The 57,671-nt window shown below is 56.9% G+C and carries 45 protein-coding genes (1 of these 45 running past the window's edge); 17 read left to right on the top strand and 28 right to left on the bottom strand.

Going from position 1 to position 57,671, the window contains the following annotated elements; translation table 11 throughout:
- On the top strand, window positions 1-321 hold the end of the coding sequence (gene dapF / locus CGLUCO_RS07405; protein ID WP_084036291.1) for a diaminopimelate epimerase. The gene continues 516 nt to the left of window position 1, outside the view; only the last 321 of its 837 coding nucleotides appear in the window; its start codon lies off the left edge, out of view; it ends in the stop codon at window positions 319-321.
- Here dapF and CGLUCO_RS07400 read toward each other — a convergent pair.
- Together CGLUCO_RS07400 and CGLUCO_RS07395 are read right to left on the bottom strand one after the other, a co-directional pair.
- The gene (locus tag CGLUCO_RS07400; RefSeq protein ID WP_005389763.1) at window positions 318-983 is read right to left on the bottom strand and encodes a hypothetical protein; all 666 of its coding nucleotides are present in this window, start codon (window positions 981-983) and stop codon (window positions 318-320) included. The genes dapF and CGLUCO_RS07400 overlap by 4 nt on opposite strands.
- Before the next feature lie 44 nt (window positions 984-1,027).
- Window positions 1,028-1,792 (bottom strand): hypothetical protein, encoded by a 765-nt coding sequence (locus CGLUCO_RS07395; RefSeq protein ID WP_005389765.1) that lies wholly within the window; start codon window positions 1,790-1,792, stop codon window positions 1,028-1,030.
- An 80-nt stretch (window positions 1,793-1,872) separates the two neighbouring features.
- On the opposite strand from CGLUCO_RS07395, the gene hflX reads away from it, so the two are divergent.
- Together hflX and CGLUCO_RS07385 are read left to right on the top strand one after the other, a co-directional pair.
- Complete coding sequence (gene hflX, locus CGLUCO_RS07390; RefSeq protein ID WP_084036292.1) at window positions 1,873-3,390, top strand: GTPase HflX; 1,518 nt, start codon at window positions 1,873-1,875, stop codon at window positions 3,388-3,390.
- 47 nt (window positions 3,391-3,437) lie between these two features.
- Entirely contained in the window at window positions 3,438-4,724 is a 1,287-nt protein-coding gene (locus CGLUCO_RS07385; protein WP_005394171.1) for a uracil-xanthine permease family protein, read from the top strand.
- Between the two features lie 58 nt (window positions 4,725-4,782).
- On the opposite strand, the gene CGLUCO_RS07380 is transcribed toward CGLUCO_RS07385, so the two are convergent.
- From CGLUCO_RS07380 to lexA, 6 genes are all read right to left on the bottom strand, one after another.
- Window positions 4,783-5,052, bottom strand: a complete 270-nt coding sequence (locus CGLUCO_RS07380; protein WP_005389770.1) for an HPr family phosphocarrier protein — start codon at window positions 5,050-5,052, stop codon at window positions 4,783-4,785.
- 219 nt (window positions 5,053-5,271) lie between these two features.
- Complete coding sequence (locus tag CGLUCO_RS07375; RefSeq protein ID WP_084036293.1) at window positions 5,272-7,377, bottom strand: PTS fructose transporter subunit IIABC; 2,106 nt, start codon at window positions 7,375-7,377, stop codon at window positions 5,272-5,274.
- Window positions 7,378-7,454: 77 nt separating this feature from the next.
- On the bottom strand, window positions 7,455-8,417 hold the full coding sequence (locus CGLUCO_RS07370) for a 1-phosphofructokinase family hexose kinase (protein ID WP_005389773.1): 963 nt from the start codon (window positions 8,415-8,417) through the stop codon (window positions 7,455-7,457).
- Window positions 8,414-9,244 carry a DeoR/GlpR family DNA-binding transcription regulator gene (locus CGLUCO_RS07365; RefSeq protein ID WP_005394169.1) on the bottom strand — a complete coding sequence of 277 codons (831 nt, stop codon included), beginning with the start codon at window positions 9,242-9,244 and terminating at the stop codon, window positions 8,414-8,416. Before CGLUCO_RS07365 ends, CGLUCO_RS07370 begins: the two co-directional genes overlap by 4 nt.
- Before the next feature lie 350 nt (window positions 9,245-9,594).
- Window positions 9,595-10,377 (bottom strand): transcriptional regulator SugR, encoded by a 783-nt coding sequence (gene sugR / locus CGLUCO_RS07360; protein WP_198481406.1) that lies wholly within the window; start codon window positions 10,375-10,377, stop codon window positions 9,595-9,597.
- A gap of 430 nt (window positions 10,378-10,807) precedes the next feature.
- Window positions 10,808-11,518: a transcriptional repressor LexA gene (gene lexA / locus CGLUCO_RS07355; RefSeq protein ID WP_005389778.1), complete on the bottom strand. Its 711-nt coding sequence runs from the start codon at window positions 11,516-11,518 to the stop codon at window positions 10,808-10,810.
- Between the two features lie 273 nt (window positions 11,519-11,791).
- On the opposite strand from lexA, the gene CGLUCO_RS07350 reads away from it, so the two are divergent.
- A complete protein-coding gene (locus CGLUCO_RS07350; protein ID WP_143336867.1) occupies window positions 11,792-12,172 on the top strand; it encodes a hypothetical protein in 381 nt (126 codons plus the stop codon).
- A 96-nt stretch (window positions 12,173-12,268) separates the two neighbouring features.
- On the top strand, window positions 12,269-12,733 hold the full coding sequence (gene nrdR, locus CGLUCO_RS07345; protein ID WP_034989021.1) for a transcriptional regulator NrdR: 465 nt from the start codon (window positions 12,269-12,271) through the stop codon (window positions 12,731-12,733).
- Window positions 12,734-12,740: 7 nt separating this feature from the next.
- Here the strand turns inward: nrdR and hrpA are convergent, their stop codons facing one another.
- From hrpA to CGLUCO_RS07315, 6 genes are all read right to left on the bottom strand, one after another.
- Window positions 12,741-16,763, bottom strand: coding sequence for an ATP-dependent RNA helicase HrpA (gene hrpA / locus CGLUCO_RS07340; RefSeq protein WP_198481408.1), 4,023 nt, complete (start codon window positions 16,761-16,763; stop codon window positions 12,741-12,743).
- 149 nt (window positions 16,764-16,912) lie between these two features.
- Entirely contained in the window at window positions 16,913-17,851 is a 939-nt protein-coding gene (locus tag CGLUCO_RS07335; protein ID WP_231286044.1) for a hydrogen peroxide-inducible genes activator, read from the bottom strand.
- A 543-nt stretch (window positions 17,852-18,394) separates the two neighbouring features.
- Complete coding sequence (locus CGLUCO_RS07330) at window positions 18,395-19,048, bottom strand: LysE family translocator (protein WP_034989066.1); 654 nt, start codon at window positions 19,046-19,048, stop codon at window positions 18,395-18,397.
- 179 nt (window positions 19,049-19,227) lie between these two features.
- Window positions 19,228-19,650: an ankyrin repeat domain-containing protein gene (locus tag CGLUCO_RS07325; RefSeq protein ID WP_005389788.1), complete on the bottom strand. Its 423-nt coding sequence runs from the start codon at window positions 19,648-19,650 to the stop codon at window positions 19,228-19,230.
- 11 nt (window positions 19,651-19,661) lie between these two features.
- Entirely contained in the window at window positions 19,662-22,163 is a 2,502-nt protein-coding gene (locus CGLUCO_RS07320) for a DEAD/DEAH box helicase (protein ID WP_084036348.1), read from the bottom strand.
- A 149-nt stretch (window positions 22,164-22,312) separates the two neighbouring features.
- The gene (locus CGLUCO_RS07315; protein WP_005389792.1) at window positions 22,313-23,485 is read right to left on the bottom strand and encodes a PAC2 family protein; all 1,173 of its coding nucleotides are present in this window, start codon (window positions 23,483-23,485) and stop codon (window positions 22,313-22,315) included.
- 595 nt (window positions 23,486-24,080) lie between these two features.
- On the opposite strand from CGLUCO_RS07315, the gene CGLUCO_RS07310 reads away from it, so the two are divergent.
- Both CGLUCO_RS07310 and CGLUCO_RS07305 read left to right on the top strand, forming a co-directional pair.
- Complete coding sequence (locus CGLUCO_RS07310; RefSeq protein WP_232621836.1) at window positions 24,081-25,370, top strand: DUF4192 domain-containing protein; 1,290 nt, start codon at window positions 24,081-24,083, stop codon at window positions 25,368-25,370.
- Between the two features lie 691 nt (window positions 25,371-26,061).
- Window positions 26,062-26,217: a hypothetical protein gene (locus CGLUCO_RS07305; protein ID WP_159447581.1), complete on the top strand. Its 156-nt coding sequence runs from the start codon at window positions 26,062-26,064 to the stop codon at window positions 26,215-26,217.
- 65 nt (window positions 26,218-26,282) lie between these two features.
- Here the strand turns inward: CGLUCO_RS07305 and galE are convergent, their stop codons facing one another.
- The 7 genes from galE to CGLUCO_RS07270 form a co-directional block, all read right to left on the bottom strand.
- On the bottom strand, window positions 26,283-27,260 hold the full coding sequence (gene galE / locus CGLUCO_RS07300; protein WP_005389802.1) for a UDP-glucose 4-epimerase GalE: 978 nt from the start codon (window positions 27,258-27,260) through the stop codon (window positions 26,283-26,285).
- Between the two features lie 443 nt (window positions 27,261-27,703).
- Window positions 27,704-28,396 carry a metal-dependent transcriptional regulator gene (locus tag CGLUCO_RS07295; protein WP_005389803.1) on the bottom strand — a complete coding sequence of 231 codons (693 nt, stop codon included), beginning with the start codon at window positions 28,394-28,396 and terminating at the stop codon, window positions 27,704-27,706.
- A gap of 474 nt (window positions 28,397-28,870) precedes the next feature.
- Entirely contained in the window at window positions 28,871-30,208 is a 1,338-nt protein-coding gene (locus CGLUCO_RS07290) for an MFS transporter (protein ID WP_005389804.1), read from the bottom strand.
- A gap of 268 nt (window positions 30,209-30,476) precedes the next feature.
- Window positions 30,477-31,460, bottom strand: a complete 984-nt coding sequence (locus CGLUCO_RS07285; protein ID WP_005389805.1) for a sigma-70 family RNA polymerase sigma factor — start codon at window positions 31,458-31,460, stop codon at window positions 30,477-30,479.
- Window positions 31,461-31,888: 428 nt separating this feature from the next.
- Window positions 31,889-32,323: a D-aminoacyl-tRNA deacylase gene (dtd, locus tag CGLUCO_RS07280; protein ID WP_034989063.1), complete on the bottom strand. Its 435-nt coding sequence runs from the start codon at window positions 32,321-32,323 to the stop codon at window positions 31,889-31,891.
- Window positions 32,324-32,593: 270 nt separating this feature from the next.
- A complete protein-coding gene (locus CGLUCO_RS07275; RefSeq protein WP_231286046.1) occupies window positions 32,594-34,162 on the bottom strand; it encodes a DUF7782 domain-containing protein in 1,569 nt (522 codons plus the stop codon).
- Between the two features lie 183 nt (window positions 34,163-34,345).
- Window positions 34,346-34,990, bottom strand: coding sequence for a DUF3099 domain-containing protein (locus CGLUCO_RS07270; RefSeq protein ID WP_231286047.1), 645 nt, complete (start codon window positions 34,988-34,990; stop codon window positions 34,346-34,348).
- A 46-nt stretch (window positions 34,991-35,036) separates the two neighbouring features.
- Between CGLUCO_RS07270 and CGLUCO_RS07265 the strand changes: the two genes are divergently transcribed.
- The 3 genes from CGLUCO_RS07265 to CGLUCO_RS07255 all read left to right on the top strand — a co-directional run bounded on the left by CGLUCO_RS07265 (window position 35,037) and on the right by CGLUCO_RS07255 (window position 38,292).
- Window positions 35,037-35,288: a DUF3039 domain-containing protein gene (locus CGLUCO_RS07265; RefSeq protein WP_005389816.1), complete on the top strand. Its 252-nt coding sequence runs from the start codon at window positions 35,037-35,039 to the stop codon at window positions 35,286-35,288.
- Window positions 35,289-35,290: 2 nt separating this feature from the next.
- Complete coding sequence (locus CGLUCO_RS07260; protein ID WP_005389818.1) at window positions 35,291-37,006, top strand: DEAD/DEAH box helicase; 1,716 nt, start codon at window positions 35,291-35,293, stop codon at window positions 37,004-37,006.
- Between the two features lie 419 nt (window positions 37,007-37,425).
- The gene (locus tag CGLUCO_RS07255) at window positions 37,426-38,292 is read left to right on the top strand and encodes a DUF4282 domain-containing protein (RefSeq protein ID WP_159447582.1); all 867 of its coding nucleotides are present in this window, start codon (window positions 37,426-37,428) and stop codon (window positions 38,290-38,292) included.
- Window positions 38,293-38,586: 294 nt separating this feature from the next.
- Here CGLUCO_RS07255 and CGLUCO_RS07250 read toward each other — a convergent pair whose 3' ends face one another.
- Both CGLUCO_RS07250 and ppgK read right to left on the bottom strand, forming a co-directional pair.
- Window positions 38,587-40,398 (bottom strand): RNA polymerase sigma factor, encoded by a 1,812-nt coding sequence (locus tag CGLUCO_RS07250; protein ID WP_070739506.1) that lies wholly within the window; start codon window positions 40,396-40,398, stop codon window positions 38,587-38,589.
- Window positions 40,399-40,716: 318 nt separating this feature from the next.
- Entirely contained in the window at window positions 40,717-41,469 is a 753-nt protein-coding gene (ppgK, locus tag CGLUCO_RS07245) for a polyphosphate--glucose phosphotransferase (protein WP_005389825.1), read from the bottom strand.
- 296 nt (window positions 41,470-41,765) lie between these two features.
- Here ppgK and CGLUCO_RS07240 point away from each other — a divergent pair, with 296 nt between their 5' ends.
- Entirely contained in the window at window positions 41,766-42,836 is a 1,071-nt protein-coding gene (locus CGLUCO_RS07240) for an inositol monophosphatase family protein (protein ID WP_005389827.1), read from the top strand.
- 567 nt (window positions 42,837-43,403) lie between these two features.
- A complete protein-coding gene (locus CGLUCO_RS07235; RefSeq protein ID WP_005389829.1) occupies window positions 43,404-43,697 on the top strand; it encodes a DUF4193 family protein in 294 nt (97 codons plus the stop codon).
- A gap of 441 nt (window positions 43,698-44,138) precedes the next feature.
- Here CGLUCO_RS07235 and CGLUCO_RS07230 read toward each other — a convergent pair whose 3' ends face one another.
- The gene (locus CGLUCO_RS07230) at window positions 44,139-44,669 is read right to left on the bottom strand and encodes a DUF3093 domain-containing protein (protein WP_005389831.1); all 531 of its coding nucleotides are present in this window, start codon (window positions 44,667-44,669) and stop codon (window positions 44,139-44,141) included.
- Between the two features lie 555 nt (window positions 44,670-45,224).
- Between CGLUCO_RS07230 and dut the strand changes: the two genes are divergently transcribed.
- From dut to dxs, 5 genes are all read left to right on the top strand, one after another.
- Window positions 45,225-45,674, top strand: a complete 450-nt coding sequence (gene dut, locus CGLUCO_RS07225) for a dUTP diphosphatase (protein ID WP_005389833.1) — start codon at window positions 45,225-45,227, stop codon at window positions 45,672-45,674.
- 471 nt (window positions 45,675-46,145) lie between these two features.
- Window positions 46,146-47,144 (top strand): DUF3710 domain-containing protein, encoded by a 999-nt coding sequence (locus tag CGLUCO_RS07220; protein WP_005389835.1) that lies wholly within the window; start codon window positions 46,146-46,148, stop codon window positions 47,142-47,144.
- A 530-nt stretch (window positions 47,145-47,674) separates the two neighbouring features.
- On the top strand, window positions 47,675-48,355 hold the full coding sequence (locus CGLUCO_RS07215; RefSeq protein WP_005389837.1) for a DUF3159 domain-containing protein: 681 nt from the start codon (window positions 47,675-47,677) through the stop codon (window positions 48,353-48,355).
- Entirely contained in the window at window positions 48,348-49,592 is a 1,245-nt protein-coding gene (locus CGLUCO_RS07210; RefSeq protein ID WP_084036298.1) for a class I SAM-dependent RNA methyltransferase, read from the top strand. Before CGLUCO_RS07215 ends, CGLUCO_RS07210 begins: the two co-directional genes overlap by 8 nt.
- Before the next feature lie 262 nt (window positions 49,593-49,854).
- On the top strand, window positions 49,855-51,864 hold the full coding sequence (gene dxs, locus CGLUCO_RS07205) for a 1-deoxy-D-xylulose-5-phosphate synthase (protein ID WP_084036299.1): 2,010 nt from the start codon (window positions 49,855-49,857) through the stop codon (window positions 51,862-51,864).
- A 198-nt stretch (window positions 51,865-52,062) separates the two neighbouring features.
- On the opposite strand, the gene CGLUCO_RS07200 is transcribed toward dxs, so the two are convergent.
- The 4 genes from CGLUCO_RS07200 to argC form a co-directional block, all read right to left on the bottom strand.
- On the bottom strand, window positions 52,063-53,247 hold the full coding sequence (locus CGLUCO_RS07200; protein ID WP_198481410.1) for an acetylornithine transaminase: 1,185 nt from the start codon (window positions 53,245-53,247) through the stop codon (window positions 52,063-52,065).
- A 243-nt stretch (window positions 53,248-53,490) separates the two neighbouring features.
- A complete protein-coding gene (gene argB / locus CGLUCO_RS07195) occupies window positions 53,491-54,390 on the bottom strand; it encodes an acetylglutamate kinase (protein ID WP_005389842.1) in 900 nt (299 codons plus the stop codon).
- Window positions 54,391-54,712: 322 nt separating this feature from the next.
- Window positions 54,713-55,903 (bottom strand): bifunctional glutamate N-acetyltransferase/amino-acid acetyltransferase ArgJ, encoded by a 1,191-nt coding sequence (gene argJ, locus CGLUCO_RS07190; protein ID WP_070739523.1) that lies wholly within the window; start codon window positions 55,901-55,903, stop codon window positions 54,713-54,715.
- Window positions 55,904-56,037: 134 nt separating this feature from the next.
- On the bottom strand, window positions 56,038-57,084 hold the full coding sequence (gene argC, locus CGLUCO_RS07185) for an N-acetyl-gamma-glutamyl-phosphate reductase (protein ID WP_005389846.1): 1,047 nt from the start codon (window positions 57,082-57,084) through the stop codon (window positions 56,038-56,040).
- Window positions 57,085-57,671: the final 587 nt, after the last annotated feature.

Genomic DNA, 57,671 nt, shown 5'->3' with positions numbered 1-57,671 from the left:
AAGGACCAGCTGGAGGCTCTCCCGATCCAGGATGGGTTCGCGGTGGATACGGAGTTCTTCCCCGCAGGGGTCAACGTTGAGATCGCGACGGAGCTTGTCGACGGTGCTGTGTACATGCGGGTCAATGAACGTGGGGTAGGCGAGACTCGCTCCTGTGGTACCGGTACGGTTGCTACTGCTGTGGCTGCTCTTGCCGACGCGGAGTTAGCTGATGGTACGGTCGCCGTCCATGTCCTGGGGGGCACAGTTCAGGTGACGGTGAAAGACGGAAAAGCGGCCCTACGGGGCCCCTCGGAGATCGTCTTTCGCGTGCAGGTTTAGTCAGCCCGCTTGGGCTTGCGCCGGAACCATTTTTGATTCCAGCTTCCCCCGCCTGAGGTATTGATCCCCGCCTTGTTCCACGCGGTGAGCGGGTCACTGCTGGGGGATGACTCCGTGAATGACGATGTCGTTCCGAGCCGTAAGGCCGCGCGACGGGCAGCCCGCCACTGTTCCTCTAGCTGGGCGGCGCGCTCGTCGGTTGCGGTGAGGATTCGGCGCAGCTCATCGAGGGACGTTTCCGCACCCACCTTGGCATCCAGGCGGTTGAGGAAGCGCTCGCAGTTCCGTGCGGTGTAGTGGAAAGCTTCAATGTCGGGGTCTTCGGAGTCCTGATTCGCCAATTCCGGGCGGTGGAGGGTGCGATCCGCGAGCGCATCCGTGTCCGTTCCGTTGAGGAACGTAGAGTACTGCTCCAAGGTGTTTTCAATATCCTCGCTGGACAGGCGAATGGACATGATGAGAGCATCGCGTTCCGTCGACTTTTGATCCTGGTTGACGAGGAAGAACGTGCCCAAAAGGATGAAGGTGGACAGGATGAGGCCGGGAACCTTGAGCCACAGCGATAAAACAATGCAGCAAATGATAACCACAACAGTGGGGAAAACCACGCTTGGTCGCTGGGAAAAGGGGGTGCCGTACGACGCCGGCTCATCCGTTGCCATAGGTGTCCTCCTTTCCCCTCGTCATCCGTTGCTCGTCTGCGATTCTACGCGTGTCCGCCGCAGCTGCCGCCACCGCAACCGCAACCGCCGCCCCCGCAGCCTCCACCGCAGCCACCAGAGGCAGGCAGGGCTACAGATCCGGTCAGCATGACAGTGCCACTAATGACATCGCCTTTTTCCGGCAGCGTGGGGCCGTCGGGGAGGCAAATGTCCATGGGGAGGGGTTCGTGGACGACGGCGTGGATGAACCTCTGACCGGTGAGCTCCGTCGTGCGGTAATCCGCGCGAACGACGGGAGTCGTAAGACTGGCGGAGGCGTCGGGGACGGCAGCGCCGGATCCAGCGTCGATAAGCTCAGCTCCGGCAGAGTGGAGGCGTGGCTGGACGTCCGTGGCAGGAGAAACTGTCGCATCGATGGCCATCGCGGTGAGCTCGACACCCTCGAACTGCAAAGGTTCGGAATCGACGAGGATCGGGCCTTGCGCAAGATTGACCGTCAAAGAGGTGATGTGGAAGCCCGCATCGTTGACAACGTCGAGGAGAGCAAGCACGTCATTCACCATCGTGACGTGCGCGGTGACCACGGTCGATCCCGTAAATCCACTGAACACGGCGTACGGCTCTGACGTGAGGATCGAGATGCGTGCACCAGACGGGTCGTTGAACTGCACCAACTGGCCCCCATTGGTCTCGCCGACAACGGCAAGCGTGCCGCTGTTGATCGCGGCTTCTACCGTCTTGGGCCAATCACCCAGGTCGAGGCCGATGCAAGAGAGATCTGTGGTCGTGTCAGAGGTCATGGGCACCATCTTACAAACGTGAGCAGCGCTGCCGATAGCCGGTACGCGAAATTACTGAATTGCAAGGTCATGTGCAACAATGGGGCGCAATGACTGACTCTACTTTTGGAACGAAAAACCCAGATCACGATGCCGTGCTGCGCGCCGTGTTCCGCGACCACGAGGACACGACCGTGGATCGCTACAGCGCCGAGCCACTGACACGCCCCCATACGCCGTCCGTCGGCGAGCTTGACCTGGAGGATCGCTCCCGCCTGCGTGGCGTGATGAGCCATACCGATATGACCCGCACCGAGCGGGAGGACGGCTACGACGTGGAGTACCGAAAGCTCCGCCTCGAACGCGTCGTCCTCGTCGGGGTGTGGACCGAGGGCACAGCTGCGGAAATCGACGCGGCGATGGAGGAGCTCAAAGCGCTGGCGGAGACCGCAGGCTCAGAGGTCGTGGATACGCTATACCAAAAGCGCGACAAGCCCGATCCAGGCACCTACATCGGGCAGGGCAAGGTCAGCGAGCTAAAAGTGGCGATCAACGCCCACGAGGCTGATACCGTCGTCTGCGATGGTGAGCTGTCCCCGGGGCAGATGATCGCTCTGGAGAAGGCCCTGGATGTCAAGGTCATCGACCGCACCATGCTCATCCTGGATATTTTCGCCCAGCACGCCAAGTCCCGCGAAGGTAAAACCCAGGTGGCTCTGGCGCAGATGGAATACCTTATCACGCGCGTTCGCGGTTGGGGCGGTGCGCTGTCCCGCCAGGCCGGTGGCCGTGCCGGGTCCAATGGCGGTGTGGGGCTGCGTGGTCCGGGCGAGACGAAGATTGAGGCCGACCGACGGCGCCTGCGCAGTGAGATGGCCAAGCTGCGCAAGGAACTCGCGTCGATGAAGAAAGCCCGTGACGTGAAAGCAATGCGGCGCCGCGGCTCAACGATCCCGAAGATTGCTATCGCCGGTTACACCAACTCCGGTAAATCCTCGCTCATCAATGCGCTGACAGGGGCCGGAGTGCTGGTCGAGGATGCGCTATTCGCCACCCTCGACCCCACGACGCGCCGAGCACAGCTTGTCGACGGCCGGTCGATCATCTTCTCCGACACCGTCGGTTTCGTCCGCCACCTGCCCACGCAGCTCGTGGAGGCGTTTCGTTCAACCCTTGAGGAAGTTCTCGGAGCCGACCTCATCCTGCATGTCGTTGACGGGTCGGATCCGTTCCCGCTCAAGCAGATCGAAGCCGTGCGTGGAGTCATCCTGGATATCGTGCGGGAAGAGGGGGTGGAGGCGCCTCCGGAGATCATCGTCGTGAACAAGATCGACCAGGCGGATCCGCTCGTGTTGGCGGAGCTCCGCCACGCGCTCGATGATGTTGCTTTCGTTTCCGCGCGCACCGGGGAAGGCATCGCTGAGCTGGAAAGTCGCATCGAGCTCTTCCTCAACACGTTGGACAGTCACGTGACGCTCCACATTCCCTTCTCCCGCGGTGATGTGGTCGCCCGCGTGCACGAGGAAGGAACCGTGTTGAGCGAGAGCTACACGGAACAGGGCACCGTGATTGATGCCCGCATCCCCCAGCAGCTGGCCGCCCAGCTCGGCGAATTTGTGGCGCAATAGGCCCCTCAGTTTCCTTTCCCGCTTGCGACTTGGGATAATGGGAGTTCGTGAATTGGAATTGGGGCTGGACCGTCCACGGAGACGGCAGGCATATCGAACCAGGCGGCGTGGTCGCGCCGGAAGAAAGGCTGTCATGGCCACGGACCATTGGTATCGGGATGCAGCATGTCATCGCCATGTTCGGGGCGACGCTGCTCGTGCCCACGCTGACCGGATTCCCCGTCAACACGACGCTCTTGTTCTCCGGGCTGGGCACGATTATCTTCCTGCTCATTACCCGCAACCGTCTTCCTTCCTACCTTGGAAGCTCCTTCGCCTTTATCGCGCCACTGACGGCGACGGCGGGGGAGTCCATGTCCGCCCGGCTGGGTGGCGTGGTGGTTACCGGTGTCTTGCTCATCGTTGTGGGGCTCATCGTCAAGGCCGCAGGCAAGAAGGTCCTCGATGCCGTCATGCCGCCGACCGTTACTGGCGCTATCGTGGCGCTGATCGGGCTCAACCTGGCACCGACAGCGGCAACGAACTTTGCTAGCTCACCGCTGGTTGCCTCGGTAACCCTGTTTTCCATTCTGATCTGCACCGTGGCTGGCCGTGGAATGGTCTCCCGCCTCGGTATTCTCATCGGCGTGGTCATCGGGTGGGTTTTCGCGGCGCTGACAGGAAACCTCTCGGAAGGCGCAGAGGAAGCAATCGCCGCAGCTCCGTGGATTGGCCTGCCGACGTTCCACACGCCGGAGTTTCACCCCGCAGTTATCTTCGTAACCCTGCCCGTCATCATCGTGCTCATTGCCGAAAATGTCGGTCACGTGAAAGCCGTCTCCGCCATGACAGGCCAGGACATGGATGATCTGGCGGGCGACGCACTGCTTGCCGACGGTGTGGCAACGACCTTCGCTGGCTGCTTCGGCGGCTCCGGTACGACGACCTACGCCGAAAATGTCGGTGTCATGGCTGCGACGAAGGTCTACTCCACAGCCGCATACTGGGTGGCAGCGCTGACGGCGATCGCGCTGGCCTTCATCCCCAAGTTCGGGGCGCTCATATTCACCATTCCCACCGGTGTGCTCGGTGGCGCGACGCTTGTCCTGTACGGGCTCATCGGCATGCTGGGCATCCGCATCTGGCAGGACAACAACGTGAACTTCAACAACCCCGTCAACCTCACAGCAGCTGCCGTCGCGCTCGTCGCCGGAATCGGCAACCTGACACTCACGATCTTCGGCATTGAGCTGCAGGGAATCGCGTGGGGCTCGGCAGGAATCATTATCCTGTTCCCGATCATGAAATGGCTCTACGAGCACGTCGGCGAGGGGACGAACATCTACGCCCGGTAGGAAGCGTCGACAAGCAAAAAGCACCAGCGAAAAGCTGGTGCTTTTTATCTAGGAAAGATTACTCGGCATCGAGATCCTTCTCGATGAGAGCGGCGATGGCCTCAACAGCCTCGGCGTTGTCGGAGGTCACAGTAACCTCGTCGCCGTGCTCAGCGCCCATAGCCATGATGGAGAGACTGGAGGCAGCGTCGGCCTCGTCGTCCTCGTCAGCGCCGACAATGAGGAGCTCGATGTCCTCGTCGTAGTTGCTGGCAGCCTCGGCGATGATGGTAGCCGGGCGAGCGTGAAGTCCGACGGAGGAACCGACCTTAACAGTCTTAGAAGCCATGCTAGAGATCCTTTCAAGTTGGGTAATAGTGCAGCGTGGCTGGTACGTGAGCAAACGAAAACCCGGCAAAAGCCACGTGTTCTTTTATTACGCTACATCGTACCCGAGAATGGCCCAACCGTGACCGCTTTGTGCGAAACCGGGCACCGCTGTGACGTAAATCCCACAAAAGAAACCCCGCAGCTCGGATGAACTGCGGGGTGGGAAAGAGGGCGGAAGCTAGGCGTGAGCCTCAGCCTTTGCTGCCTCGGCCTGCTTCTCCACGATCTTCTGCGGCCAGACCATCTTCAGCAGTACAACGGCTGCAGCGGAGACGATGACACCAGCGATAATGGAAATCAACCAGCCGATCTTCGGTTCGATGGCGAAGAGGACGAACACACCACCGTGTGGGGCGCGGGAGCCCGCTCCAAAGAGCATCGACAGCGCACCGGTCACTGCGCCACCTACCATCATGGACGGGATGACGCGCAGCGGATCAGCCGCGGCGAACGGGATCGCGCCCTCGGAAACGAAGGACAGACCCAGCAGCCAAGAAGACTTGCCGTTCTCCTGCTCCGCCGGAGTGAACACGCGCGGGCGGACGAACGTGGCGATGGACAGTGCGATGGGCGGAACCATGCCGGCAGCCATGACTGCAGCCATGATCTTTAGCGAAGCCTCGTCACCAGCGGACAGCCCCGCAGTACCGAACAGGTACGCAGCCTTATTCACCGGGCCACCGAGGTCGAAACACATCATGAGGCCGAGAATAATGCCGAGCAGGACAGCCGACGTACCCGTCATGGAGTTCAGCCAGTTGGTCAGGCCGTTCATGATCCCGGCGAGCGGAGCGCCGAGGAGGAAGAACATTGCAAGGCCGACGATGAGGGATGTGAGAAGCGGAATGATCACCACAGGCATGAGCGACGCGATGACGCGGTGAACCTTCCACGAACCGATCCACCACGCCACAAAACCGGCGAGAACACCGGTAACCAGGCCACCGATGAAGCCGGCGCCGAGGAGTACAGAAATCGCACCACCGACAAAGCCAGGCGCGATGCCTGGGCGGCCAGCGATAGCAAACGCGGTGTAACCAGACAGCGCCGCCACGATGAAGCCCATGGCCATTTGTCCCGTAGCGAAGAGGACGGCACCGAGGTACAGGCTAAACCCGGCCTTGGTCAGGTTTATCACCTCACCATCGACAGTGATGTCGTGACCCGGGAGGTTCGTGATGGAGTAGTCCTTCACGATAGTCTCCCACGCATTGGCCATATCGTAACCACCGAACAGGAAGCCAAGGGCCAGGAGCAAACCGCCCGCCGCGACGAACGGAACCATGTAGCTCACACCGGTCATGATGGCCTGCTGGATGCGCTTCGGCCAGCTCAGCGACGAACCGGAATCGGCCGCCTCCGCCTTGGCTGCACCGGCATTTCCGGAAACGCGGTGTGCGTTCGGATCCTTGCTGGCCGCAATGGCCTCTTCAATCATGATGCGGGGCTCATTGATGGCGCGCTTCACGCCGGACTCAATAACGGGCTTCCCCGCAAAGCGCTCGCGATCCTTCACTCCCACGTCGGTAGCGAAGATCACGGCGTCAGCAGCGGCAATAACCTCGGGATCCATCGGCGTCACAGCGGACGAACCCTGCGTCTCGACGGTGAGCTCCACGCCGTCCATCTCGTCGGCGGTGTTGGTCAGCGAGTCGGCAGCCATGTACGTGTGGGCGATACCCGTGGGGCACGCGGTAATAGCCACGATACGGGTCACGGGTGCGGCTGCGTCCTCCTGCTTCTCAGCGGGGGCGGCGGCTGCCGCTGCAGCACCAGCACCAGCCGCTGTGGCCTCCGTGGAAGCCGGCTTCTTCTTTTTCTTTTTCGGCGGGTTGTTCAGCACCTCTGTGATGAGGGCAACGACTTCCTCGTCAGAGCCAGCGGCGCGGAGGCTGGCCACGAACTCCTTGTTCACCAGCGCACGGGCGAGCGTGGACAGAATCTTCAGGTGTTCGCGTCCGCCGCCCTCTGGGGCAGCGATAAGGAACGTAAGATCTGCGGGGCCATCCGGTGCACCGAAGTCCACCGGGTCCTTGAGGCGAGCAAAGCCGAGGGTTGGCTCGGTAACCGCCGCACAGCGGCAGTGGGGGATTGCCACACCGCCGGGCACGCCGGTGTGGGACTTGGCCTCGCGGGCATGTGCAGCCGCAGCAAGCTCGTCGACGCTGGTTGAGCGGCCGGCATCCGTGACGACGGCAGCGAGCCCCGAAATAACCTCGTCAGGCGTGGAGCCGAGATCGGCGTCCAACCTCACCAAGGAGGGGTTAATAATCTTTGTCTCCATTAGTCAGTCGATTCCTTCGATTCAGTGACCGTGCATCCAGAGGGTGCACGATGAAATGATGTCTATACGTTTTACGATTACAGCGCGCGGGCTGCGGTCTGCTCCAGATTGATCTGGTCGGGAGCGGGAATCGTTGTTCCCGGCAGTGCTGTCGCTGCGGAACCGTAGGCGACAGCCATCGCCGCACTCTCCACCATCGGCTTTCCCAAGTGGCGGGCACGCAGGAATCCAGCAAGGGAGCTATCGCCAGCGCCCACTGTGGAAACTGGATCGGTCGGAGGGGGAGTGGCGAGGAACGAGCCCTCGGGCGACACAAGCAGAGCGCCGGCGGCCCCGAGAGTGATCAGGGCTAGCTGAACGCCCTTGGCCTGAAGCGTGTTCGCTGCCTCGATAACGGGGCCGTAGGAACCGTTCTTACCAGCAGTCTCCAGTGCGTTGCCGTCGATGCCGAGGATCTGCCCAAGCTCGAAAGCATTCGGCTTAATAAGATCCGGGGATGTCTCCGGGAACGAGGCTGCCAGTTCCTGCAGTGGCCGATCTGAGGTATCGACGCAGATGAGCACCTTGGGAGTCTCCCGGCGGAGAACACGCACCATGTGCGCGTACCAATCGGTCGGCAGACCAGGTGGCAGCGATCCTGCGAAGACGACGATGTCTGCTTCGCGGGCCTCCTCCAGAATGGCGTGTTCGAAAGCAGCGCGCTCGTCTGCAGACAGCTCCGCGCCACCCTCATTCAGCTTCGTCGTCGTTCCATCGGGTTCACACAACGTCACGTTTGTGCGTACCTGGCCAGCGATGTCTACGCGACGCTGGGGAACACCGGTACGATTTAACAAACCGATGAAATAATCGTCGGCGTGCGCTGGGAAAATGGCCTTGGTTGGCACATCCGCCTTGTGCAGCGCGACCGATACGTTGATGCCCTTGCCACCGGCAACGGACTCGTGGCCCGTGAGGCGGTGGACAGAGTCTCTTTCCAGGAAACCTGGAAGATACAGCGTTTGGTCAATTGACGGGTTAGCCGTCACAGTAACAATCATGCAGTAACAACCTTTATGTTGTATTGGAAACAGGTTTCTAGAAATTCCCGTGGCGCGTGAATATCCGTCACGATCGCGTCAACCGTGGTCAACTGGGCGAAGGTGACAAGAAAGTCGCGTCCGATCTTGGAAGAATCAACAAGGGCAACCGTCTTCTTTGCCGAGCGAGCGATGGCGCTCTTAACGGCAGCCTCCGTTGGATCCGGTGTAGAAAAGCCGTGGGAGGGAGTCACGCCATTTGCAGCGATGAAGGCGATATCTGCTCGTAGTGAGTAAAAGTGGCGCGCGGCCGCCTCGCCAACGATTGCCCGTGTATACGGCCGAACGTTGCCACCGACGACGTTGACACCGGTAAGCCCGCCACCAGAAAGAATCTCAGCGACCGGCATAGAATTAGTCACAAACGTGGACCCTTTGTCCGGTGACGAATGGCGTAGAGCTGCTGCGAGGGCAGCGGTAGTAGTCCCGGCGTCAATTGTGATGGAACACGGCCCCGAGGGGATCAGCTCCAGTGCTGCACGAGCGATAGCCGATTTTTCCGGCACGTGCTGCTGTGTCTTATCGGAGTACGCGGTTTCTTCGCGGTAGCTTGGCGCAGCGACCTGAACAAGGTTTGCTGTGTAACTATCGGGCTCACTTCCCTCATGTGTCGGCGGTATTGCTCCGCCGTGCACTCGGCGTACGAGACCCATTTTTTCCAACTTGGCTAAATCTCGTCTCGCCGTCTCGGGGGCAACGCCACACGCCTTTGCAAGCGATGGAACGCTGACATGGCCGTCTCGAGCGAGCGAAGTTTCAATGAGCTCTTGGCGTTCTGAAAACCTCATGCGTCTCCTCCTTCCTAACATGCGCCACACCACCCAGCGTGAAGCAGAGCCTGATCTGGTGTTGTCCTATCGACTTCACTTGGTGCGATCTTTGCGATCCCACTTGAAAACTGAGGGAAACCGGACATCGTGAGAGGTGGGAAATTCCTCTGGGGTGTACCCGGAATGTGGCAGTCTACAAAGTGGTTAACGACCTGTGCTTACACTGTAACGCGCACATGTGTGGATTAGAAGGTGTGCATGAATAATGAGACTTAGGACACGTGCAAAATGTGTGAAAACGGGCAAAGGTTGAGGGGTGCGAAGAAAAGCCGAGGGAATGTGGCTTCCCTCGGCTTGTGCGTTGATGTTTAAGCGTCTGCGATAATGACGTTGATGGAGCGTTCTCGCATCGCGTCTACGAAACTCTGAGGTGCTCCGGTATCGGTGATGACAACGTCGATGTCATCAAGGGAGGCAAAAGAGACAAGGTAGTCGGAGCCCATCTTGGTGGAGTCGCACAGAGCGACAACGGTGCGGGCGTTGGTGATCATTGCTCTCTTCACCGCAGCCTCCTGGCTATCGGCTGTGGACAGTCCGTGGTCCAAGGTCAGCGCGTTGGTGCCGATAAAAGCGACATCTGCCCGCATGAGCGCCAGAGCGCGCAGTGCCGTATCGCCGACTACAGCCTGGGTGATGGCTCGAACGCTGCCACCAAGCAGCTGGACCTCGTCCAATCCGGCAGAGGCAAGATCGAGTGCAATAGACAGACAATTAGTAACGATGGACCACTTCTTAGCGTCCGGGTGCTCTGCGAGCATGTGGGCCAGTTGCATGACTGTGGTTCCCGCATCAAGGAACATTCCTCCTTGTGGTTCAGGGAGGAACTTCAGTGCCGCCTTGGCAATATCGTGCTTTGCTCCCGAAGCGCTGCGTGCGCGGATGTCTACGCTTCGTTCCGTGGTCTGGTAATTCTGGCTAGCAACCGCGCCACCGTGAACGCGGTGAACGGCACCCTCCTGATTGAGGACAGCGAGATCCCTACGGATTGTCTCGGCAGTGACGTTAAACCTTTCTGCAAGCTCGGTTACGTTCACGCGACCTTCGACCGCGGTCAGCGAGGTGATCTGTCGCCTACGTTCTTCTGCATACACTTGTCGGTCACTCCATTCCTAGCTCGGCCCTGCAGTAAACCCCTTAAGGGCGTACCCGGTCTGTTTTGTGCCACGCTTTGCGAAATACAGAGGATTACTCACCGCAAATCAGCAGCAATCGGGCATTGATACGGTGTCTCCTAATCAAAACCAACACTATTGTGGCATTAAATTTGTGGGATTGCTTACGTTCGGGCATGCGTGTTTGGTAATTCGTCGCGAAGATGGGCAGTGCCAGAAGCCTGCCCTAAATTTGAGGAACCCCTCTGTAGTGCGAAATTAAGCGTCGTAAGAAGATTTCGAATGGGCAAACAAAAATGGTTAGATGTCTATGCGGGCATGCCTCTTACCCTCATGTGGGGGAGAGGGGAATGGGGCAAAGAAAAACCGTCCAGTCGATGAAAAACTCGGCTGGACGGTGCGGAAGATTTTAGTAGCTACGGAAAACGGCGGTTACAATGCCGAGAATCTCTGCGTCATTGCCGGGAATCGGGTCAAAGCTTTCGTTGTAGGGCAGAAGCCACACGCCCGTCGAGTCCTTGTGGAATTCCTTCACCGTCGCTTCGCCGTCGATGAGCGCGGCTACAAAGTCGCCCTTTTCTGCGATGGACTGCCTTTTGCAAATGACCCAATCGCCATCCATGATTCCGGCGTCCTTCATCGAGCGCCCGTTAACTTCCAGCATGAAAAGTTCGCCATCACCTACGAGTTCTGATGGTAGAGGCATATATTCCTCAATCGTCTCCTCGGCGAGAACGGGGAGACCGGCGGAAATGGTCCCTACAACAGGGATGTATGCCGGTGCAACGAAGCCTTCCTTGAGTACACCGTCCTCGTCGATAGAAACTTTGGATTTCTCGGGTGCGGTTTCGCGGAGGTGACGGACATCTACGGCACGGGGTTTATTCGGATCGCGTTTAAGGAAACCCTTCTTCTCGAGCTCCTTCAGCTGGTAGGCAACCGATGACGTGGACTGGAGTCCAGTGGCATCACCAATCTCGCGAATACTCGGCGGATATCCACGGAGGGCGACGGAATCCCTAATTACCTCCATAATGCGCTTTTGGCGGTCTGATAGCACTCGCTGGTCAAGATGTTTCTTCCCGCTAGCGTGCTCTGCGCGCTTCTTCCTCGTTGCCATATTCTTCCTTACCCGCGTCTTGCAATTGCCGGTGTGATTATGGATCGACCGTTGCGTTCGGTGATGTCCATTATCGAGTTCTTAGTCTAGCAAAGATACAACAGGTGTTCGAGAGGGGAACGGGGGTGGGCAGTTCGGACGGCGCGAACGAGTCTTTACAAGGACGACCACATGTTCTAATATGGGGCATGTGTTCGAAAACTAGTGAAGCGTGTGTGTGTCGATATGTAAAGTAGGGCCCGCACAGAGAAGAAAGCGTAAGGAAGGTTTACTATGGCTATTGTTACCAGTGGATTAAAGGGCGCGAACGGGATGGTTGGGTACCGCCGCGAGGTGGCGTGCCCGGTTGCTGTGTGGAATGGCGGTACGCCAGTAGGGGTGCGTCGCAGTGGCCACACTGTTCGAACTTTACATGGCGAACATCGAACATTCGCACGAGCGGATGAAGAAACGGCACGCACGCACAAATCATCGAACGAAAATACGGTGGGTGCACATACGTCTTCGGTGTCGTCGCTCACAGCAAAGATGAGGGATATGGGTATTGGGCTTCTTTTCGGTCTCGTACTTATAGGCTCGCTTTTCATCGGATCTGGGGAGCAGACCCCTAACAATGACATCGCGCAACTCGAAACGGCCCTCGTTGCGCAATAGCCCGCATCGATGGGGGCTTCCCCGTTGCTTGGCTAAACTGAGGGGCACAGCAGTGGAGTGGCTGCTCGTGGTTTAGTACACGCGATGAGGAGAGCTATGCATTGTCCGTTTTGTAAATGCTCCACCAGCAGAGTCATTGACTCACGGGTGGTAGATCAGGGGAGTGCCATCAGGCGCCGGAGGGAATGCCCGCAGTGTAAAGGGCGTTTTACGACAATGGAGCAGGCAGTGCTGCTCGTCCTTAAACGCAACGGACTGACGGAGCCTTTTAGCAGGGACAAAGTCATTCGCGGAGTTCGTCGTGCCTGCCAGGGAAGGTCTGTGTCGGAGGATTCGTTGAAGAAGCTCGCTCAAGAAGTGGAGCTGACCGTGCGGCAGAAAGGATCCTCGCAGATACCGGCAAACGATATCGGCAAGGCTATTCTGCGTCCGTTGAGGGATCTCGACGAGGTTGCCTATCTTCGCTTCGCTTCTGTTTATAAGTCATTCGACTCGGCAGACGATTTCGAGAAGGAAATCCGGGCGCTGAGGCGCGACGAAAGACGGGAAAATCGGCTCTAATGTGCAGCTAGAGCGCGGTGATTTGTTTAGAGATCTTCTTTTCCGATACTTTCGTCGCCGTGCCAAGACGTTGCGCGAATAGGCTCACTCGAAGTTCCTGGATGAGCCAGATGATATCCTTCACCTTTTTGCTGTGCCGGGCTGACTTCGGAAGCCGATTGAGCTTTGAAGAGAGCTGGCCGGCGAGCCGGTCAATAATGTCCTGCCGTTGTTCGTCTTTTTGGGGGTCGGCCTCGAGATCGTCGAGTCGGATTCGTGCAGCTTGAATGTAGCGCTGGAGATGTGTGAGCCTCTGAATCCCGAAGGTGGACACAGCGTTCTTCGGAACGATGATGTCGAGTTGTTTGCGAATGTCATCAATAGCAGGTCCGTCCCAATGGGTAAGTTCCTCACGGAGAGCCTCATATTCGTAAAGCGCCGGAGCAAGTGCTGTCACCGTTTGCCGAACATACGAAGGCACCTCGGCCTTTACCTTTGTCTTAAGCTCTTCGAATTGTTCGGGTGATCGGACAGGGCCACCGTGTTTGAGCATAAGGTCACGGATCGCCGCGATGCGGGCATCGTTGATAAGACCGTCGGCTCCACCGTGTGGGTAGTTTTCAACGGCTACCCTTTGTTGGAGTGGCAGACCCTTGAGCATGGACTTGGTACCGATAGTCACTGCGGAGATCAGCATGGTCATTGTGGCCTGTACCATCGACGCTTCTGCTGCGGCTTTTGTAGGCATTGCCTGCACCTTGAAGCCACCTTGATCGGCAACAAGGGCTGGGTATGCAGTTACGGTTTGCCCATCGACTTCTGTGTCAACGGTTTCCGGCACATCTCCTAGGTTCTCCTTCGTCCATGATTGCACGAGACTTGACGAAGATGATCGGGCAGCTTTGCCTATCGACGATCGAATCTGACCCGAACGTCGGTTCTGCAAGGCCCGGAGGTCCTTGTCCGAGTCTGTGATTGTGCCTTGCTTGTCTACGGCCGCGAATGTTACTTGCACATGAGGAGGCAAGGAGCCGAGATTGAAGTCAGTTTCCTCCAGGTTGCGCAGTCCGAGGGAGCGGAAAATGGAGGTAAGCTGCTCCACGAGTGTTCCCTCGTAGGGAATCAACCGTGGCAAGACTTTAGCGGCGTAATCAGGGGCCGGTACGAGGAGTCTGCGATACTGCTTGGGCAAGCACCGGATGAGCTCAGTAACTAGTTCCAGGCGCAGGCCGTGCACCTGCCAGGTGAATGGTTCCGGATCGACAGTAGCAAGAAGAGGAAGTGGAATCCGCACCGTCACACCGTCAAAGGGAGACCCGGGCTCGAAGTGGTAGGACAGCTCAAACTCGAGCGATCCCTGACGCCAGGCATCTGGGAAACTCTCCTCGGCCACCGTATCGGCTTCGGGGTTGATGAGCTTGTCAATGTCGAAATCCAACAGGTGGGGGCTTTTCTGCTTTCGCCTCTTCCACCAGTGGTTAAAGCGGATCTCTGACGTGATGTGGCTGGGCAGAATCCGATCATAAAAGGCAAATAGGGTGTCATCGTCCACGGTGATATCGCGACGACGAGCCTTTTCCTCCAGATCCCGCACCTGTTCCAACTTATCCTGGTTTTCGTGGAAGAAGCGGTGGTGCGTGATCCATTCTCCCTGAACCAGTGCATGACGAATAAACATGTCCCGTGCAGCTTCCTCATCGACGGCACCGTACTGCACGAGGCGGTCAGCGATAATCGGAACTCCGTACACAAGGGTCTTCTCGTGTACCATCGCCGCTGAACGCTTCTTAGACCAGGTCGGTTCCGAATACGTCCGCTTGAGAAGGTGTGGAGCCAAACCCTCCACCCACTCCGGATTGATGGCTGCGACGCCACGTGCCCACAGGCGGGATGTGTCAACGAGTTCAGCAGCCATGATGAATTCCGGAGGCTTCTTTGCCAGCCCCGAGCCGGGGAAAATGAGGAAAGATGTGCCTCGTGCGCCGGAAAACTCCTTGGAATCGCCTTTCCTCACACCGATGTGTGAAAGCAAACCACTGAGCAGTGCCTTGTGAATGGAATCGGAATCCGTGAAGTAAGCGTGCGCTGCGTCCACAGGCGACAGGGGAGCAGCACCAGCTGCGGCCTTTTTACTCTGCCGTGACCCTTCGCCACATCCTAGATTCGGAGGTGCAGTGAGGTCTGGGATGTCTTCGCACCACAGCGCGTTTGTGTCCACGTTCCAGTACAAGTCCTCGTACACGCTGACAAGTTGGCGGATGAGATCTCGCCACTCGCGAGAGCGCATGTAGTGCAGGTATTCGCGTTGCAGGCGTTTACGAAATTGGTTACCGGAGAGCCTGGATCGAAGTGAACACAGGTAGGCCCATAACGCCAGGTATCCCATGAGGTCCGATCCCTTGTCCTTGAATCGAGAGTGCATCTGGTCAGCTTGCTGTTGCTTGTCCAGCGGACGTTCACGAACATCCTGCAGTGTGAGTGCTGCGACAATGATGGTAACAGGGGCGAGTACATGCATTTTTTCAGCTTCAATGAGCATCCGGGCCAGGCGGGGATCCACGGGGATACGAGCGATTTGTCGGCCAACGGCGGTGAGGCGAGGAGATTCGTCCCCCGGCTTTTGCTCATTAATAGCACCGAGCTCGAGGAGGAGCTGGATACCGTTGCGAATCGACTTTTCATCTGGGGCTTGAACAAACGGGAAGTTGCGGATGTCGCCGAGTCTGAGCAGTGCCATCTGGAGAATGACGCTTGCCAGATTTGTTCGGTGGATTTCTGGATCCGTAAATTCGGGCCGGGACGCGAAGTCTTCCTCCGAATAGAGCCGGATCGCGATGCCGTTGGCTACACGTCCGCATCGACCAGAGCGCTGGTTGGCGGATGCCTGACTGGTTGGTTCAATCGGCAAGCGTTGCACCTTGGTCCGGTTGGAGTAGCGAGAAATTCGGGCCAGTCCGGTATCCACAACATAGTGGATGCCCGGAACCGTCAGAGACGTCTCGGCGATATTTGTAGCTAATACGATACGGCGGCCTCGGTGAGGGGAGAAGACGCGGTGCTGCTCTGCGTTGGAAAGCCTGCCGAATAGGGGAGTTACCTCGACGTTTTTAAACTTCCTGGCCGAGATAGCATCGAGCGCGTCCCGGATGTCTCGCTCTCCGGCAAAGAAGCAGAGGATGTCTCCTGGCCCCTCCTGCATGAGTTCCTCTAGAGCAGCGAGTAACCCATCGAGCTCATCGATGGCTACCTCCTTATCGCCGTGAATCTCTACGAGCGGACGGTAACGGATTTCCACGGGGTAGGTTCGTCCGGAAACTTCGATGATCGGCGCGGGTCTTCCGCTACGATCCGCGAAGTGGCGGGCGAAGCGTTCCGGATCGATGGTGGCTGATGTGATAATCACCTTGAGGTCCGGGCGCTTGGGCAGGAGCCTTTTGAGGTAGCCCAGGATGAAGTCAATGTTGAGCGACCGTTCGTGTGCCTCGTCGATGATGATGGTGTCGTAGGCGTTGAGGAACCGATCACGCTGCATTTCAGCGAGCAGGATGCCGTCGGTCATAATTTTTACGGCGGTGTGGGGGCCCACTTTGTCATCGAAGCGGATTGCATAGCCGACAGACTCCCCGATGTTCTGTCCAACCTCCTCTGCAATTCGCTCTGCTACTGTACGGGCAGCGAGCCTCCGGGGCTGGGTATGGCCAATCATTCCGCGGCGACCGCGCCCGATTTCGAGACAAATTTTAGGGATTTGGGTTGTTTTGCCGGAACCGGTTTCGCCGGCAATGATTACTACTTGATTATCGCGAATCGCAGCGGCGATATCGTCAACTCGTCGACTCACCGGTAGCTCCGGCGGGTACGTTACCGTGGGAATGCGTGAGGTGACCCCCGCGATTCTCTTCTCCGCGTGAGTGAGGTCCTTTTTAATAGCCTCGAGCGCACGGTCGGTGCGAGCTTTTTTCAGCCGTGCGCGAAAGCGCCTTTCATCCTGGATGCGGACACTGGCGAGGCGGGCGTACAGAGATTTCTTGGACGTCGATGAGTTAGTCATGTCGCCGAACATTCTAGGTGGTGGTACAGGGACGTACCAAGTACGAGACAAAATAAAGCCGGTGTGCTACTAAAAGGTAACACACCGGGCGAGGGGCTAATGTGCCGAAGAACCGGCCTGAGCCTGAAGACTACAGTCCGAATGCCCTCCTATAGGTCCTTTTCCGGGACCGAGTCGTAGGCGTTCTTGAACACAGTACCCAGCTGCTCAATTTCTGCTGTGCGCGAGCTAGATGAACGGTGAACAAGGCCGATAGTGCGACGTGCGCCTGCTTCCGGATCGAAGGTGGCGAAAGCCAGGCCCGGGCGGTGAATCTCCGAGTGGAGGGCCGAAACGGGGAGAAGCGTAGAGCCCATGCCATTGGCGACACACTGGACGACGGTAGTGAGGCTGGCAGCGCGGGTAACCCGGCTGTACACACCTGGCTTGACATCGGCAGCTCGGCAGAGATCGATGATCTGGTCGCGGAGGCAGTGCCCATCGTCGAGAAGCAAAAGTTCCGTATCGTTGAGAGCTGTGATCTTGAGATTCTTGGCACCGGCTAGGTCGCTGTCCTTCGGAACGACGAGAACAAAAGGCTCCTCGTACAGCGGGATGTCAATGAGGCCGGAGGTATGCGATGGCAGGGCCATAAGGTTGACGTCAATGTGTCCGTCGCGCAGGGAGTCGATAAGGTGGTTCGTCTGATCCTCGACGATTCGTGGCTTAAGCTCGGGGTACTCTTCTTTGAGCGCGGTGAGCGCGTTGGGGAGGATGTACGGAGCCACTGTCGGGATAATCCCGATAGTTAGCGGGCCGGTCAGAGAACCGTCCGCGCCCCGCGCATGATTGTAGAACGCGTCGGCAGCTTCAAGCGTCTGCTTTGCGTAGGGAAGAAGAGCCTCTCCAACCGGGGTGACAAGCACGCGTCGAGTAGAGCGCTCAATGAGCTGGATTCCTAGACCGTTTTCCAGTGCAACGAGTGCCTGGCTGAGAGACGGTTGGGAAATATTCAGCTTATTTGCCGCTGCGCCGAAATGCTTGTTTTCCGCAATAGTAACGAAAGTGCGGATTTGGGCCAGAGTAGGTTTGTAGTCTTTGTTACTCATACCCATACAATAACCTATCGCTGGCCTTCCTAACCAAACTAATCACAGACCAAACTTAAAAAAATTCTTATTGAAAAATATAAGTGCAGGCCAGCGGGGGTAAAAACTTGGAGGTGAGTTATGTCACATCCTGCCGTTAGGTTGCTTAAGTGGTGAAAAATTTATTTCTCGTTAGTGCTTGGCACGCGCGTGGTAGCACCGGGCCTTAGGGCTAGAAACTGCACGTAGTTCGATGTTGTGAGGATGCGTGAAAGAGTCTGGCAATCTACTGTGGGTGTGTAATTTTCTGGATAAATAAGGCAGAAATTGGCCTAAAGTGGAAATTTTTCTAGATAAAAGTATTGCACAATGTTTCCGCGACGAGCAAATTTGGAAAAATCCAGGTCAAAGATTTGTGTGACAGTGCCTATAAGCGGATAAGCTAATTAATTTTTGGGACGTGTCCTGCTAGTCGCTGGGTAATGGGGGCGGAACCTAGTATTGCCTTACTTGACAGCTATTCGCGGAAGGAACTTTGAGGGGGAGGCGATGATGGCAAGAGAACTAGCGCGCGGAAAGCAACTGAACCGCCGCCTCGTAAAGGAACGTCGCGCCGACGATAGCGAAGATAGTACCGGACACCATGTCTATGTATGAGCCAGCTTTGAGTAGCCGTTGCTGAATCGCCTGCGTAGAAACAACCACTGCGAGGAGAGAGAAGAACACAAGCGTGGATAGTGACATTACAGCAATGATGGAGAGCGATACGGCGAGAGAAGGATCTGGCGGAACGAGCGGGGCGAAAAGGGAAAGGAGAATGAGCAGAAACTTGGGATTGGAAAGGTTGGTGAACAGACCGACGCGCACGGCCTGCATGATGGAGCGATTGGCTTCACCATCGCCCTCGTTTAGTAGCCGAAGATCGTTATTTCTGTTTTTCCACTCGCGCAACCCGGCGTGCGCTGTTTTGAAACCGAGGTAAAGGAGCCAAAGTCCGCCCAGCCCCTGAACGACCACCATGAACGAAGGGTGCGTGACGAGGATTGCTGCAATGCCCGCGACGGTGATCGTCACCCAGATGATATTTCCGATGGTGATGCCAACGGCTGCAGCCAGTGCACGCGATCGGGAGCGAACCGCTAAGCGGAGGACAAGAAAGATATCCGGTCCGGGTGCCACCATTCCCACGCAGTTGAGTACAAGCATGGTTACAAGCATCTTTGCCACGATTCGGATCCCTTCCAATATAAAAATCGGCTCATCGTTTTGCTCTGTGGACGAGCCTCGTTTGGTTATACCATAATGGCAGGTAGCTGAAGGGGGGGGGCAGGTCAGGTACGTCAATCCGCCGGTGCACGAGCGGACGCGGCGGCTAACGGTGGTTGGCCGACGTGCGTCTAGGCATCATCTGCTTCAAGCAGGTGAGCGCGCCCAAACATGGCAGCTGTCTCCCTCGCCGTCGGGTGACCGAGGTCAAGGTGTGCACCGGCCTTTTTTAGGTCCGTGACGATAGCGTCTTCGCCTTTGAACAGGGCGCCAGCAATAATGGACTGGTTTCGCTTGTTGAGCCTGTTAACATCGGCGCCGAGATCAATGAGGCCGCGAACCGCCGCGCGATTACCGCTGTACGCGGACAGCATGAGGAGTGTATTACCGTCCTCGTTGGTGAGATCGACGGGTACACCCGCGCGCACATATTCGAGGAGAAGCTCCGCATCCTCTGGTGTCGTGGAACGGGCAAGGTTGAATATTTTGGAGGCAAAGGCTACGGTCTCCTCGTCCATGCTGGGAGAATTCTGCGGGCTGGAGTTGTTGGTCATATGCTATCTTCCTAATTCTGTTCGATGACTAGGGAACTGAGCCGGACCTCTCCCTCAGCATCGGATGCATCGAGATCGACGGTTCCCACGAAAGCGAACGATCGATCGTCTTCCGGGTCTTTAATTATCTGTCGCACATGCCACGAACGGCCGTCCTCTTCCACACGGAAATACTCCTTGCCACGGGCGGCAGTGGTGAGGTCTACGTCGTCGTAGTCATCAAAGTAGTCGTCGAGTGCGAGGGAGATGTCAGGTTTGTCATCCAGATAGTCAATGAGCTCATCGAGTGTTTCCTCCTTCTCCAGGGCGAAAAGTTCAACCACGTGGAAGAAGTAATTGCGCACCATAATTGTGAACGCGCGTCGGTTCGCAGTGAGCGCGTTGGGATCGGTGACTCCAAAGGCCAGCTGCTTTTCCACTGTATCTTCTGACACAGGCGCATCCGGGTCTGCCATTTGTGCCCATTCGTCGATAAGCGACGAATCTACCTGCTGGATGATCTCGCCTAGCCATACGACAACGTCATCGAGGTCGTCGGTGTAATAGGCCTCAGGAACGGACTGTTTGAGTGTTCGCCAGGCATCAGTGAGGTAGCGAAGTACCTCTCCCTCCGAACGGGAAATCCCGAACTCGGCTACGAGATCAGAGAAGGTGAGGCCGTGTTCAATCATGTAGCGCACCACAGTCTTTGGCGTGAGCTCGTATTCGTGAACCCACGGGTGCCCTGCGGCGTACGTTTCATAGGCCTGGGTGAGAAGCTCTCCCAGGGGTTGCGGCCAGGTGACCTCATCGAGGATGGCGCGTCTCTCGTTGTAATCAACACCCTCGTCCTTGAGAGCAGCGTTCTCCTCACTGCGCTCTACGCGTTGCTGAGCCCGAAGAAGATTACGGGGATTTTCCAGAATGGATTCGAATACGCTGATCACATCCAGGGTGAAGGTGGGGGACTCCGGATCCAATAGCTCTAGCGCAGCGAGGGCGAACTGTCCGAGAGGCTGGTTGAGGGCGAAGTCGCGGGGCATGTCCTCGGTCAGCTCCACGCCGTTATCCGTGGACACGACTCCCGCCTCGACAAGCCCGCGGTACAGCTCGATTGCGGTGAGAATATCCCGGTTCTGCTGCTTACGCGTGTTATGCGATGTGCGCAACAGGTGGCGAAAGTGCTCGAAGGTGTCTCCCGTGCGGGCCAGCACGTTGATGATCATAGAGGTACTGACTCTGAACTGGCTTGTTAGCTGCTCAGGGGCGGCGGTGGTGAGCTTGTCAAAGGTCTCATCGCTCCACGTTACCTCGCCCTTCTTTACCTTCGCTTTGCGCAGTTTCTTGAGTTTCTTTTCGTCTTGTCCCGCTCGCTTGCGAAGTTTGTAGTTCTCAATTTCGTGTTCTGGGGCTTCAACGATGACGGTGCCCAAGGTGTCAAATCCAGCACGGCCTGCGCGTCCGGCGATCTGATGGAATTCGCGGGATTTGAGCACTCGACTGCGGAAACCGTCGTATTTAACGAGACCTGTGAATAAGACAGTTCGAATGGGGACGTTAATGCCTACGCCCAGCGTATCCGTCCCGCAGATCACTTTGAGCAATCCCGACTGGGACAGCCGTTCCACCAGTCGCCTGTACTTGGGTAGCATGCCTGCATGGTGGACACCGATGCCCTTGCGCAGGAGGCGGGAGAGTGTTTTGCCAAATTTGGTGGTGAAACGGAACGAGCCGATCTCTGCGGCGATGCGTTCCTTCTCCTCTTTGTTGCAAACATTAATGCTCGTCAGCGCCTGAGCCTGTTCAAGGGCTTCTCTCTGAGTGAAGTGCACGATGTACACCGGCACGGTGCCGGACTCCAGAAGATTTTCCACCGTTTCCTGGACGGGTGTGTACACATAGTGGAATTCAAGCGGAACAGGCCGTTCGGAACCTGTCACCTCGTTGGTGTCCCTTCCGGTGCGCTCAGTCAGATCTTCTCGCAAAGCGGTGGTATCACCAAGAGTGGCGCTCATGAGAAGGAACTGAGCCTTGGGGAGCTCGAGCAGTGGTACTTGCCATGCCCACCCACGTTGAGAATCGGCGTAGTAGTGGAACTCGTCCATGATGACCTGGTCAATATCGGCTTCAGCACCATCTCTGAGAGCGATGTTGGCGACAATTTCCGCGGTTGCACAGATGATGGGTGCCTTGCCATTAACAGTGGCATCACCTGTCATCATGCCGACGTTTTCTGGACCGAACATGGAGCACAAGGAGAAAAATTTTTCGCTGACAAGCGCCTTAATCGGGGCCGTGTAAAAGGAACGTTGACCGCGCGCCAGAGCGATGAAGTGAGCGGCGTTTGCCACCATCGATTTGCCGGAGCCGGTGGGGGTGGACAGAATGACGTTGTCCCCGGCCAGAATGCCCAGCGCTGCTTCTTCTTGGGCGGGGTACAGCTCGATCCCCTTGGAGCGGACGTAGTGGAGGAACGAGTCGAACGTCGCCTCGTCGACAAGCGATTCGGGGACCTCTTCGAGGTCGGGGAGCATCTGGGAGAGATTCACCGGGGACGTCCTTTCTCATCATGCAGTCGACTGGCTATCCATCCGAGGGCGTGCGAACAGTGCGCCACCCCGGATGGTTTCCAGAGTACTTGGGCAGGCCCACGCACGGTGACACCTGTCCAGCGGTTGTTCCGCTACTGGTGGTCGTCAGTCTCGTCGTCGGCAGAGGGAGAGCCTTCTGGCTTGTCGACGCCCTCCTCGGTCTCCCTATCCTCGTCCGTTTTTCGTTCGTGGTGCTCCGGATAAACAGCCGTTTCCTCGGTGAAAGAGCGCAGTGCTTCCCGTGGGTCGGTTGTGCCCGGGGCATCGGTCCTCTGTGCTGACGGCTCCTGCGTGTTTTCAGAGGCACGGGGCGGAAGCGCGCCGGGCTGTGGCGGAGTTTCCCGATCGGACACGGAAGCGAGGAATCGTTCAAACTCCTCACCGAGCTCTTCCGAGGTTGGGATTGCGGCTTCGCCCGGCAGTGCCATGCCCGGGTGTGCTTCTTGGAATTCCGCTAACCGCTCGTCGTACTGTTGCTCGAGAAGTCCAACTACTTGTTGAATCTCCCCGTTCTCGGCGGTCTGCTGGTACAGCTGTTCTTCCACCTTTTCTGCGTCCCTCTCCAGGACGTGGAGGGGGAGCTTCACGTTCGCGATGTCCTCTACGGCACGGAGGAGGTTGAGGGTTGCCTCGGGGTAAAAGGAACCGGAAACGTAGTTCGGCACCATTGCTGTGTACCCACCCGTTTTCTTTCCGCGCCTTTGCAGCACAGATTCGATCGTCAACTGCGCAGAACCGGGCAGGTGGACGATGGAGTCAAAGAAGATGTGTTTGTTCTTCAACGCTGGGAAATTGCCGTGTGCGGATACGACCATCGGCCGCGTGTGCGGAACCGCCATGGGAGCTGAGTATAGGCAGATCGTTTTGTCTACTCCGTACTTCTCCGCCAGATCTGCGACGGCCTGGGAGAAGCCGTCCCACCTAAGATCCGGCTCGGGACCAGACAGGAGCAGGAACGGGTGTCCTTCGACATCCCGCAGGACGCGGAGACCCAATTCAAGCTTGTCTACTCGGTCGATGTGCGAGTCCCGCAAGGTGACAGTTGGTCGCCGAGAACGATAATCGATGAGCTCGTCGTTGTTGAAGGATGCGACGAGTCGATTGTCGAGTGCGGCGAGCAGGTGGTCTGCAGCGGCTTCCACAGCATGCCCGGCATCGGCATAGCCTTGAAGAGCGACAATCATTGTGACAGTGGATTCGTGTGCGCCGGACACCTCCGGTGCTGGATATTCAAGCTCGTACATGGAGCGTTCTTTATCGGCCATGAGCTATTCCTTTCCATCTCCTCCACAACACAATGTGCCCGTAGCGTGCGAGCCCACATGCGTGTACGTCTCTTTGTGTGTAGCCATAAGCTACACCACGGTGGCATCAGTCTCGAAGTGCCCCGCACAGCCCGGTGGGGGGCCGTACAGTGAGGAGCCAAACCATGAGGTGTGTCAGCCCTCGCTCTGCCATAAACGAAGATCCCCGTTTCGGTCTCACCAGGTTGATTGGAGTCACCGCGAGTCGCCACTCTATGTATCTACAACAACGGTTACCTCGCTGAGATTATTCCCTATGCGAGGGAATCCATGCCAGTGTGCCTGTGGAAGCAGAGACACGTTTGCCAATGTGGTGTGGAGATGCCTCACACCAGTCGACGCCCGCCGGGTACAAGGTGTGACCAAGGGCACAATAGAAAAATATTTCATAAACCTATCAGACGAGGAGGGGAGCAATCTCTCCTGGTGGCGTGTATGTACGTTTCGCAGTTTTCCACAAGCTAGGCCTCGGCCCTGCATAAGGGATTATTGATATGTTTGAAAAGGCGCTGCTGGTGGCATGGTGCAGTCGCGGAGGTTTAGGGATAGTGAAGTCATGACAAAAAATGTTCTCGGCACACCAGCCCAAATTTTCGCAAATATTCCCGGTCTCCTGGGATTCTTTCCTGAGGAGTCCGTGGTTTTTCTCAACTTCACAGCAACGACAGCAGGCACGAAAGTCCGTCTGTCCCTCGATTTTGCATCCCGCGCCGACATCACAGATTGGCGCTCGATTGACCACGCTTGTGACATCATCGCACAGCACAAACCAGATTCCGTTTGGGCGTTGGTTATCGCCAAAAAGACCGATCCTTTCATCATTGATGAGACCTTGGATGAGATCGTCCAAAAGGCAGGTGAAACAAACTTCCCTCTGGCTGCAATCTGGGTAACAGAGGAGATCGCGACAGGAACTCCGTACTTCCTCGCCGGCACCCTGACAGGCGAGGATGGCACAAGTGTCATCCCCGATACCGGTGTCTGGGAGCACGGAACAATCTGTGATGTGGCGACTGCAGTCTCGACAAAGCAGATGGTGGGCGAGGGGAATCTTCCAGAGCTCACCCGGTCCGATGTCCTTGCTCGTTTCGCCCATGGGAACCCGTATGTGACGCTTTCCTCGTCGAAGCAAAAGAAGTTGACGCAGAAAGCACGTACGCTTGTAGGCGACATTCGCTTGGGCGGAAGCTCGTATGAGGTTCGCAACCTGTTTGTTGACTGTCTCGATGCTGCACGTGACGCGGAGTCGGAAACCGCTCTATTGAAAGCGAAGGATGCTCTTCTTTCGATGATTACGCTGATGAGCGACAAACTCACACGCGATCTCATCCTGGACATTGCTATCGAGCGAGCTGAGGACGCGCGCATGTTGTGCCTCGCGGTGGCAAAAACCGCGACAGGATTCGCAAGGCACAACGCGCTGTGCGTTTACGTGCTTGCAAGCATCGCGGCAGATGCAATGACCCATAACTTCGCCGCAGTCGAGGTAATCCTGAAGGAAGACCCGCAGCATGTACTGGCGCAGTGCATCGGCCAAGCGTGCATGCATGGGATTCATAGTGAGCTCCTGGAAGCCTGCCTCGAAGGAACCCACGAACTGCTGTCCGATATCGATGGCATCGACGACGATGACGACTATGACGATGAGGACGAGGACGATGACTTTGAGGAATTTCCGTACACCCTCTATGGAGAGAGCGCCATCGGTGGTGAACACCCTCCCGTGAAGGACGATGAGAGCGTCCGCTCTGAAAACGGGGGTACAGAGTCAACCGAGTGCGTGGGAAATGACACGGACGTTGCCGTCGACACGTGTGCGGATGGCAAGGTCAGAAAAGCAAGCTAGTCTCCGCACGGACGCTGTCTCCTTGCACATCGGGAACCAACAAAAGTGAAAGGTCGTGGGGAAGACCAAGCGGGGACGGGGACTGCGGGGGATATCTGGGGATAGGAAAGGAAAAAAGGGGAGTATGACAAGGGGGAATCGATAAGCATGACACGGATCCGATCGCCTGCCACGTTGGTTGCGGTGTTGTCACGATGAAAAAGTTCGATGCCAATAATACATCTCTGGCAGCACGATTGTGAATCACGAGCACATCTGTGACGGCTAACGTAGCCAGGTGCGTGTACTCAAATAGAAAAATGCATAGTGTATCTACCAAAACATGAAGAAGTCGCGTACCTCTGCAGGGGGATAGATGCCGGAGGGGGTGCCCAGGCATCGAATGGATTCGGAGGACAACGTAATCGGAGGTGTGAGGTAGGGATGGTGCAAATCGGGGAACGTGGGGGAGTTCATCGGGGGCATTCCTACCCCGACGTCGGCGGGTAGGGGAGGAGCCCGTGGGGGAATTGGTAGATACTCTCGTGGAACGCTTCGGGGGCGGCGTTCCACGAAAACAGTGCACACCTCGGGGGAATGGGATCGGGGAGAGAAAGGAGAAATACGAGCGGGATAAAAGAAAAGGAAAGACCAAGGGCCTGCGCCTGTTACCTAGCGCAGGCCCTTGGCGTGCCTTGACGTGGTTTAAGAGATGGCTATGCCAGATCCCGCAGCAGTCAGTGGCTGGAACGGTCCTGTCCCCCTCGGTCGCTCCAACCGTCGCTATCACGCATGTGTGGCAAAGGTCGTCGTACTGCACCCGTTCTTCGGACGGGAAAAGCGTTCCGGATATGAGCGCGCTGCGTGACTTGGGCACACCTTCCGAGATGGATCCACCGCGGGTGCACACGCAAAGGTTAGGCGCAGGGTTGCCTACTTACGGAGGAAATGCATGTCTGCGTTCTTGGTGAACTCCCAGGCATCCTGCACAATGTTGTGCAGGGTAGTGCGGGTCGGGTTCCAGCCCAGTTCCTGCTTGATTTTTTCCGAGCTAGCGACAAGTACAGCGGGGTCACCTGCGCGCCGGGGAGCGACTTCGGCGGGAATAGGGTGCCCGGTGACTTCCCGGCACGCCTCAATAACCTCCTTGACTGAGTACCCGTCGCCAGAGCCGAGGTTATAAATCCGGTGTGTGGACGGCTGGTTTGACGTTAGAGCAAGGACATGGGCATCAGCGAGATCGCGGATGTGAATGTAATCGCGGACGCAGGTACCGTCCTTTGTCGGCCAGTTATCACCGAAAATCTTGATATCCTTGCGGGCTCCGAGGGGAACCTGCAGGATCAGCGGGATCAGGTGGGTTTCAATCTCACGATTCTCGCCGATGGAACCGTAGGCACCTGCAACGTTGAAGTAGCGGAGACTCGTTGCGGCCAGCCCATAGGCAGTGCAGTAGGAGGAAATTGCGTAGTCGATGGCCAGCTTCGTGGCCCCGTATGGGTTCGTTGGCTGTGTGGGGAAATCCTCTGTGATCGGGACTGTTTCCGGCTCGCCGTACGTGGCGGCGGTTGAAGAAAAGACGAGGCTGGAAACATCGTGTGCGACCATCGCGTCAAGCAGTGTGAGCGTCGTGACCATGTTGTGGTTCCAGTATTCGGCCGGCTTTTCCACAGATTCACCAACGAGGGACCGGGCGGCGAAATGGAGCACGCCGTCGTAGGAATCGGCGGAGAGGACATCATCGATGACATCTCGTACGTCGCCTTCAACAAGATGAGCATCGGGATGGACGGCATCGCGGTTACCAGTAGAGAAGTTGTCTACGATGGTGACATCGTGGCCTGCTTCAATAAGGACTGCCGTGCACACACTACCGACGTAGCCTGCGCCTCCCGTGACAACGAGTTTCATCTGTAAAAACCTACCTTTTTCGTGGTGGTGAAGGACACCGTTGTACTCTGCGTCTAACTGAGGGCTCCGTGACTGTCGACTGCGACAGCGGAGTAGGAACCGGCAGGTACTGGTGCACCGGAACAACGCATACTAGTCTACAACGGGCAGTACTCGTACAGGGTTTCCCCGCAGATAGACGTGATCGTCTATCGTGGATCGCGCGTTCGCCCACATTTCTGATTCGCGTATAGAAACAAGAAAGAAGATATCCCCAGACCACGCGAGCATCTGTGTCCATGGGCGTTGCCCGTAGTCCTGAGAGTTATCGGGTTCTCCGGTGGTAAAAGCGGAGAAGATGCCCAGCGATTACGGCCCTGACAGCAGGCGTGATCAAGCGTAGGGGATACGAAAAGAGGTGCCGGGGGTTTGTTGGCGGCACCTCAGAAGTGAGACACTGGGGTTTAGTCTTCTGCTGGGTATATCCTCACCGCGTGAACTATGTCCTCGGGGAGGGAAAAGCTGGACCCGTTAGCGATGATTTCGCCCCATGCTCCATGATTGATTGCGGTAAGCGGGCTTCCTGGCCGAAGGCCAGCCTCGCAGAAATTGCGGAAAACACCCTCATTTATCTGGACAATCTCGTGTAACTGAGCAAGCGTACCGTTGACCTCTTCCTCTGGAGGGAGATCCACGATACGGGTTCCCAGTTTGGCGGGTTTTTCAGTGTCCGCGTGGGCATCGAGTTCGTCTAGACCAGGGATGGGGTTACCAAAGGGGGACACCTTTGTTGTGGAGAGCACAGTAGTCAGGAGGTTTTCGACATCATCGCTCATTACATGTTCCCAACGACACGCTTCGTCATGAACCTTGTTAATGTCCAGCCCAATAACTTCGGACAAAAGGCGCTCCGCAAGGCGGTGTTTGCGCATGACAGCTGTAGCTCGCTCGCGGCCCTCCTCAGTCAATGTGAGGCGTCGATTCGCCTCCACGACGAGGAGGCCATCGCGCTCCATGCGGGCAACCGTCTGGCTAACAGTGGGGCCAGACTGTTCGAGACGTTCCACGATACGAGCACGAAGCGGGGGAACACCCTCCTCTTCGAGCTCGAAGATAGTCCGCAGATACATTTCCGTTGTATCGACAAGTTCCTTCACGGAATGCGCCTTTCAGTCCGGTCGTTTTGTTAATATTTTACCAATAAATAACGGGGTTTGTGTACGCTGCCCAGCACATGGCTTGGTGACCCACAGTCTACCGCGAACTGGGGGAGGAGGGACTGATAAATCCCGAAGTGAAAAGTGGGGAGGTTTGCACGAGTTGTCCGCGCGGGGCGGGACGTTCGCGCATACGCGACATCAGTGCGGAGGCTCTTCTTCATTCTCAGGGGTCACACGGGCAAGGGTAGTGAGTAGCTACAGGGCACTCTTTCTGCCAGTGCGCCTGTCTCTCAGTTTTGTCCGTCACCGCCCAATGATTGGGGAGAGCCCCTGTGGATGTGGGCGCATCGCCGAATGATTATGCCGGGGATTCTTTCGAATCTGCGGCATAAGTCTGCGGTCATGTTTACTCATGGTGGGGCCCCTGCGGTCAAAACCGGGGGCTCCATGTCTGGACGGGTAATGAGTTTTTTACGAAAGAGCGATGCCCTTTTGCTCGGGAAGGGTGAACGCTGCTGCAGCGGCTAGAGCAAAGGCGACGCCGAAGACACCGAAAACAGTGATATGCCCACCTAGCGCGAGAAGGGGCGGCACGGTCAGCGGAGCCAAAATTGAGCCGATGCGCCCGAAACCTGCGGCGGAACCCGTTCCACGCCCGCGCACAGATGTGGGGTAGAGCTCCGGTCCGATGGCGTAGAGCGCGCCCCACGCGCCGAGGTTGAAGAAGGAAAGCAGGCATCCGGCGAGAATAATGGTCCAGCTGGTGGTCGCTAGGCCGAAGAATACGGCGGCGACAGCTGAGCCGGCGAGGAATACCGACAGGGTGCTTCGACGGCCCCAGACCTCAATGAGCCAGGCTGCGGCTGCGTAACCGGGGAGCTGGGCAAGAGTGATGATCAGAGTGAAACTAAACGAGCGGACAAGGGTGAAACCTTGATCCATAAGCAGCGAGGGGATCCACGTGAATGCTCCATAGTAGGAGAGTGAGACGCAGAACCAAACGCACCACAGTGCAGCGGTGCGGCGTCGCAAAGCGAAAGACCAGATGCTGTGGGTGGCGGAGGTGGCGGGGAGATCCTCCTGCGGGGGCTCTGACAGTGCGGCGGGTTCATAGCCCTCGGAGCGTGCTGCATCTTCGAAGCTAGTAACTACTGCCTCTGCTTCTGCATCTTTCCCCTTCAGCTCGAGGTAACGCACTGATTCCGGGATTTTGGCGCGAACGTAGAGAGCATAAAGCGCGGGCATCGCGCCCACAGCGAGGCCCCAGCGCCAGCCGCTGTCGTGATGAGCGACAACAAATGTGCCGATGACGGCTGCTGCGATCCATCCGACGGCCCAAAATGCCTCGAGGAGAACCACAATCCTGCCACGCACATGCCGCGGGGAGAATTCGCTTACCAGGGTAGATGTGACCGGAAGCTCGGCGCCCAGGCCCATTCCCGTGAGGAAACGGAAGATAAGCAGCATCGTCACCGACGTGGCAAGCGCGGAGGCGCCTGTTGCCAGGCCATAGACGAGAAGGGTGACAGAGAAGATGCTTCGTCGGCCGTATCGATCAGCGAGCAGGCCACCGAAGGTGGCTCCAATCGCCATGCCGATAAACCCGACGGAGGCGATCCACGATGTCACCGTCTTATCCAGATGCCAGTCCACCGCGAGAGAGGCGATGACGAAGGAGACCAGTCCCACGTCCATGGCATCGAGGGCCCAACCGAGGCCGGAGCCGAAGAGTAGTTTCTTATGCTTGCCTGTAAAAGGGAGTCGATCCAACCGCTGGGCTCGGGTTGGAGTCGACGTACGAATATCCATGGGAGAAAACTTAAACGTCTGCCGAGTTTCGCGGTAGCAGTTTTACAAAATTTCACGAATTTGGGGGTAAGACACTATTTTGCAAGAAAAAGGACCGCGGGCTCAGATTAGTGCCAGATAATTAGAATCGTGTTCGCGACTGGGAGGCAGCGGCCCTCGCCGTCGTGGATGCCCCGTGCCTCTACTGTTGACTTTCCTTTTTGACTTCTTTTTTTAGTTAAAGAAGCCCGCCAGCAGGCGGGCGATGATCCCCATGTTGGGAGTGTTTTTAGACGGCGTAGGCGCGGAGCTTTTCCGCCCGCGATCCTTCGCGGAGTTTAGCCATGACTTCGCGCTCGATTTGGCGGACTCGCTCGCGGGATAGGCCGTAGCGGCGTCCGATCTGGTCGAGTGTGCGAGGGACACCATCGTCGAGTCCATAGCGCATGCGGATAACATCCTGTTCACGGCCCTCGAGGGTATCAATTACCGCGCGGATGTCGGAGTGGCGCAGCGAGACGACAACAGCTTCCTCGGCATCGGTTGCCTCGGAGTCCTCAATGAAATCACCCAGAGGGGCCTCCTCGTCTGCGCCAACGGGCATGTCGAGGCTGACGGGGTCACGAGACTGGCGGAACAACATCTCGATCTTGTTCTCGTCGATGCCTGATTCTTCGGCTAGCTCTTCGTTGGTCACCTCGCGTCCGAACTGCTGGTACATCTCGCGTTTGATACGGGAAAGCTTGTTAACCTGCTCGACAAGGTGAACGGGAAGCCTAATAGTACGGGACTGATCAGCCATTCCGCGGGTGATCGCCTGGCGGATCCACCACGTGGCATACGTGGAGAACTTAAACCCCTTGGCGTAGTCAAATTTCTCCATTGCGCGGATAAGCCCCAGGTTTCCCTCCTGTATGAGGTCCAAAAGTGGCATCCCGCGGCCTGAGTAGCGCTTGGCCAAGCTGACAACGAGGCGCAGGTTTGCCTCGAGCATATGGTTTCGCGCCTTGTCTCCCTCGCGCGCGAGTTCCTTTAAATCCCGCTTCATAGCGCGGGTGGGCTTATATTCCGGATCGTTAAGGAGATGGCGGGCGTATAATCCGACCTCTACTGTCTTTGCTAATTCCACTTCTTCCTCAGCGGAAAGAAGCGGGGTCTTGCCGATTCCGTTTAAATAGACGCGGACGAGGTCTGCGGCTGGGTTATCGTTGGTTTGGTGGCGTCGATTTCGCGGATCGACCTTGTTGTCTTCCTGCTTGACTTGTGTTGTCACTGGGCAACCTCCAACCGATCGTCGTTAACTTTCTAAAAGGTTCAACGGCTTTTCATCCGTGAAGGTTCCGCCGACCGTTGGAACACCCCTAAATGGGGGTGGGTCGGGATCATGGTAATGGCAGAGGGGCGATGAAAAAGGGGAGGTCACGGCCCATTTGCTCCGTTGTTAGGTGCGTTCCAGCGGCACGGGAAGGAGTACTGTGGTTGGTCCGGTGAACCGTCCGGATGCCGGGGTAAGCGTTCCGGTCAACGGTTTCGTGGGAGGGGATAACACAGTACGAACTCTGTCGGTGGTCAACCGTCTACTTGACCAGGGGGAGTGGCGTGCGTGGTCTGTCATGCATCTAAGTAGTCAATGTGGCAGGGAACCTGCCACGGGGAACTGCCCATCCGCAGGGACTGCCGATGGGCTGTGTGGAGAGATGTTTAGCACTCGACCAGGACAGTAAAAGGACCATCGTTGACCGACGAAACCTGCATCATCGCCCCGAACTGACCGGTCTCGACTGTGAGACCGCGCTTTCGGAGATCCGCTGCGATTTTGTCAATGACAGGCTCTGCATCCGGACCGGGAGCAGCATCTGACCACGACGGGCGGCGACCCTTGGCCGTCTTTCCCATCAGGGTGAACTGGCTGACGAGCAGAACTGGAGCGTGGGCATCCGTGACTGATAACTCGCCGTCGAGGATACGAAGCTCGGCAATCTTGCGAGCCATCGTCTCCCACGCCGTGCCAGAATCATCCCGTCCAACGCCGACGAGAGCCAAGATACCTCCAGTCTCCGGGCAATCGATTGCTCCCACCACGGTTCCGTCCACGGTCACCGAGGCCTCCGTCACTCGTGTTAGTACAGCGCGCATGCTGTCGCTTCCTCCTTTTTCGATCGTTGTGAGAATTGTATCTAAAGTGCGTGCCAGGAGTGGGCTGGCTGGTGGCTTCATGTCAAAGGGCAGGAAGGGGTACACAGCCCCTGGTGTGTTCTTTCGGTATCCGCCCTTACCGCCTAGCCCAGTAGTGGTGCACCTCACCGTGCGCGAGTGCTACAGCGTTAAAGCGGGATGAGCGGGGAAGGAGAACCGCGCGCGGAGGAGTCGGGCGACACAGATAGGGCTGACAGATGCTCATCTGGCTTATTGGAAAAACTGCGGCGACACGAGGTCAGCCGGTAAGACCATGCCGTGCTGGACAAGAGCAACGACAAGCGGGATGACCTGTTGCTGAAGCTTCTTCTCGTCCAGGCCGTGAGCCATCGCGAACAGACCACAGACCTCCCCCAAAGCGAGACCTTGAGGGTGTAAACCAGCTATGAGGGTGGCGAAATCATCGTCAATTTCGTGCGTGTAGGAAAACCCATCGGTGCGGGTCAGTCTCAGTGCGGCTTTCCTCCACCCCGACCCGGCTTCCGTATCGGGGAGGGACACATCCTCCTTAGCCACTGTCGGTCGGACGAGGTACGTATGCTCCAGCATGGATTCTGGCGACTGCTCACGGAGCCACTGGGCTCGCGTAAAGAACTCCGCAACCTCCGGCCCCGTTTTCGGCGCCAGTGGGGTGAGAATCTCCTCTGCAAGAACCTCACTCGGCTGAGCAGCGGAGAGCGCACTGAGGTGGATCATTCCCAGTCCGATGCGCGTGATTCCATTTTCTGCGAAGTAGGAAAGCCACGTGTGCGTCGTGCTCCGGCCCTCATCCGAGCGCGGATCGATTCCCTCGTCGCGCAGGAACATAGCTGTATACGCGGCCGGAGACACCTCATCGCGCTGGATTGCCCAACAACACACCCCGTTATCGGGCACGAAGGAGCCGACATGGTGTTCCCACGGTTCCCCGTCATGCAGTGCCCACGCGCCGAGGATATGTGCCGTGCCCCCTTCTGTGAGATAGTCGCGCACCGATTTCACAACGAAGCGCGTGGCACCATCCAATTCGAAGGTGGACTGTCGGTAGGTCTTCGCGGCTCCAGGCGGTGCGATGACAAAGGGCGGGTTGGCGATGATGCGATCGAATCGCTCGTTCTCAATGGGCTCGAACCAGGAACCCTTGACAAGGTGCGCGCCTGCCCCCGCGAGGGTGAGCTCAGCGAGGTCAAGAGCTCGTTGGGAAATATCCGTTCCCCATAGTTCCCGGGCATGCCCGACCTGTGACAGTAACAGAGTTCCGGCTCCAGTGCCCAGGTCGAGCACACGCGCGACTGGGGTGGTAGGAATCACGTCAAGCATGAGGCGGGACGCAGCGCCGAGCCCCATGACGTGATCGTCGGCGAGAGTGCGGATGTGCATCGACGGATCCGGATCTGAATACACCCAGTGCGTCGCCCCATCAATCGTGTGTGGACGAATATCGCACGTGAACATATGGAGATGAGATCCGTCCGAGGACCCGGTGGTTTGTACTACGAGTCCTGCCTGGATACAACGGTTGAGCACGTCTGATCCGAGTGCTGCGCCCAGGTCAGTTGGGAGGTGGAGAATCGCCGCCCGAACAATGTGGTCGATAGCTCTTCCCCCGGCGGTTGCCACTTCCACGGGAGCAGGCTCCCCGCGAGTGATACACCCCATGACATCGGTGCCAAGGTGCTGTGTCAGTCCCTCCGGCGTAAAACCACACGCCGTAAACACACGAGCGAGATCGAGGCCCAACGCCTCACGTGGAGATGTGGTGTGGTCTTGTCCGCCTCGCTGTGGCTGCGTTCGTCTCATGCGTTCCATTATCTACATATCAGTTCGTGTGTTCACGCGAGGGCTCCGTTTCAGGTAACCTCATGCCCGAAAACCACAACTCGAGGAAAACGTGGGCGAAAAAGCGCAGCGGGAGCCCCGAGCGTCGACAAGCAAAAGACAGGGAGGGGGAGGTAACCAGATCAGGAGGGAGACGAAGAATCCTCAGTGCGTGGGGGGCATGTCTTCGCGCCGGGTGCTACCGGGCTCCAAGGCAGGAGGTGATTGCTGGCCTCCATCTGCAGGAATGGGGGCGTGGAGCGCAGCGTATGCGGAGTGGGCCTGCTCGGCGCGGAACCGCTCGGGCTTGTACACGTTTTGCTCACGCTTGTCGCGGGGTTCGCCGACGCCGTTGGCGATGACGACGCTTATCCAGGGGAGCGGAATGGAGATGAGGAACAAAACCCAGCTCAGGAGAATGCTGTGCCAAACCAGGTAGGTAATGGCGGACATAATGAGGAAGGGGATGCGCATTCCCTGCAGCCACATGTAGAGCACCTTTCGATGCTCGTGATTCTGCCACGGGGTGCGTTTTTCCTGATCTGTGATGAGCTCTACGGAGGACGACCGCCGAGCATGAGCGGACCACCAGTGGCGCAGGCGGGAACCCTGACTGGTGTCATCGTGCGATTCCTCTTCGTCAGCGTCGATAACGAGCGAGGAGAATACACCAGTGGTGTCCGTGGTGGTTTCCTCACGATCGTCCTGCCCAGAAAAAGGCGAAGACGACGCAGAGTCATGCGACCGAGATGCCTCAGCATCGCCGGGGTCATGGCGCGAAGAATTCTCGCCTGGGTACGGGCCTGTCATATCCACAAGATTAAACCCAATTGAGCATTTCCGGGGAAACTGGGGCATGATAGGGGGCGTGCCTACTTCTACGAAAACGATTGAGCGCCCGGATGTGCGTGAGGATACATCCACGTCAGACGACACCCCACGGTTTTTCCACTACGTAAAGAAGAATCAGATCGTTGATTCCGCGATTAGTGGCAAGATGGTGGTTGCTCTCTGCGGGGAGACCTTCCCTGTGCGGAAGCAGGCGAAACCCGGATCCCCCGTGTGCCCCGATTGCGAACGAATCTACAAGAGCCTGCGTAAAAGGTGAGTATGGGGCTACGTAACTGGCAAAAGCGTGCGCTGGATACCTACCTCCGAGACAACCCCAAAGACTTCCTCGCCGTGGCTACCCCCGGCGCAGGAAAGACGACCTTTGCACTAACGGTTGCGTCCGAGCTTCTTAGACGCAGGATCGTGAACAGAGTGATTGTCGTTGTGCCTACCGAACACCTAAAAACACAGTGGGCGCAGTCGGCGGCGCGTTTCGGGATCAGTCTGGATGCGCACTTTTCTAACACCGACGGTGTGAACCCTGCCATGACAGGCGTGTGTGTGACGTATGCACAGGTCTCCATGCACCCCTACAAGCATCACGCCGTGGCTGAGGCGAAGAAGTCTCTCGTTATCCTCGACGAGATTCACCACGGTGGCGACGCCAAGAGCTGGGGAGAGGGCATCCGCATGGCCTACGCAGATGCTGAGCGGCGCCTCTCGCTTACCGGTACTCCGTTCCGGTCCGATGACGCGGCTATCCCATTCGTCCGCTACGGTCCCGATGGCGACGGGCACCTCGTCTCGCAATCGGACCACACCTACGGTTACGGTGACGCGCTTGCCGACGGTGTTGTGCGCCCGGTTGTCTTCCTTGCTTACTCTGGTCAGGCTCGATGGCGCGACAGCGCGGGGGAAGAGTACGAGGCTCGCCTCGGCGAGCCTCTCAACGCGGAGCAGACCGCCCGCGCGTGGCGGACGGCTCTCGACCCCAAGGGCGATTGGATCCCCGCCGTGCTGCAGGCAGCGCAGACGCGCCTGGAGCAGCTGCGTCAAAACATGCCCGATGCTGGCGGTCTGGTCATTGCGACCAACAAGGAAACCGCCCGCGCGTACGCCAAGATTCTCGAATGCCTGTCTCGGTCTCCGGTTACTGTTGTGCTTTCCGACGATTCCAAGGCGAGCGAAAAGATCGCGAACTTTTCCGGCAACCAGGACGAGTGGATGGTGGCGGTGCGCATGGTCAGTGAGGGCGTGGACGTCCCGCGTCTCGCGGTCGGCGTCTACGCCACCTCCGCCTCAACACCGCTGTTTTTTGCCCAGGCGATTGGGCGTTTCGTGCGTTCCCGCATGCCGGGGGAGACCGCTTCGATCTTCCTTCCCTCTGTGCCCGTCCTCCTCGACCTCGCAGCGAAGCTAGAGCAGTCTCGTGACCACGTCTTGGGCAAGCCCCACCGTCCGTCTGACGGCTGGGATGACGAGGCACTCCAGGAGGCGAATAAGGAGAAGAACGAGCCCGATGCGGAGAAAGGCTACGAGTCTGTATCCGCGGAGGCGGAGCTCGATTCGCTGATCTACGACGGATCGACTTACGGCACCCCCACGTTCACCGGATCCGATGAGGAACGCGACTACCTTGGCCTTCCCGGGCTTCTCGACGCTGACCAGATGCGCGCGCTCCTGCGTCGGCGCCAGGAGGAGCAGCTGGACAAACGGGAGCAGGAACGAAAGCAGGAGGAGGCGCGCCTGGCAGAGCAGCGCAGGAACGCTTCGCCAACTGGTGGTGTCGCCGCCGCGAAATCCCGCGTTGCTTCGCAGGAGATTCCGCGCCTGCGCAAGGAGTTGAACGCGCTCGTGCAGATTGCCGCTGCCCGTAAAGGAAAGCCGCATGCCCAGATTCACACGGCGGTGCGGAAAGCCTGTGGTGGCCCTCCGACATCGATGTGCACCGCCGCTCAGCTGCAGGCCCGCATCGATTACCTCCGTAGCTGGTAGCACCCGACAGCGCCGGCACCGGTCTAGCCACGCCGGTACCGGTCTAGCTGAAAGGCAACCGCCGAATAGATGAGCACAGAAAGTCCAACTCGCGGCGGATAAACAGAAGACACTCTGACCCCTTTAATCGGATTCGGTTCGCGAACCTGGGCACCGATTGGAAACCGAAGTTGCGAGGCACGTGTTATCGACGCTGTCGCATGTTCGATACCCTCTGCCCGCGCAGTGTTTTCTGATCGATGTAGGTCAGCGAAGCAAAATTTCGGGATGTGTGGCGAACCACAAGTGCTGAAGGCAAACCAACACCTTTGGCGATAGCCTGGAAGGGAAAAGGGCGCAAAAGCTGTGCGAAATAACTCGCTTTCGGCACGATGCGCCTCTGGCAGATAACGCAATTTCACAAGCATAGGAATGGATGTATGTCTGAACAGATCCCCTCTCCAGATAAGAAAACTGATGTTCCAGGTAGCCCGTATCCAGCGGGGAATGAGACGGCGTCAAGTAATTCCGCACCAAGGAATTCCGCGTCAAGTAACGCCGCGTCAAGCAACGTCACATCACACACGACCGTGTCTGAAATTAGTGGCAAAGAACAGAATTCATCACACGCGAAGCAAGCCGATGAGCGTGCAGCCGCGAGTATCTATGGGGAAGGAGCATCAACAGTTGACGAAAGCACCCAAAGCCCCACGTCAATCCGGTATTCTCCGTACACCTCTGGACCAACGCAGGATACGGATCGCATAAGCACTCCGCAACGTGACGTACGTCTCCAGAGCACTGTGCCGACCTCTCAGCAATACTCGCCCTGGGCTTCCGAAGGAGCCTCGCCATCTGTAGTCGGCTCGCAATCCGATTTTTCTCAGCCGGTCTCCTCACTGAGTTCGGATCAAAGAGAATCTTCTTTGGCTGCGCACAGCCTGAATGCGACCGCACAGGATGATGGAAACAGCTCACGTAGCGGTTTGCGTGACTTCGCGGTAGCGCTGTTCGATTTTTCCTTCACCCAATACATCACCCCGAAATTCGCCAAGGTAATTTATACCGCTGCGGTTGCACTTACCGCGGTGTTTATCTTTTGTGTCGTCATTGGTGCTTTAGGGACACTGTTCTCCGGGGGCGTTGGGCTACTTGAGGGGCTGATCATTATTAGTATCGCCACGGCCGCCGCTGCGGGAAGCGCTTTTTTGAACATAATCTTGCTGAGGGTCGGTCTTGAACTAGCCGTGAGTGTCGTCCGTCTAGCCCAATTCTCAGCCGAAAAAAGGGGAAAAGCGCAACGGTAAAAATCCGGTAGCTCAGAATAATCTTGCTCATTATCCACTATCAGCACGCCAGCGCATCACCATGGCGCAGCACTACGGCACATCACTGCGGCGTAGCACTGAGTGCTGTTAGAAAACTGCCTGCATCGGCTGCACAGGGAAAAGAATGTGGATGATGAGCTCTTCCCAAGGCTCATAGGTAGCGCCGATGCGCGCGGGTCATGGGGGCTCCGTGACAGCAAGTGCAGAAAGAACACGGCAAAAGGGGCGGAAACCTCCTTGTGGTTTCCGCCCCTGTGCTGTGGTTATCTCAAGTTACTCGAGGTAATCCCGGAGAACCTGCGACCGCGATGGGTGACGTAGCTTGGACATCGTCTTGGATTCGATCTGGCGTATGCGTTCGCGGGTAACCCCATACACCTGACCGATCTCGTCGAGCGTACGCGGCATTCCGTCGGTCAAACCGAAGCGCAGCTTGACCACGCCTGCTTCTCGTTCCGAAAGAGTCTTAAGGACATCCTGGAGCTGATCCTGGAGCAGTGTGAAGGACACAGCGTCCACCGCGACGACGGCCTCGGAATCCTCAATGAAGTCACCCAGCTGGCTATCGCCTTCGTCACCGATAGTCTGGTCGAGGGAAATCGGCTCGCGAGCGTACTGCTGGATCTCGAGGACCTTCTCCTCAGTAATATCCATTTCCTTGGCCAGCTCCTGCGGGGTGGGCTCGCGGCCCAAATCCTGCAGCAGCTCACGTTGGATACGTCCGAGCTTGTTGATCACTTCGACCATGTGCACGGGGATACGAATCGTCCGCGCCTGGTCTGCCATGGCGCGGGTAATGGCCTGGCGAATCCACCACGTCGCGTAGGTGGAGAATTTGTAGCCCTTTGTGTAATCGAACTTTTCGACGGCACGAATGAGGCCGAGGTTACCCTCCTGGATAAGGTCGAGGAAGGCCATTCCGCGACCGGTGTATCGCTTTGCGAGGGACACTACCAGTCGGAGGTTTGCCTCAAGCAGGTGGTTCTTTGCTTTACGTCCATCGCGAGCGACCGTGCGAAGATCCTTCTTCTGGGAATTCGCCGGCTTCTCGTGGCTCTCCAACCACTCTGGATCTTTGAATTGGTTGAGAAGATGAGTGGCGTAGAGTCCAGCCTCAATTCGCTTGGCAAGGGATACCTCTTGCTCCGCGTTGAGCAGTGCTACCTTGCCGATCTGCTTCAGGTACGCACGGACTGAGTCGGCCGACGCTGTTAGCTCAGCATCTTTACGTGCCTGGCGGAGAGCAGCTGATTCTTCCTCATCCCAAACAGAGTGCTCTTCTTCGTCTTCGTCATCCACATCAGCGTCGGCCCCTGTATCGAGCGGATGGGCCTCGTCATCAGTGTCCTCGTCGAGCTCCTCGTTCTCAGTGTCCTCGGCGGCCTTGGTGTCCTCGTCCTCTTCTGTCTTCTTAGACGAGCGACGAGTTGTTTTCTTCGCCGTCTTCTTTGCAGATTTCTTTGCTGACTTTTTAGTGGTCTTCTTCGTAGACTTTTTAGCCGTCTTTTTCGTCGTTTTCTTGGTCGCCGGGGTGGCTTCCTCGTCCTCGGTGCCCTCACTATTGGCGGGAGCGTTGGTCTCCTCCGTTGGGGCAGACGTGGAAGCTGCCTTGCGAGCAGCGGCGCGGGTTGTTTTCTTCGCGGTTTTCTTCGCTGTCTTCTTAGCGGTCTTCTTTGCCGCCTTCTTCGTTGTCTTCTTAGCAGCAGCGGATGCCGAATCCGCGCCCTCGCCAGCAGTCGCTGCGTCTACTGCCTCATTATCTGTAGGTGTGGATACAGACTGTGTAGCCTTGCGGGGAGTGGCCTTGCGGGCCGTCTTCTTAGCAGTTTTCTTCGCAGGAGCCTTCTGTGTGTCAGTGGCTGCGTCGGTGCTTGCGGCAGCAGTCGTGGAGGCGCCTGCTTGAGAGCTGGTTGCCTTCGCTGTGCGTGCAGTGCGGGTGGCTTTCCGCGGAGCCGCTTTTTTAGCGGTCTTCTTCGCGGTGCGCGCAGCCTTTTTAGCCGTCTTCTTCGCAGGAGTGGATGTAGTCACAGAGGTTCCCTCCTGAGACTCATTCTGGGTTTTATCCGAAGATTCAGTGGCTGTCACGTACGCCCTTTCGCTTCAACTACAACATTGAGTCCGTCACCAATTGCGCCGGAGATTTCTCGCGGAAATACTAGTGACTGTCTACGGCCTACATAGTAGTTCGGGTGCTTGCAAGGCAAGAACTGACCCTACCGTCGACGATCGACCACCCAGTATAGGTCAACTTTTCCGAGATTGTGATTTTTCCTCCCCCTAACCTGTGTGAAGTTTCTCACAATAGTCTGTTCTCTTTAGGGGGAAGTGTGTATATAGCCGTGAATGGTTGAGGAAGTTGATGGGTGTGGCATTGACTTTCGCTGCTCCACACCCATCGTGTTTTTACGGACGCAGCTTCCTCTCAGCCGCGAGAGCTGCACCAATAATGCCGGCTTTGTTTCGCAACTTCGCCGGGACAACGGGAGTTTCGCACGTGAGGTAGGGGACCCACTTATCTGCTTTCCTAGAGATACCTCCTCCAACGATGAACAAAGAGGGCCAGAAGAGATGTTCGTATTCGTTCAGGACTTTGGAAACTCGTTTAGCCCACTTCTTATACGAGAGATCTTTTTTCTCCCGGACGGCACTCGAGGCGTACTTCTCTGCCTCGTGCCCGTCAACAGTCAGATGTCCCAGCTCCGTATTCGGGTACAACGTACCGTCGATGAGCAAAGCGGTCCCAATTCCGGTGCCGAGGGTGACGAGGATGACAGGGCCGTGACTGGCCTCTGGGACGCCATACGTTACTTCCGCAAGGCCGGCGGCATCGGCATCATTGAGGACATAGATGTCCTCCGTGCCGAGAGCTTGACTGAATAAGGCATGGGCGTCCGTGTTTACCCACGACTTATCAATGTTTGCAGCCATGAGGGCGGTTTGATTCTTAACTGCTGAGGGAATAGTGATTCCGACCGGGCCGTCCCACTTAGCCTGCGTGACGATCTCTTTGACCGTGTCAGCAACTGCAGCCGGGGTCGCCGGCTGTGGAGTGAGGATTTTGATTCGCTCGCCGACGAAGTCTCCTTTGTCTAAGTCGACCACAGCCCCCTTGATTCCGGAGCCACCAACGTCGATGCCAAAACCGATTCGCGTCATGCATTCATCCTAACCTCTGCGGTGTGCCTGCACAGAGGGGAGGTGAGAGTCAATCCCCTCCGCTCCGTAACAGTGTGAGAATTTCCGGTCTGAGGTGGCCGTTGATTCTGGCGTGTGTAGCTGTGGAAAGTTGATGACCTTCAATAATCAATACGGGAGAACGGAAAAATTGGTCGCCAAACAATTTCCTCAACGTTAGTCGGCCACCTCACTAGCTGCCAGGCAGGGGCAATCACAGTCAAACAACGAGGGAAACTACCTGGGGCGGGGCGGAAAAGTACTTCGAGAAAGGGACGATGTCCTTGAGCGTTGCCGATGCGGAGAAAAGGGGGTATCGAGGAATTGTGGCTACGCTAGAAAGCGATGGATTGCTGTTTACCGTAGCCATCCGAAGGAATGCGTACACGGCACGACGAGGGGCATCCTTCGATGTAGAGGAGATGACAATGATGGGACAGATCGAGGATCAAACTGTGGTTTATGGAGGACAAGCACAAGCAGAGGAAGCGAAGCTCCCCGCACCCGATGAACTGCGCGATATTGCGGTTGTCGTGGCGTTGAAAGCTGCCGCGTTAATCCGGAAGGAGCGCGCAGGGGTAGGTGACTTGAAGCGCGTGACGACCACGAAGAGCTCCGACGTGGATCCTGTTACGGAAGTTGATAAGCACTCCGAGGAGTTCATCACAAACTCAATTCGAGCGCTGAGGCCCGCAGATGGATTCCTCGGCGAAGAAGGGGCTCGTTCTACTTCGCAGTCTGGGGTCACCTGGGTTATCGATCCCATCGATGGAACAGTGAACTTTATCTACGGAATTCCGCAGTATGCAGTATCGATAGCCGCTGCGATAAATGAGGATATCGTTGCAGGCGCAGTGATTAATGTTGTTACCGGCGAGGTGTACCGCTCAGCGCGGGGCGAGGGGGCTCAGAAAGCGGTGGTTCCTCCTGGAGAAACTGTGGGGCATGAGGCATTTGCGCAGATTTCCGCATCCAGCGCGACTGAGATAGAACAGAGCCTTCTAGCAACAGGCTTTGCCTACCTAGCGTCCCGACGCACGAAGCAGGCAGAAATTCTGACCAAACTATTGCCTACCGTGCGTGATATTCGACGTATGGGTTCGGCCGCCCTCGATCTTTGTGCCCTCGGGGAAGGTCGTGTGGACTGTTATTTTGAACACGGTATTCACCCGTGGGACTACGCCGCTGGGCAGATCATCGCGGAGGAAGCCGGTGCAAGCGTGCATTCTCCAGGTATCAGTGTGCCGGGACGGGAAGGACTGCCGGTGTGGGGCGCTGCACCGGGAGTTGGTGATGCTTTCGAACGTCTCTTGGCTAGCGCAGGGGCTCTCGACGCAATTCCAGATTAGGGGTCTACCTACGTAAGTGTCTCCCAGCGACGGTACGTGTGACGGTACGTGATCCAACAACAGACATACGTACGCATTGTGAACAATTTGCGAAACATGAGGGATCGAAGTGGCCGCCCGGTGCTTCGCGCGCTATTTCATGTGGCTGTTTTCTCGTTAAACTACCCTCCGCAGCGTCGTGCGCGGAACGGTGAAGCGCTTTGCTGTTGACGGTGTGACTAGTGAACGGGGGCTCGACACAGTGGATAGTGGGTTTTCAAGGGCTAGGCTGGTCGAAACGTTTGCATGGAGTGCGAGAGTCTTGGGGATGGAAGTTGGTATTCGTGGAGCTGTGGTCAGGGCAGCTTAAAAAACATCAGGAAAAGATAAGAAATACTTAGATTCTTTGGAGGTGGAAAGTTAGCTCTAATCACCCCCGGTCAGCGCTGTGGCCAGCAATTATGCGAGACGGGGGTGATGGAAGTGACAAGCTTTATAGGGGCGCTCTAACATGCCGAGAAAGTGAGGAGCACATGAGTGATTTCTCACCACTTGACAGGACTGAGTGATAAGGATTATTCAACTTACATGGCTACTGATTACGATGCACCGCGTCGTCTCGCAGACGATGATCTTGATGCCGATTCCCTCGAAGGTCTCCGCTCTCAGGAAAAGCAGAGTGACGAAATGGATGACAACGGTGATGAGGTGGAAACCTTTGACATTCCGACCCAGGATGTCACCCGCGAGGAGATCGATGTCGCGGTAGTTCCGAAGCGTAGCGACGAATTTACTTGTGGCTCTTGCTTCATTGTTCAGAGCCGCAAGCGACTTTCTCACGAGGAGCCGGACGGCACTCTGATCTGTATGGATTGCGCTTAGGCTATACCCGTACGGTCGTATCGATATTTTTGCTGTTGAATCAGCAGATGAACTCGCTTGCTCAGAGTTCACTTCCTTCGGGGCAGGGGGTAGCTGCGTGCACACCAACCTGGGGTAGGCAGCGAGCGGGTCGTGGTGTCCCCAAATAAGGATGTCGCGGTTGCACCCATGAGAGAGTCACGCTGATGTGGCCTCTGAGCGGCTAAATTACAGATGGTGTGGAGCCCTCGCCCAGCCGGCGAGGGCTTTGTGTTATCGCAAAACCCGGGCCGACGAATCGTTGAACGGATCTTAGACCACCCGGGTACAGAGGAACCTGTTTGGTGAGACGAGATAGTTCCGGGGCGGGGGAGGAAGGACATGGCACGGAGGAAGGGTATGTGGTCCTGCGGTGGGTGAAATCACAACCCCTTACGGGGTTCGATCAACTCCTGCCAATTGTTATGCTCTGTCGGATTCGGCGATCATAGACATTGCCTGCTCGGCCTGGTCTGGTACGAAGGCGCGAATGAGGCTTTCTGGATCTCTTGAGCTGACGAGCCAATATGGTGTGGGATCTTCTGGATCGTTTAGGACGAACATTGCCAACTGCTTCACCCATCCGTGGTAGATAAGGAAGGCGGCCGGATCGAGCTGTCGGCCCATCGCGGATTGCTTGGCTGACTGGGGGATTGCGAGGCTTCGGGAGACGACGGAGGCAGGGAGGTTTGCCCCCTTGGATGTAAGCCAACGTTCGCCGGATGCATCCTGTTCAACTCGAACCCCGTTGCTTGAAAGGGAAGCCAGGAACCAAATGACAGCGCCACCAAAAATGGCGAAAGTGATGTATCCCCAGATCATTGCCCGGTTGTGCTGAACTTGTGCAGCAATAAGGAATGCTACTGCCAGGCCGAAAATCCACCACCACACCGGCGCATGGTGACGTTCCTCATAAAGAACAGTCGGTTTTTGTGCCTTCTTGTCTCCGCTCATGGTTCATCAGTTTACTTCACGTAAAACTTTAGGCGGATAAGGGCTCGGCCATGTTGTGCCACAGGACACATTCTCTGGCAGGAGGGAGCCAGCATGAGAAAATTCGACTCCGGCATCGCACCCGTTACTAGTGTCATGCCTACATCGCGGCGTGTTGCAGTGTGTTCAAAAATGCGGTGCAATGGACTTAGCTGCTATGTATTTAACAGCGCGTCGCAGTGTGAGTACGTGTTTATTACCATCGATTCGATTTGCTACGCGCGGTTTTTCGCCATCCTGGATCGGTTGAAAACTCTGAGTCTCCAGATCATTAGTGACAAGCCATCCCGATGCTGACCACGGCTCCTTAGCCCCTAAGTATCCTCGCGTTTTGCTGTGCCATGTGGTTGTTTTCGCCTGAGGACGAAAACGTTTGGAAGTGGTCTCCGCGGGTAAGCCGCTTTGTGGTCTCCATAGGTAGTCTCCGTGTGGTACTCCTTGAGACGGCAGGATTCGATGTGTGGTTAAACGCGCTGAAAAGGTGGCCTAATTCGGCTGCTATTGTAGGCTGGAACGGTGGAAAAATTAGCAATCAAACGCCTTGATCCTGACCTCCCCCTGCCACAGCGTGCACACGCGGACGATGCGGGGATTGACCTGCATTCCGCCGAAACTCTTGTTCTTCAGCCGGGGGAGCGCGCACTCGTATCAACCGGCATCGCGATGGCACTCGATACTGGTTACGTTGGCTTGATCCATCCGCGATCGGGGTTGGCTGCCAAGAAAGGTCTATCGATCGTCAATACGCCGGGCACTATTGATTCAGGTTATCGGGGTGAGATCAAGGTGTGTCTGGTAAATACAGATCGTACCGAGGCAATCCAGATAACGCGTGGTGATCGCATTGCGCAGCTTCTGATTCAGAAGATTGAGCTGCCCATTGTTATTGAAGTGGATGAGTTGGACGATACCGAGCGCGGCGCCGGTGGGTATGGATCGACCGGAGGCTCAGCTCTCCTGGGTTAGCACTGCTCTTTGTGTGTAGACGGATGCGGATGCACACGTCAGCGAAAGGTATGTGTGTGCTCGCCACGCATACCGCTGAGAATCATGAAGCTGCTGGCTGTAACCCAAATTCTGGTCACTTCCTTGTTTCAATAACGCCCACAGTCTCGCCCAGGAATCACACCGACGGCGAATTGATTCGTGCGCTAGCGTAGGTGCACATTCACTGCGTGGTAATCCTGGTGACCTTTGGGGTTGTGGCGTTAGAGTGACAGGCGAGGGTCGTAATCCACGTGACGTCGTCGGAGTGTCCTGTGTTACATGTCTTTCAAAAGCGGGTATTGGCGTGCAGATTTGTGCGGAGAAACGACGAATATAGCCCCGGAGCGCAGTCGAGGACAATACAGGGGCGGTAGGATCCCAAAGTAGAGCAACTGCCCAACTACTGCGGAATTCGCGAAAAGTTTGACCATATTTAATTAAGGAATACAGATGAACATTTTTGGTCCGTTCGATTCAGAAAGCCCTGGTGCGCGGGAACTCGACGTGAGCGACTTCGCATCGAGCGTGCTTGACCTGGGTTCTCTGCGGATCCCGCTTCCTCATGATTCCGAAGTCCAAGTGGAGATGGGGGAGCAGGGGCCGAAACTACTCCACATTGTTACTCCTTATGGCCGCATTACCCCGGTCGGGTTTGCCGCCGCGAAGACAGGTAACCTGTGGCGCGAGGTATACCCGAGCATTGTCGACGGCATGACGGAAGACGGTCTCGATGCCCATGTTGAGGATGGTCCGTGGGGTCCGGAGGTTGTTGGACGCACACAGCGGGCGACGCTCCGCCTTATCGGCGTGCAGGGTGGGCGATGGATGATTCGCTTTACCTGTGCTGCACCGAACGAGACCGCGGATGAAATGGCCGAGATCGCCAGGGCAACGGTTGCTCGAACCATTGTTGACCGCGGTGATGCCCCCATTCCGCCAGGGCAGCCGCTACCGATTTCCGTGCCAGACGCGCTCGCGAAACAAATCCAAGATGCCATGCAGGCGCGCGCGCATAGAGAGCACTCAATCGCACGCCAGCCACAAGAGCCTCCACTAGCGTCTCAGACTGTGCGTGAAGAAGGTTCCGATCCCCTGGATGTACAGGACGATGTCCAGAGCAGCCGGCCCACTCCTGAAGACTCATCCACAGACTATGTTCGGGACGAAGACGACGTTTCTTCGTCTGGAGCTCATGCATATGTCCCGACACCGTCTGCCGGTTTTGACCAATCGGCACATGACAGCCGCACGGAAGGTCTAGCTTTTGGCGAAGGGGACGATGCTCCCCTATCTGAGGCAGAGAATTCAGGTGCTTACGTGGAAAGCACGCGTGGACGCGACACCTCCCGCAGCGCAGCCGAGGCTCGTGAGCGAATGTTTGATTGGCGTTCTGATAGTGTTAATGGCTCCGCCATTCAGCAGATCGCACCACAAAATCGCTCATTCTAAGGTTCCTTTCGGTGCCCGTCAGCGCTTCGAGCACCGAGGGAAATGCAGCAATGTGGGCCAGAGTTTTGTTCCTCCACTGTGCTGTTCCTCCACTATGCCGTTGGGATGTCCCTGGAAAGGGGCATCGCTCATTTTCTCGTTGTCGGGCTTTACGTTTCGAGGAATCCACTGGCTACATGCCATCACTTTCCGGTAACCTCGGTTTCCTCTTGTTTGCTTGGGAACCTCAGCGGGGGCCGTGCGTGCTGCGCGGTTGTGTGAGTGTGGATCTGGAACTGTAATGTGACACCATCGCCCAACTAACCAAGAACCAAGGATAAAACGTGACACAAGACAATTATTCCTCCGCATCAGAGGGAAAAGATGGACACCAATCACTGCGGGAGACGCACGCGGCTAGTGACGGTTTATCCGAAAATAATGGAAATGAGGGGGGATCCCACACCGTAGAGCCTCGTGTCGGAACAGTTGAGGACGAGGCTCTTTTGCCTACAGAGGCAGAAGAAGAAGCGCCGAGCCTTCTTGACCAAATGGGAGGTCTCTCCGGCCTAGTGGCAACCACGCTCCCCATCGTGGTTTACGTGCCCGCTAATTCCTTTTTGGGTCTTAAAGCAGCTATTTTTACCGCACTTGGGGTTGCTGCTCTCGTTTTTATTTGGAGACTCATTCGCAAGGAGACACTCCAGCCGGCAGTGTCCGGATTCATCGGCGTCATTTTGTGTGCGGCAATTGCTTGGTTTATGGGCGACGCGAAGGGGTTTTTCCTGTACGGAATCTGGATGTCGCTGCTCTACGCAGTCATCTTCCTCATTTCAATTGTCATCCGCTGGCCCGCAGTCGGAGTGGTCTGGAAGGGCCTTAAAGGTGATGGCTTTGGTTGGCGCAGATATCCCCGTGCACGCCGTTACTACGACGGTGCCACCGTGGCTTGGGTGCTTGTGTTTATCGCCAGGTTCATCATTCAAAATCACCTGTACAACGCTGCTTCTACAACGGCACTTGGGGTTGTCAAGATCCTCATGGGGTGGCCGTTGACTGCTGTGGTTCTGCTCATTACTATCTGGGCAATTCGAAAGGCTGATGGCATCATCGAAGAAGCTACTGCACATGGGGTAGGGGACAAGACCGGTGGTCTCGTCGGAGACGGAATAGCATCCACAAACGAAAAAACTAGCCCGACGGAAGAGAAAGTAGGACCTGATCATGAGTGACATTGATCCAACGGGTGCGCAGCCTGCTGAGGTGAATGTGGGGATGAGCATGAGGCTACGCGCTGATCGGCCTGCTCACGGCGGTGAATCTATCGGCACAGTAAACGACCAGGTAGTGTTCCTAGAAGGAGCCCTCCCAGGGGATCTCGTCACCGCCACAATTACCCAAAAGAAAAAGCGATTCTTGCGCGCAGTTGTCGACACCGTCGACGAGGCTGGATCGTATCGTGGTCCGTCGCGGTGCCCTGCCGCTGCCGATGGCGCAGGATGTTGCGATTTCCATGACGTGCGTCCGGAGAAGGAAGCAGAGCTGAAAGAGACAATCCTGATTGATCAGCTCCATAGGATTGGACGGTTCGATGGAGAACTCCCAGCCCCAGAGATCGTCGACATTGACACTCGCCCGGGGTACCGCACACGTGCTCGCTTCGGCGTGAACAGACAAGGCCGAGCAGGTGTGCGTAAGCGGCACTCCAACGACATTGTGTGCACCCGTTGTAGTGCTATTGATCCGCGTATTTACGATGTCGTGGAAGAGCACACCTTCACCCCGGGCGCTGAAGTCGTGTGTGCGGTAGACAGCACCGGTGAGGTGCACGTCGTAGAGACTGTCCGTGCTCCGCGCGGCAAACGGGTGAGCAACCGCGGTCGTCTTGTGGCGGGTAGCAAGCTTGTCAATGAGAAGGTAGAAGATACACCTTTTGCCTTCCCGGTGACGGGGTTTTGGCAAGCTCATAAAGATGTACCCGCGATCTTCAGCTCTCTCATTCAGGAGGCAACGAAAGACGATCACTTCGCCGGGGGAACCGATCAACCGCTCGTTGGGTGGGATCTCTATGGCGGGGTCGGCGCCCTTGCACCGGCAGTTGTTGCCGCCCTCGCAGATCCCGTAGCTGATGTGATCAGTGTGGATACCACCAATGTGCGGGATTGGCAGGGCTCTGACCAAGTTGCATTTGCAAGGGGAGACGTAGCGAAGACGATTCCCTCATTGCCCCAGCCTGCTCTCGTCATTCTCGATCCACCACGAACAGGAGCAGGAACAATGACAATTGCGGACATTGCAATGCGTCGCCCACAGCGGGTGGTACACTTCGGCTGTGATCCGGCAACGTGCGCTCGCGATCTGCGTACATGGGTAGATAACGGATTTCACATTGACCGTATTTTCCTAGTGAACGCTTTTCCTGGCAGCTACCACTTCGAAACAGTCGTATCGCTTTCCGCAGCGCAGTAGCACCACAGTGGGGGTGAACAGAAGTCTCATTTAGTCAAAGGTTTACCCCCGGTTTCCCAATAATTTACCTTTGCCGGTGTCCAGTTTCGGGCACAGGTACACTCTGGAGTAATAAGCGGTGCGCGCGTTTGAGCACAACTCGGAACCTAGCGCCTCCGCTTCCTACGGTTATTAGGGCAGTACACGAGCATCCTCTGCCCCAAAACACCGCGAGGTCGTACATATCCGTATAACTTGTGAAAAGTGAGGCATCGAAAAACTCATGAGCCTTCTTCAAAGGATCGTTTCCCCCAGCGACGTTCGAGCTCTTCCCCTAGAAAGACTCGAAGATCTGGCAAGCGAGATTCGCGACTTCCTGGTTGAGAAGGTCTCCGCTACCGGAGGACACTTGGGCCCTAATCTTGGCGTAGTAGAACTGACCATCGCCTTGCACAGGGTTTTCGAGTCTCCGAAGGATCCTCTTATCTTCGATACGTCTCACCAGTCTTACGTGCATAAGATCCTTACCGGTCGCGCAGACAAGTTCGATACGTTACGGCAGAAGGGTGGGCTCTCTGGCTATACAGATCGGGGAGAGTCAGAACACGACTGGACAGAATCCTCCCACGCTTCTGCTGCCTTGAGCTATGCCGACGGTTTGGCCAAGGCGTTCGCGCTCACGGATCAGATCGACCGTAAAGTTGTGGCGGTTGTCGGCGATGGCGCACTGACCGGAGGCATGTGCTGGGAGGCACTCAATAACATCGCTGAGGACAAGACCCGCAACATCGTCATCGTCGTCAACGACAATGGTCGCAGCTACTCACCCACGATTGGTGGCTTTGCGAATAGTCTCGCTGATCTGCGGACTCAGCCCTTCTACGACAAAGTAATGGAGCAAGGCAAGACCACTCTGAAGTCCATGGGCTGGGTCGGCAAGCGAACTTTTGAGGTCATGCACGCCCTCAAGGAGGGCGTTAAATACCACGTCATTCCCACGGAAATGTTCCCTGAATTGAATATGAAGTACGTCGGACCTGTGGATGGACACAACATCCAGGCTCTTGAGCACGCCTTCAAATATGCCAAGGAATATACCGGTCCGATCATTATCCACTGCGTGACGGAGAAAGGGCGTGGCTACGCACCTGCAGAGAACAAAACGTCCGATTTGATGCACTCCACCGGCGCAATTAACCCGGAGACAGGCGTGCCGCTTGCCGAGTCGCAACGTTCGTGGACAGATGTCTTCACAGAGGAATTACTCAAGGCGGGTGCCCGGCGCGATGACATAGTTGCTATCACGGCCGCTATGGCCGGACCAACAGGTTTAGCAAAGTTCGGGGAAAAGTTTCCCCAGCGGCTTTTCGACGTTGGGATTGCTGAGCAGCACGCTACGACATCAGCTGCCGGCTTGGCGCTCGGCGGGCTACACCCGGTGGTCGCGCTGTATTCAACGTTCCTCAACCGCGCATTCGACCAGATGCTCATGGACGTAGGACTGCTCAAACTCCCCGTGACTTTTGTCCTCGATCGCTCCGGGATTACCGGCTCCGATGGGGCTTCTCACAACGGTGTGTGGGACATGTCGATCGCCGGTATTGTGCCGGGTATGCGTCTGGCTGCCCCGCGCGATGACGAGCGCTTGAAGAAGCAGTTCAATGAAGCTATCGAGTATGAAGATGGGCCGACCATCGTGCGGTTTCCCAAGGGTGCGCTCGTTCCCGTCATCGACGCTGTTGAGACCCTCGAAGGTGGCATTGAGTTCATCTACACGTCCGGTTTGCACGTAGCAGATGACAACGATGCCGAGGATAGCGAGAGGCAGCACAGGGTTCTCATTATTTCGATCGGTGCCCTTGCCGACTCGTGTGTGGAGGCTGCTCAGGCTTTGGAGCAGGAGGGGCTTTCTGTTGATGTCATCGACCCGGGGTGGGCGATTCCGGTAAATCCACTTATCCCGGAGCTTGCCGAGCAGTACGATACCGTTGTGACTGTAGAGGATGGCGTCATCCATGGTGGTGTCGGCTCGATGATCGATACGGTGTGTGATCAGTGCGGGGTGGATACCCCAGTACGGATCATTGCGGTTCCCCAAAAATTCCTTCGCCATGCGTCGCGTTCGCAGGTTCTGGAGGAATTGGGGCTCGATGCCCCCGGCATTGCCGAATCCATCCGTACGTGGTGCGCTCCCAATGAAGAGAACAAGGACACGCGAGCCAGCGACGCGGAAGATAGCAATGCCTCGAGTGTTTCCTACCTTCGCACGTCCAGAAGCCACGGGGGAAGATAGGATAGGCACAGGTGACAGGCACACTGCAGCGGGAAGACCGCAGCGTGGTGCCTCCGCTCATGGTGTTCAGCGCCGGAACGCGTTGGCTTCGGGTAAGCAGCTAAGTTCACAAACCTCCTCGGTTCAGGAGTTGTTCTGCTCAGCTGCCGCTTCGAGGGGGAGATGCGAGGAAGCCGGCACTGACACCTGTCGCGTGATTTAGGGAATTTCTTGCAATACCGAGTGAAGGACCACGGTGGCCTTCGAAATTTCCTCGTCGCTGATTGTTAATGGCGGCACCAGACGAATCACAGTGGCACTTGGAGCATTCACAAATAATCCCTGTTCCAAGGCCTGTGCAGAAACATCCTTTGCGATGTCTGCATCGAGAACAAGGCCCACCATGAGCCCTCTGCCACGAACCTCGGCTACGTGGGGTAACGACTGAGTCAACCGTGCAAGCAGGGCCCCTTTCCGGGATATCTCAGAAAGAAGCTGGTCGTCGATCACATCGAGGACCGCATTGGCGGCAGCGGCAACGATCGGGTTCCCACCGAACGTTGACCCGTGATCCCCAGGTCCAAGCAAGGTTGCCGCCGTGCCGTGTGCAATGACTGCTCCCATGGGTAAACCGCCGCCAAGTGCTTTCGCCATTGTCACGATGTCGGGGACGATGTCAGAATGGCTGAAGGCGAAGAATTCACCCGTGCGCCCGACACCGGTTTGGACTTCATCGATGATGAGCAGCACACCGTGGGCATCACAAAGCTCACGGACCCCGGAGAGGAACCCATCTGGAGCAGGAATGACACCGACCTCGCCCTGGATCGGTTCGAGGATGATGGCAGCGACCGAATCGTCGACAAGCGAAGACAACGAGTCCAGGTCACCGTATGGGAAGAACTCAACCCCAGGTGGAAGCGGGGTAAAGGGAGCTTGCTTTTTCGGCTGCCCCGTAAGCGCGAGCGAACCCATGGTGCGGCCGTGGAAGCCTCCACTGGCTGCGAGTATCCGTGGCCGACCGGTGCGCCGGGCGATTTTGAAAGCCGCCTCGTTTGCCTCCGCGCCGGAATTACAGAAAAAGACTCGCGCATCCTTTATCGGGAAACGCTGAACCAGGCGTTCCGCGAGGTGTACGGCGGGCTCTGTGATTGCCAAGTTGGAGGTATGACCGATCGTGTGAGCTTGCTTTTCTATGGCTGCGATGATGTGCGGGTGCGCGTAGCCGAGCGCATTGACCGCGATTCCCGACACCATATCCAGAACCTCCTTTCCGGAGGTTGTCACGAGCCACGAACCATGGCCAGAGACAATCTCGAGGGCAGGTGTGCCGTAGTTATCCATCATGACGGATTCCCACCGTGTGGTGAGCTCTCCGGGGGTTGGTTGGTCGTGCTGAGACATGCTGCCTTGTCCTTCCTTAGGTGTCATCCGTGCCACCGTTTCCTTCCTGTTGAACTGTGTCGTTCCTATTGATGTGTGTCGTTGTTAGTTCGCTCTTCTGTGTGGTCTCACTCACCGCGTGGTCTCACTCACCCGCGTGGTCTCACTCACCGCGTGCTGTCACATTGTTGTGCGGACTCAAACGTTTGCGTGCGTGAGCACAAGCCCGAGCTGGGATTGCTGCGTCCTGTTGTGTTCTTAGGATCACATTTCTGCAGATTCCTGTGTTACCGGGGTGACCATCGTTCCGATACCGGAAGTGGATAAAAACTCGAGGAGCACAGCATGGGCAACGCGACCATCAACAACGTGCGCGGCAGATACTCCAGAGCTGACGGCATTGAGACAAGCCTCCATCTTGGGGATCATCCCGGCGTCGAGAGAAGGCAGCAACCTGCTCAATGCGTCAGTGTCGATTGAGCTGATGAGACTTGACTCATCGGGGTAGTCTGCGAGCAACCCAGGTACATCGGTGAGCATGACAAGACGTTCAGCGTGGAGGGCAGTCGCCAGGGCACCGGCAGCAGAATCGGCGTTGATGTTGTAGACCTGCCCATCCTTATCTGGGGCGATAGTGGAGACGACAGGTATTCGTCCGTTGTCTATGAGGTCAGTGATGGCCTCAGTACGCACGGAGGTGATATCCCCAACAAGTCCCACATCGGTTGGCTTTCCGTCTACGGTGACGAGTCGTTTGGTGGCTGTGAACAGCCCGCCGTCCTCTCCTGTTGTGCCGATTGCATAAGGACCGTAGGAGTTGATGAGGCCTACGAGTTCTCTGCCAACCTTGCCAAAGAGGACCATCCGCACGACATCGAGAGTGTCGTGAGTGGTGATGCGGAACCCGCCGCGGAACTCTCCCTCAATGCCGAGCTTTTGAAGCATCGCATTTATTTGAGGTCCACCGCCGTGGACGACGACAGGGTGGGCACCGATGCTTCGGAGGAAGACCATGTCCGCAGCGAAGGCCTTTTTCAGGTCCTCGTTGACCATCGCGTTCCCACCGTACTTGACGACGATTGTTTTTCCTTTGAAATGCTGCATCCACGGGAGGGCCTCAGCCAAAACCTGGGCTCTCACATGGGGATTCACATTAGCGAGCATTGGTATCTTTCCTCGTTAGGATATTTTCTTTAGCGTCCGAATGTCTGCACGTATTGGCTCAATAATTCGGCGCATCTGGGGCACAGCCTCTTCAGCACGTTCAGTGAGTGTTGGCTGGTGTTACGTGTTCATGTCTGTTGTCGAGTCGCACCCATTCCTGCTCTCGCATACCTTCCTTGTCTTATCTGCAAGACGGAGTGGGTGGTCTCTCCGGGTGTTGTGTCTGGTGCCTGCGCCAAGATGTCATCCCCTGTGCAGAGGTTTCTCCATGGGGAGGAAGGAGGATGCAAAGAGTGGTTATGTGGGCGAGAGCAGGAATGTTCTAGGTGTGGTAAGCCGAGTTGATTTCCACGTATTGGTGGGAAAGATCGGTGGTTCGCACCGTTGCTGTCCCTGTCTTCCCAGTGCCCAGATCGATGGATACAGCGATATCCGGGCCGGACAGGTCGACATCCTTCGCATCAGCCGTTGGAGTCGAGTGCGTGCACACTGCGTGGCCGTTGAAAACGACACTCAGATTGTCCGGGTCCATTGCTGCATCTGCCATGCCCACGGCAGCGAGAGTTCGTCCCCAATTTGGGTCAGATCCGAACATCGCGCACTTGAATAGGTTGTCGCGTCCCACCACTCGAGCAGCGACGAGAGCTTCTGCATCGTTGGCTGCTCCCGTGACAGTGATGCTCACCCTCTTTGTCACCCCCTCTGCATCGGCTTGCAACTGGCAGGCGATATCCTCGCAGGCCTTAAGCACGGCAGCATTGATTTCCGCCTGGGTGGGGCGGTAGCCGCTGGATCCATTGGCGAGCAGAATGACGGTGTCGTTGGTGGATGTAGTTCCGTCGATATCGAGGGTGTTGAAGGTTTGTGCCGAGCCATTCCGTAATGCCTCGCGGGCCATATCCGGCGTGATCTCCGCATCCGTGGCCAGAATGCAGAGCATGGTCGCGAGTGATGGAGCCATCATCCCTACACCTTTGCCAATTCCACCGACGACAAAATTGGGTTCGGAGACAAAAGTAGTCTTTGCTACCGTGTCTGTGGTCATAATCGCCTCAGCAGCATTCATCCCAGCGTCTGCGGATGCGTCCAGTGCGTGAACGACTGTGGGGATCCCTGCGGCCAGCGTATCCATCGGTAACTGCTCACCAATGATTCCTGTCGAGCACACGGCGATGTCTTCGGAAGAAATAGACAACGCGTCGGCGGTCAGATCCGCCTGTGCCTGGGCGTTTTCGAGGCCCGTTGAACCAGTACAAGCGTTAGCATTGCCGGAGTTGATGATGACAGCGCGAATAGTGCCGTTGGATACGTTCTGTTTGGTGAGTGTGACGGGGGCGGCGCACACTTTATTGCGGGTGAACACTGCGGCTGCTATGTAAGAGGGGCCGTTGTTCACGATGAGCGCGAGGTCCTTCTTGCCGGATTTCTTCAAACCGGCTGAGACGCCTGCGGCAGTAAAACCAGGAACGGAAGTGATAGAGGCGGGATGGGTGGAATCTGATTGTGTAGTCATGGTCGTGGGACTTTCTCTGAAAAGTGTGTGTGAGAGTAGAACTAGTGTGGCTGCGTGGTGGCTATCTCCGGGCGGTGATCATTGCTGTTTATCACCAGAAATGGGGGATGCCCATTTCATTCGGTTCCTTACGCTTACGGAGCCGCCGCCGGTGCAGTGAGGCCGGCAGATTCTGGCCATCCGAGAGCGAGGTTCATGGATTGAATCGCGTTGCCCGCAGTGCCTTTGGCAAGGTTATCAATAGCGGAAGTGATAACTACCTTCTGTGCGTGGCGATCGACGGCTACCTGCACGTGACAGTAATTAGAGCCAAGGACGTTTTGAGTTGCCGGCTGCTGATTGGGAGGCAAAACGATGACGAACTGCTCGTTGCCGTACCACTGGACATACAGGTCCCTGAGCTCATCTGTTGTCATGTCTGGCTGTGCCAGCGGTGCTACAACCGTGCTGAGGATTCCGCGCGTCATCGGGGCGAGAACCGGAGTAAAAGACACGTTGACAGGTTCATCCGTGACGTGAGACAGGTTTTGTTCGATTTCTGGCGTATGACGATGGATGCCACCGACGTTGTATGCCCGTGCAGTATTCATTGTCTCGGCTCCGAGGTTGGCCACGGATGCTTTCTTACCGGCACCGGATACACCGGAGAAGCTGACAATGGTGAGCTCCGGCTTGATGATGTTTTTGGCTAGCGCCGGCACTGCCGCCAGGGTGGCACCCGTCGGGAAGCATCCCGGTACTGCGATGGCGGTGGTATTTCGGAGCTGTTCCCGCTGGCCGGGCAGCTCGGGTAGACCGTAGGTAAATGTTCCAGCGTGCGTCGATCCGTAGAACTTTTCCCACTGCATCGGGTCTTCGAGCCTAAAATCGGCGGACAGGTCAATGACGAGACAATCATCCTCCATCTGACGCGCGATCTCACCGGAGTGACCGTGGGGGAGTGCGAGGAACGCGACATCGCACTGGCGAAGGAGTTCGACGGTCAGAGGCTCGATTTCGCGATCTGCGAGTGGAGAAAGGTGGGGCAGGAGGGTTCCAACCTTTTCGCCCGCCGTTGAATTCCCCATGAGCGGGCCAATTATTATGTTTCCTGAATTGTATGCGGGGTGACTGAGGAGAAGTCGTAGCACTTCAGATCCTGCATAACCGGTTGCACCGGCGATTCCTATCGTAACTGCCATGATTGAACCTTAATAAAAAATGCAACGAAATGCAAAATATGCATCAATCATGGATTTTTGCCTACAGTGTTTTTCATTCTCCATCAGCAGTTTTCCACCATTGAACAGTTCGCGAGATACGCGGTGGTGAGTAGGGGCTGCGCGGCGAAGAGAACCTGAGCGGTACGGGTAGGTACCTGGGGTTGGGGAGGAGACTACGCATGGGGCACCGGAACGAGTAGTGCGCGTTGTCCTCGAGAGGCCCTCATAACCTACCCACGGTCGGAGTTGGGGACGACGAACGCTCTACAGAGGTGGACGCAGCGGGGGCACGCCAGGGTAAAGAACACAAACGTTAGGCACTCCAACGCGGGGACGTGCACGCCTCAGTACGTAGCCGACCACCTGGACAGAGCCAGAGACAGGACAGAGCCGAAGACAACTGCATGATTAGGGGGACGTGGCGCGGCGGGGTGTCAGTCAGGCGAGAATTAAGCGCGCCGGGGCGGTGGACGACGAGGAGATGGACGACGGGGGATGCGGCGTCGCACTGGACCGGATGGGGACGGGGAGGAGAGCTGAAACGATAACGTGTGTATGAAGAAGAA

It is taken from the genome of Corynebacterium glucuronolyticum DSM 44120, assembly GCF_030440595.1.
Lineage (GTDB): Bacteria > Actinomycetota > Actinomycetes > Mycobacteriales > Mycobacteriaceae > Corynebacterium > Corynebacterium glucuronolyticum.
This window is presented reverse-complemented; position numbering and strand designations above follow the sequence as displayed.

Excerpts from the sequence above, each read along its gene's own strand:
- CGLUCO_RS07380 (WP_005389770.1), bottom strand. The coding sequence starts at position 5,052 with ATGGCTTCTAAGACTGTTAAGGTCGGTTCCTCCGTCGGACTTCACGCT.
- CGLUCO_RS07375 (WP_084036293.1), bottom strand. The coding sequence starts at position 7,377 with ATGGAGACAAAGATTATTAACCCCTCCTTGGTGAGGTTGGACGCCGAT.
- CGLUCO_RS07350 (WP_143336867.1), top strand. The coding sequence starts at position 11,792 with ATGGCTATTGTTACCAGTGGATTAAAGGGCGCGAACGGGATGGTTGGG.
- CGLUCO_RS07310 (WP_232621836.1), top strand. The coding sequence starts at position 24,081 with ATGACAAAAAATGTTCTCGGCACACCAGCCCAAATTTTCGCAAATATT.
- dtd (WP_034989063.1), bottom strand. The coding sequence starts at position 32,323 with ATGCGCGCTGTACTAACACGAGTGACGGAGGCCTCGGTGACCGTGGAC.
- CGLUCO_RS07400 (WP_005389763.1), bottom strand. The coding sequence starts at position 983 with ATGGCAACGGATGAGCCGGCGTCGTACGGCACCCCCTTTTCCCAGCGA.
- CGLUCO_RS07265 (WP_005389816.1), top strand. The coding sequence starts at position 35,037 with ATGATAGGGGGCGTGCCTACTTCTACGAAAACGATTGAGCGCCCGGAT.
- ppgK (WP_005389825.1), bottom strand. The coding sequence starts at position 41,469 with ATGACGCGAATCGGTTTTGGCATCGACGTTGGTGGCTCCGGAATCAAG.
- dxs (WP_084036299.1), top strand. The coding sequence starts at position 49,855 with ATGAGCCTTCTTCAAAGGATCGTTTCCCCCAGCGACGTTCGAGCTCTT.
- CGLUCO_RS07365 (WP_005394169.1), bottom strand. The coding sequence starts at position 9,244 with ATGAGGTTTTCAGAACGCCAAGAGCTCATTGAAACTTCGCTCGCTCGA.
- CGLUCO_RS07260 (WP_005389818.1), top strand. The coding sequence starts at position 35,291 with ATGGGGCTACGTAACTGGCAAAAGCGTGCGCTGGATACCTACCTCCGA.
- CGLUCO_RS07275 (WP_231286046.1), bottom strand. The coding sequence starts at position 34,162 with ATGAGACGAACGCAGCCACAGCGAGGCGGACAAGACCACACCACATCT.
- argB (WP_005389842.1), bottom strand. The coding sequence starts at position 54,390 with ATGCTCGCTAATGTGAATCCCCATGTGAGAGCCCAGGTTTTGGCTGAG.
- CGLUCO_RS07255 (WP_159447582.1), top strand. The coding sequence starts at position 37,426 with ATGTCTGAACAGATCCCCTCTCCAGATAAGAAAACTGATGTTCCAGGT.
- CGLUCO_RS07395 (WP_005389765.1), bottom strand. The coding sequence starts at position 1,792 with ATGGTGCCCATGACCTCTGACACGACCACAGATCTCTCTTGCATCGGC.
- galE (WP_005389802.1), bottom strand. The coding sequence starts at position 27,260 with ATGAAACTCGTTGTCACGGGAGGCGCAGGCTACGTCGGTAGTGTGTGC.
- CGLUCO_RS07320 (WP_084036348.1), bottom strand. The coding sequence starts at position 22,163 with ATGCTCCCCGACCTCGAAGAGGTCCCCGAATCGCTTGTCGACGAGGCG.
- CGLUCO_RS07370 (WP_005389773.1), bottom strand. The coding sequence starts at position 8,417 with ATGATTGTTACTGTGACGGCTAACCCGTCAATTGACCAAACGCTGTAT.
- CGLUCO_RS07330 (WP_034989066.1), bottom strand. The coding sequence starts at position 19,048 with ATGCTTGTAACCATGCTTGTACTCAACTGCGTGGGAATGGTGGCACCC.
- argC (WP_005389846.1), bottom strand. The coding sequence starts at position 57,084 with ATGGCAGTTACGATAGGAATCGCCGGTGCAACCGGTTATGCAGGATCT.
- hflX (WP_084036292.1), top strand. The coding sequence starts at position 1,873 with ATGACTGACTCTACTTTTGGAACGAAAAACCCAGATCACGATGCCGTG.
- CGLUCO_RS07220 (WP_005389835.1), top strand. The coding sequence starts at position 46,146 with ATGAACATTTTTGGTCCGTTCGATTCAGAAAGCCCTGGTGCGCGGGAA.
- hrpA (WP_198481408.1), bottom strand. The coding sequence starts at position 16,763 with ATGACTAACTCATCGACGTCCAAGAAATCTCTGTACGCCCGCCTCGCC.
- CGLUCO_RS07230 (WP_005389831.1), bottom strand. The coding sequence starts at position 44,669 with ATGAGCGGAGACAAGAAGGCACAAAAACCGACTGTTCTTTATGAGGAA.
- CGLUCO_RS07335 (WP_231286044.1), bottom strand. The coding sequence starts at position 17,851 with ATGAGTAACAAAGACTACAAACCTACTCTGGCCCAAATCCGCACTTTC.
- CGLUCO_RS07270 (WP_231286047.1), bottom strand. The coding sequence starts at position 34,990 with ATGACAGGCCCGTACCCAGGCGAGAATTCTTCGCGCCATGACCCCGGC.
- lexA (WP_005389778.1), bottom strand. The coding sequence starts at position 11,518 with ATGGCAACGAGGAAGAAGCGCGCAGAGCACGCTAGCGGGAAGAAACAT.
- nrdR (WP_034989021.1), top strand. The coding sequence starts at position 12,269 with ATGCATTGTCCGTTTTGTAAATGCTCCACCAGCAGAGTCATTGACTCA.
- CGLUCO_RS07215 (WP_005389837.1), top strand. The coding sequence starts at position 47,675 with ATGGGAGGTCTCTCCGGCCTAGTGGCAACCACGCTCCCCATCGTGGTT.
- CGLUCO_RS07210 (WP_084036298.1), top strand. The coding sequence starts at position 48,348 with ATGAGTGACATTGATCCAACGGGTGCGCAGCCTGCTGAGGTGAATGTG.
- CGLUCO_RS07200 (WP_198481410.1), bottom strand. The coding sequence starts at position 53,247 with ATGTCTCAGCACGACCAACCAACCCCCGGAGAGCTCACCACACGGTGG.
- CGLUCO_RS07315 (WP_005389792.1), bottom strand. The coding sequence starts at position 23,485 with ATGGCCGATAAAGAACGCTCCATGTACGAGCTTGAATATCCAGCACCG.
- argJ (WP_070739523.1), bottom strand. The coding sequence starts at position 55,903 with ATGACTACACAATCAGATTCCACCCATCCCGCCTCTATCACTTCCGTT.
- CGLUCO_RS07325 (WP_005389788.1), bottom strand. The coding sequence starts at position 19,650 with ATGACCAACAACTCCAGCCCGCAGAATTCTCCCAGCATGGACGAGGAG.
- CGLUCO_RS07235 (WP_005389829.1), top strand. The coding sequence starts at position 43,404 with ATGGCTACTGATTACGATGCACCGCGTCGTCTCGCAGACGATGATCTT.
- CGLUCO_RS07290 (WP_005389804.1), bottom strand. The coding sequence starts at position 30,208 with ATGGATATTCGTACGTCGACTCCAACCCGAGCCCAGCGGTTGGATCGA.
- CGLUCO_RS07240 (WP_005389827.1), top strand. The coding sequence starts at position 41,766 with ATGTCCTTGAGCGTTGCCGATGCGGAGAAAAGGGGGTATCGAGGAATT.
- CGLUCO_RS07305 (WP_159447581.1), top strand. The coding sequence starts at position 26,062 with ATGGCTATGCCAGATCCCGCAGCAGTCAGTGGCTGGAACGGTCCTGTC.